The sequence below is a fragment of the Stenotrophomonas sp. GD03794 genome (assembly GCF_029842145.1).
In the GTDB taxonomy this organism is placed as follows: Bacteria; Pseudomonadota; Gammaproteobacteria; order Xanthomonadales; family Xanthomonadaceae; genus Stenotrophomonas; species Stenotrophomonas riyadhensis.
The window spans coordinates 1-57671 of record NZ_JAOCFV010000017.1 but is presented as its reverse complement, the minus strand read 5'-3'; the positions used below and the strand labels follow the sequence as shown (position 1 = coordinate 57671).

50 protein-coding genes (1 of these 50 running past the window's edge) are annotated in these 57671 nt (G+C 66.3%); 29 read left to right on the top strand and 21 right to left on the bottom strand.

Features of this window, described 5'->3' with window-relative positions:
• On the bottom strand, positions 1-473 hold the 5' portion of the coding sequence (locus tag N5D91_RS11565; protein ID WP_153855999.1) for a GNAT family N-acetyltransferase. It extends 13 nt beyond the left edge of the window; the window shows 473 of its 486 coding nt (coding positions 1-473); the start codon lies at positions 471-473; its stop codon lies off the left edge, out of view.
• A gap of 49 nt (positions 474-522) precedes the next feature.
• On the bottom strand, positions 523-2994 hold the full coding sequence (gene ligA / locus N5D91_RS11560; protein WP_180854843.1) for an NAD-dependent DNA ligase LigA: 2472 nt from the start codon (positions 2992-2994) through the stop codon (positions 523-525).
• 283 nt (positions 2995-3277) lie between these two features.
• Between ligA and N5D91_RS11555 the strand changes: the two genes are divergently transcribed.
• Both N5D91_RS11555 and N5D91_RS11550 read left to right on the top strand, forming a co-directional pair.
• A complete protein-coding gene (locus tag N5D91_RS11555) occupies positions 3278-4402 on the top strand; it encodes a pyridoxal phosphate-dependent aminotransferase (RefSeq protein WP_180854825.1) in 1125 nt (374 codons plus the stop codon).
• Positions 4403-4577: 175 nt separating this feature from the next.
• On the top strand, positions 4578-5024 hold the full coding sequence (locus N5D91_RS11550; RefSeq protein ID WP_180854824.1) for a transposase: 447 nt from the start codon (positions 4578-4580) through the stop codon (positions 5022-5024).
• 187 nt (positions 5025-5211) lie between these two features.
• On the opposite strand, the gene zipA is transcribed toward N5D91_RS11550, so the two are convergent.
• The 7 genes from zipA to N5D91_RS11515 all read right to left on the bottom strand — a co-directional run bounded on the left by zipA (position 5212) and on the right by N5D91_RS11515 (position 12113).
• Positions 5212-5949, bottom strand: coding sequence for a cell division protein ZipA (gene zipA / locus N5D91_RS11545; protein ID WP_110712806.1), 738 nt, complete (start codon positions 5947-5949; stop codon positions 5212-5214).
• A 46-nt stretch (positions 5950-5995) separates the two neighbouring features.
• Positions 5996-9499 (bottom strand): chromosome segregation protein SMC, encoded by a 3504-nt coding sequence (smc, locus tag N5D91_RS11540; RefSeq protein WP_180854823.1) that lies wholly within the window; start codon positions 9497-9499, stop codon positions 5996-5998.
• Between the two features lie 259 nt (positions 9500-9758).
• Positions 9759-10208: a 50S ribosomal protein L9 gene (rplI, locus tag N5D91_RS11535; protein WP_014037734.1), complete on the bottom strand. Its 450-nt coding sequence runs from the start codon at positions 10206-10208 to the stop codon at positions 9759-9761.
• A gap of 105 nt (positions 10209-10313) precedes the next feature.
• Positions 10314-10544 carry a 30S ribosomal protein S18 gene (gene rpsR / locus N5D91_RS11530; RefSeq protein WP_002804494.1) on the bottom strand — a complete coding sequence of 77 codons (231 nt, stop codon included), beginning with the start codon at positions 10542-10544 and terminating at the stop codon, positions 10314-10316.
• 11 nt (positions 10545-10555) lie between these two features.
• Entirely contained in the window at positions 10556-10993 is a 438-nt protein-coding gene (rpsF, locus tag N5D91_RS11525; protein WP_049445625.1) for a 30S ribosomal protein S6, read from the bottom strand.
• A gap of 160 nt (positions 10994-11153) precedes the next feature.
• Positions 11154-11696 (bottom strand): CbrC family protein, encoded by a 543-nt coding sequence (locus N5D91_RS11520; RefSeq protein ID WP_110712808.1) that lies wholly within the window; start codon positions 11694-11696, stop codon positions 11154-11156.
• 78 nt (positions 11697-11774) lie between these two features.
• Positions 11775-12113 (bottom strand): iron-sulfur cluster assembly accessory protein, encoded by a 339-nt coding sequence (locus tag N5D91_RS11515; protein WP_006376495.1) that lies wholly within the window; start codon positions 12111-12113, stop codon positions 11775-11777.
• A gap of 128 nt (positions 12114-12241) precedes the next feature.
• On the opposite strand from N5D91_RS11515, the gene asnS reads away from it, so the two are divergent.
• The 12 genes from asnS to N5D91_RS11455 all read left to right on the top strand — a co-directional run bounded on the left by asnS (position 12242) and on the right by N5D91_RS11455 (position 22741).
• The gene (gene asnS, locus N5D91_RS11510) at positions 12242-13636 is read left to right on the top strand and encodes an asparagine--tRNA ligase (protein WP_153855995.1); all 1395 of its coding nucleotides are present in this window, start codon (positions 12242-12244) and stop codon (positions 13634-13636) included.
• 30 nt (positions 13637-13666) lie between these two features.
• Positions 13667-13966, top strand: coding sequence for a hypothetical protein (locus tag N5D91_RS11505; RefSeq protein WP_005417403.1), 300 nt, complete (start codon positions 13667-13669; stop codon positions 13964-13966).
• Between the two features lie 7 nt (positions 13967-13973).
• Complete coding sequence (locus tag N5D91_RS11500; protein WP_006453002.1) at positions 13974-14288, top strand: hypothetical protein; 315 nt, start codon at positions 13974-13976, stop codon at positions 14286-14288.
• 6 nt (positions 14289-14294) lie between these two features.
• On the top strand, positions 14295-14933 hold the full coding sequence (locus tag N5D91_RS11495) for an FMN-binding negative transcriptional regulator (RefSeq protein ID WP_180854822.1): 639 nt from the start codon (positions 14295-14297) through the stop codon (positions 14931-14933).
• A 72-nt stretch (positions 14934-15005) separates the two neighbouring features.
• A complete protein-coding gene (can, locus tag N5D91_RS11490; RefSeq protein WP_014037740.1) occupies positions 15006-15668 on the top strand; it encodes a carbonate dehydratase in 663 nt (220 codons plus the stop codon).
• A gap of 19 nt (positions 15669-15687) precedes the next feature.
• Positions 15688-16209 (top strand): 3-hydroxyanthranilate 3,4-dioxygenase, encoded by a 522-nt coding sequence (locus tag N5D91_RS11485; protein WP_110714345.1) that lies wholly within the window; start codon positions 15688-15690, stop codon positions 16207-16209.
• Positions 16210-16371: 162 nt separating this feature from the next.
• Positions 16372-17646 carry a kynureninase gene (gene kynU / locus N5D91_RS11480; RefSeq protein ID WP_110712811.1) on the top strand — a complete coding sequence of 425 codons (1275 nt, stop codon included), beginning with the start codon at positions 16372-16374 and terminating at the stop codon, positions 17644-17646.
• A 31-nt stretch (positions 17647-17677) separates the two neighbouring features.
• Complete coding sequence (locus N5D91_RS11475; protein ID WP_180854821.1) at positions 17678-19045, top strand: NAD(P)/FAD-dependent oxidoreductase; 1368 nt, start codon at positions 17678-17680, stop codon at positions 19043-19045.
• Complete coding sequence (gene sbcB, locus N5D91_RS11470; protein ID WP_180854820.1) at positions 19045-20484, top strand: exodeoxyribonuclease I; 1440 nt, start codon at positions 19045-19047, stop codon at positions 20482-20484. The genes N5D91_RS11475 and sbcB overlap by 1 nt, the downstream gene beginning before the upstream one ends.
• Entirely contained in the window at positions 20481-21167 is a 687-nt protein-coding gene (locus N5D91_RS11465) for a DUF2461 domain-containing protein (protein ID WP_032127674.1), read from the top strand. Before sbcB ends, N5D91_RS11465 begins: the two co-directional genes overlap by 4 nt.
• Complete coding sequence (locus tag N5D91_RS11460) at positions 21167-22147, top strand: aldo/keto reductase (protein WP_153855990.1); 981 nt, start codon at positions 21167-21169, stop codon at positions 22145-22147. Before N5D91_RS11465 ends, N5D91_RS11460 begins: the two co-directional genes overlap by 1 nt.
• 42 nt (positions 22148-22189) lie before the next feature.
• Complete coding sequence (locus tag N5D91_RS11455; protein WP_110712816.1) at positions 22190-22741, top strand: DUF2939 domain-containing protein; 552 nt, start codon at positions 22190-22192, stop codon at positions 22739-22741.
• 168 nt (positions 22742-22909) lie between these two features.
• Here the strand turns inward: N5D91_RS11455 and N5D91_RS11450 are convergent, their stop codons facing one another.
• The 3 genes from N5D91_RS11450 to N5D91_RS11440 form a co-directional block, all read right to left on the bottom strand.
• A complete protein-coding gene (locus N5D91_RS11450; RefSeq protein WP_005417414.1) occupies positions 22910-23854 on the bottom strand; it encodes a 5'-nucleotidase in 945 nt (314 codons plus the stop codon).
• A gap of 47 nt (positions 23855-23901) precedes the next feature.
• Positions 23902-24675 carry an NAD kinase gene (locus N5D91_RS11445; RefSeq protein ID WP_032962058.1) on the bottom strand — a complete coding sequence of 258 codons (774 nt, stop codon included), beginning with the start codon at positions 24673-24675 and terminating at the stop codon, positions 23902-23904.
• A gap of 387 nt (positions 24676-25062) precedes the next feature.
• Positions 25063-30039 (bottom strand): NAD-glutamate dehydrogenase domain-containing protein, encoded by a 4977-nt coding sequence (locus N5D91_RS11440; RefSeq protein WP_180854819.1) that lies wholly within the window; start codon positions 30037-30039, stop codon positions 25063-25065.
• Positions 30040-30289: 250 nt separating this feature from the next.
• Here N5D91_RS11440 and N5D91_RS11435 point away from each other — a divergent pair, with 250 nt between their 5' ends.
• The 3 genes from N5D91_RS11435 to N5D91_RS11425 are packed head-to-tail and all read left to right on the top strand — an operon-like array spanning position 30290 to position 35379.
• A complete protein-coding gene (locus tag N5D91_RS11435) occupies positions 30290-30946 on the top strand; it encodes a TetR/AcrR family transcriptional regulator (protein WP_110712819.1) in 657 nt (218 codons plus the stop codon).
• On the top strand, positions 30946-32190 hold the full coding sequence (locus N5D91_RS11430) for an efflux RND transporter periplasmic adaptor subunit (protein ID WP_180854818.1): 1245 nt from the start codon (positions 30946-30948) through the stop codon (positions 32188-32190). The genes N5D91_RS11435 and N5D91_RS11430 overlap by 1 nt, the downstream gene beginning before the upstream one ends.
• Before the next feature lie 15 nt (positions 32191-32205).
• On the top strand, positions 32206-35379 hold the full coding sequence (locus N5D91_RS11425) for a multidrug efflux RND transporter permease subunit (RefSeq protein ID WP_164161232.1): 3174 nt from the start codon (positions 32206-32208) through the stop codon (positions 35377-35379).
• Between the two features lie 140 nt (positions 35380-35519).
• Here the strand turns inward: N5D91_RS11425 and N5D91_RS11420 are convergent, their stop codons facing one another.
• Together N5D91_RS11420 and N5D91_RS11415 are read right to left on the bottom strand one after the other, a co-directional pair.
• The gene (locus N5D91_RS11420; protein WP_080355173.1) at positions 35520-35783 is read right to left on the bottom strand and encodes a hypothetical protein; all 264 of its coding nucleotides are present in this window, start codon (positions 35781-35783) and stop codon (positions 35520-35522) included.
• 155 nt (positions 35784-35938) lie between these two features.
• Positions 35939-37087 (bottom strand): acyl-CoA dehydrogenase family protein, encoded by a 1149-nt coding sequence (locus N5D91_RS11415; RefSeq protein ID WP_097049561.1) that lies wholly within the window; start codon positions 37085-37087, stop codon positions 35939-35941.
• 153 nt (positions 37088-37240) lie between these two features.
• On the opposite strand from N5D91_RS11415, the gene N5D91_RS11410 reads away from it, so the two are divergent.
• The 4 genes from N5D91_RS11410 to N5D91_RS11395 all read left to right on the top strand — a co-directional run bounded on the left by N5D91_RS11410 (position 37241) and on the right by N5D91_RS11395 (position 43291).
• The gene (locus tag N5D91_RS11410; protein ID WP_053450235.1) at positions 37241-38170 is read left to right on the top strand and encodes a metalloregulator ArsR/SmtB family transcription factor; all 930 of its coding nucleotides are present in this window, start codon (positions 37241-37243) and stop codon (positions 38168-38170) included.
• A gap of 13 nt (positions 38171-38183) precedes the next feature.
• Positions 38184-39275, top strand: a complete 1092-nt coding sequence (locus tag N5D91_RS11405; protein WP_110712822.1) for a homocysteine S-methyltransferase family protein — start codon at positions 38184-38186, stop codon at positions 39273-39275.
• 57 nt (positions 39276-39332) lie between these two features.
• Positions 39333-42017, top strand: coding sequence for a methionine synthase (gene metH / locus N5D91_RS11400; protein ID WP_219635101.1), 2685 nt, complete (start codon positions 39333-39335; stop codon positions 42015-42017).
• An 89-nt stretch (positions 42018-42106) separates the two neighbouring features.
• Positions 42107-43291 carry an MFS transporter gene (locus N5D91_RS11395; protein WP_180854817.1) on the top strand — a complete coding sequence of 395 codons (1185 nt, stop codon included), beginning with the start codon at positions 42107-42109 and terminating at the stop codon, positions 43289-43291.
• A 12-nt stretch (positions 43292-43303) separates the two neighbouring features.
• On the opposite strand, the gene N5D91_RS11390 is transcribed toward N5D91_RS11395, so the two are convergent.
• The 6 genes from N5D91_RS11390 to N5D91_RS11365 form a co-directional block, all read right to left on the bottom strand.
• The gene (locus N5D91_RS11390; protein ID WP_180854816.1) at positions 43304-45376 is read right to left on the bottom strand and encodes an acyltransferase family protein; all 2073 of its coding nucleotides are present in this window, start codon (positions 45374-45376) and stop codon (positions 43304-43306) included.
• Between the two features lie 47 nt (positions 45377-45423).
• Entirely contained in the window at positions 45424-46104 is a 681-nt protein-coding gene (locus N5D91_RS11385) for a DUF2058 family protein (RefSeq protein ID WP_110712826.1), read from the bottom strand.
• Positions 46105-46114: 10 nt separating this feature from the next.
• The gene (locus N5D91_RS11380) at positions 46115-46354 is read right to left on the bottom strand and encodes a SlyX family protein (protein ID WP_049445667.1); all 240 of its coding nucleotides are present in this window, start codon (positions 46352-46354) and stop codon (positions 46115-46117) included.
• Positions 46347-47696 (bottom strand): UDP-glucose/GDP-mannose dehydrogenase family protein, encoded by a 1350-nt coding sequence (locus N5D91_RS11375; protein WP_153855983.1) that lies wholly within the window; start codon positions 47694-47696, stop codon positions 46347-46349. Before N5D91_RS11375 ends, N5D91_RS11380 begins: the two co-directional genes overlap by 8 nt.
• A 23-nt stretch (positions 47697-47719) precedes the next feature.
• Positions 47720-48697 (bottom strand): FKBP-type peptidyl-prolyl cis-trans isomerase, encoded by a 978-nt coding sequence (locus N5D91_RS11370; RefSeq protein ID WP_110712828.1) that lies wholly within the window; start codon positions 48695-48697, stop codon positions 47720-47722.
• A gap of 96 nt (positions 48698-48793) precedes the next feature.
• Positions 48794-49381, bottom strand: a complete 588-nt coding sequence (locus N5D91_RS11365) for a glutathione peroxidase (RefSeq protein WP_110712829.1) — start codon at positions 49379-49381, stop codon at positions 48794-48796.
• A 367-nt stretch (positions 49382-49748) separates the two neighbouring features.
• Here N5D91_RS11365 and N5D91_RS11360 point away from each other — a divergent pair, with 367 nt between their 5' ends.
• From N5D91_RS11360 to N5D91_RS11330, 7 genes are all read left to right on the top strand, one after another.
• The gene (locus N5D91_RS11360) at positions 49749-49988 is read left to right on the top strand and encodes a hypothetical protein (protein ID WP_180854815.1); all 240 of its coding nucleotides are present in this window, start codon (positions 49749-49751) and stop codon (positions 49986-49988) included.
• A 2-nt stretch (positions 49989-49990) separates the two neighbouring features.
• On the top strand, positions 49991-50350 hold the full coding sequence (locus N5D91_RS11355) for a GntR family transcriptional regulator (RefSeq protein WP_006453095.1): 360 nt from the start codon (positions 49991-49993) through the stop codon (positions 50348-50350).
• Positions 50350-51225 (top strand): ABC transporter ATP-binding protein, encoded by an 876-nt coding sequence (locus tag N5D91_RS11350; protein WP_180854814.1) that lies wholly within the window; start codon positions 50350-50352, stop codon positions 51223-51225. The genes N5D91_RS11355 and N5D91_RS11350 overlap by 1 nt, the downstream gene beginning before the upstream one ends.
• Positions 51222-52250, top strand: a complete 1029-nt coding sequence (locus N5D91_RS11345) for an ABC-2 transporter permease (RefSeq protein ID WP_180854813.1) — start codon at positions 51222-51224, stop codon at positions 52248-52250. Before N5D91_RS11350 ends, N5D91_RS11345 begins: the two co-directional genes overlap by 4 nt.
• Before the next feature lie 25 nt (positions 52251-52275).
• Entirely contained in the window at positions 52276-53163 is an 888-nt protein-coding gene (locus N5D91_RS11340) for a DUF4097 family beta strand repeat-containing protein (RefSeq protein WP_110712833.1), read from the top strand.
• 30 nt (positions 53164-53193) lie between these two features.
• Complete coding sequence (locus tag N5D91_RS11335; RefSeq protein ID WP_180854812.1) at positions 53194-53805, top strand: hypothetical protein; 612 nt, start codon at positions 53194-53196, stop codon at positions 53803-53805.
• 100 nt (positions 53806-53905) lie between these two features.
• Complete coding sequence (locus N5D91_RS11330; RefSeq protein ID WP_180854811.1) at positions 53906-54331, top strand: hypothetical protein; 426 nt, start codon at positions 53906-53908, stop codon at positions 54329-54331.
• A gap of 104 nt (positions 54332-54435) precedes the next feature.
• Here the strand turns inward: N5D91_RS11330 and N5D91_RS11325 are convergent, their stop codons facing one another.
• Positions 54436-55869: a class II fumarate hydratase gene (locus tag N5D91_RS11325; protein ID WP_180854810.1), complete on the bottom strand. Its 1434-nt coding sequence runs from the start codon at positions 55867-55869 to the stop codon at positions 54436-54438.
• A 294-nt stretch (positions 55870-56163) separates the two neighbouring features.
• Here N5D91_RS11325 and purB point away from each other — a divergent pair, with 294 nt between their 5' ends.
• Positions 56164-57531: an adenylosuccinate lyase gene (gene purB / locus N5D91_RS11320; RefSeq protein WP_180854809.1), complete on the top strand. Its 1368-nt coding sequence runs from the start codon at positions 56164-56166 to the stop codon at positions 57529-57531.
• Positions 57532-57671: the final 140 nt, after the last annotated feature.

Here is a 57671-nt window from a genome sequence, read left to right as displayed (position 1 = left end):
TCCGGGCGCGGATGATCCAGCGGCAGGGTCAGCAGATCGCGGGTGTCATCGATGTAGCCACTGGCCAGGTACAGGCGCCGGGCCAGTTCGTTGTGGTGGTTCACTTCCAGCCGCAGACGGCTGACGCCACGCCCGCGAGCGCGCTGTTCGCAGATGGCCAGCGCCTGCTTGCCGCGGCCGCGGCCGCGCGCGCGGTGGCTCAGGTACAGCTCATCCAGCAGCATGAAGTGGCCGCCCTGCTCCAGGCTGAAGCCCATCGCGATCACCGCGTAGCCGACCACCTCGCCTGCCTCGTCCAGCCACAGCAGCACTTCGCCATTGCGCGGGTCGGCCAGCAGCGCATCCACGCCGCGACGCACGCGCGCATCATCGAAGTCGATCCTGTCTTCGGCGTAGAACTCGCGCATCAACGCGATCAACAGGTCCTCGTCGGCACGGGTGGCCAGGCGGAAATCCAGCGGGGCGGTCTGCATCGGTGTTCCTTTGTCTTTCATGCCGGGCGCGAGGCACCCGGCGGGGTCATCATTCGTGTTCAGCGAGATAGGCCAGCAGGCGGTCTTCGTCCCACACCGGCACGCCCAGCGATTGCGCCTTGTCCAGCTTGGAGCCGGCCTCGGTACCGGCCACCACGAAGCTGGTCTTCTTCGACACGCTGCCGGAAACCTTGGCACCCAGCGCTTCCAGGCGTTCCTTGGCGGCATCGCGGGTGAGCTGGGCCAGGGTGCCGGTCAGCACCACGGTCTGCCCGTCCAATGGGCCGGCCACGATCTCGGCCAGCGCCGGCGCCTTGGCCAGGATCTGCTGCATCGCCTTCTCGGCCGCCAGCAGCATCACACCATGGCCATCGGCATCGAGCCACTCAGCCAGGCCGCGTGCAGTGTCGTCCGGCAGGCCGGCGTTGACGAACTGGCCATGCTCGGCGTCGAGCACGGCCTGCGCGCCCGGAAGCACAGCCACCAGCTTTTCGGCACGCAGGCGGGTGATGCCAGGGATCTCCGACTCGACCAGCAGCTGCGCCAGATCCAGGCCCTCGCGCAGCTTGGCGCTGGGCGCATGCACATCACTGATGCGCACCTGGCCGACCTGCAGCAGGTCATCGATGGCCTGCTGGTTGCCCTGCTGCTCGAAGAAATGGCCAAGCGAACGCGCCACTTCGCCGCCGATGTCCGGCACACGCTTGAACAACGGCCATGGCAGGTGGCGGATCAGCTCCAGGTCACCGAACCACTGCGCCAGCACCTTGGCAGTGCTCTCGCCCACGTGCTCGATGCCAAGCGCGAACAGCAGGCGCTCCAGCGTGGCCGCACGGCTGGCGTCGATTGCAGCGATCAGGTTGTCGGCCCACTTGGTGGCGATCTTCTTCGTGTTCCATTCGAAGCTGGCCGGCTGTGCCAGCGCCTGTGCGCGCCAGCCCGGATCGTTGCCATCCAGCCTGAGCACCGCATTGAGCACCGCACCACTGCCTTCGGCGGGCAGGTGCAGCTTCAGCGCAGCGGCCAGTGCCGACGGATCCTCGGCATCCAGCACCAGCTTCAGGTGCAGCAGCTGGTCGCGGTTGAGGCGATACAGATCAGCCACGCTCCTGACGATGCCGGCGTCGACCAGGGTTTCGATGTACTTGTCGCCGAGGCCGTCGATATCCATTGCACGACGCGAAGCGAAATGGGCAATGGCCTCCTTGCGCTGCGCCGGGCAGGACAGCTCGCCCGAGCAACGCCACGCAGCGGCACCTTCCTCGCGCACGATCTCCGAGCCGCACACCGGGCAGCGCGTCGGCATCTGCCACGGCGTGGTGCCCTGCGGGCGGCGGTCGAGAATGACGCTGACCACTTCCGGAATCACGTCACCGGCGCGGCGCACGATCACGCTGTCGCCCACGCGCACATCCAGGCGTGCGATCTGGTCGGCGTTGTGCAGCGTGGCATTGGACACGATCACGCCGGCCACCGCCACCGGCGCCAGTCGCGCGACCGGTGTGGCGGCACCGGTGCGGCCGATCTGGATCTCGATCGCCTCCACCGTGGTGCTCTGTTCCTGCGCGGGGAATTTGTGCGCGATGGCCCAGCGCGGCGCGCGCGAAACGAAGCCCATCGCCTGCTGGCCGGCACGGTCATCCAGCTTGTACACCACGCCATCGATATCAAACGGCAGGCCATCGCGGCGCTCACCGATGTCGCGGTAGTAGCCCAGCAGGCCGTCGGTGCCTTCCACCACCTTGCACAGCTCACTGACCGGGAAGCCCCAGGCACCAAGCTGGGCCAGTGTGCCCGAATGAGTATCCGGCAGCTCGCCGCCCTGCACTTCGCCAGTGCCGTAGGCGAAGAAACTCAGCCTGCGCTGCGCACTGATCTTCGGGTCGAGCTGGCGCAGCGAACCGGCGGCGGCGTTGCGCGGGTTGGCCAACACCTTGCCGCCCTGCAGCCGCGCACGTTCGTTGTAGGCCTCGAAGTCGGCGCGGGCCATGTAGACCTCGCCGCGCACCTCCAGCACATCCGGCCAGTCCTTGCCGTGCAGGCGCTTGGGAATGTCACCGATCTCGCGCAGGTTGGCGGTCACGTCCTCGCCGGTACTGCCATCGCCACGGGTCGCGCCCAACACGAAATGCCCGTCTTCGTAGCGCAGGCTGATCGCCAGGCCGTCCATCTTCGGTTCGGCCGAGAACCGCAGGCTGCGACGGCCCAGGCGCTCATCGATGCGGCGCACGAAATCGGCCACCTCCTCATCGCTGAAAGCATTGGACAGCGACAGCATCGGCACCGCGTGGCGCACTTCCGGGAAGCGGCCGGAGGGGCGCGCACCGACCTGCTGGGTCGGGCTGTCGGCACGGGCCAGTTCCGGGTGCTCGCGCTCCAGCGCTTCCAGCTCGCGCACCATGCGGTCGTAGTCGACGTCGGGGATCTCCGGCGCGTCCAGCTCGTGATAGGCGCGGTTGGCCTGGGCGATCTGCCGGCGAAGGTCTTCGGCGCGTTCGGCGGGGCTGGGGCTCATCGGGATCCGGTGGTTCTGGGATGGCCGGGGATTCTACCGCGCCCGGCTGTCAGCCCCTGTAACGCCGCCGCCTTTTGTAGAGTCGAGCCAAGCTCGACGGGTCCTCCCTCGCTCTGGCAGGCGCCATCCACTCCCCCGCTCTGGTACGTGCCAACCACTCCCCGCTCTGGTAGGTGCCAACCTTGGTTGGCACATCTGCAGTCAAGCATGGTTCGACTCCACAAAAAGCAGCTTGCCGCACATGCCCACCGGCGCTAGCGTGCGACGGTCGCCCTTCGGAATCCTACCCGTGACCCTGCCCGCTTCCCGTCGACGCTTCCTGCAACTGGCCGGTGCCGGCCTCGCCGTCGCCGGCAGCGGGCTGCCGCAGTTTGGCCAGGCCCAACCCGCGACAGCCGCCGCCCCCGCCCCTGCCGAAGGCGCCGTACTACTGAACTTCAATGAATGCCCGTACGGCCCCTCGCCCGCAGCCCAGCAGGCGGCGCTCGACAGCATCGCCAGCTGCGGCCGCTACCGCTTCGAACTGGCGGGCCAGGTGCGCGATGCCTTTATTGAACAGGCACGCATTCCGGCTGATCACGTGCGGCTGTATCCAGGTTCCAGCGAGCCGCTGAACCGCGCCGCCGTGCTATGGACCGGCCCGCAGGCGGGGCTGGTAGTGGCCGACCCGACCTTCGAGACGCTGGGCGAGGTCGCCGCCGCACACGGTGCACACGTGCAGAAAGTGCCGCTGCGCGAGGACGGTGCACACGACCTGCGTGCGATGGCCGCCGCCGCACACGCACGCCCGACCGGGCTGCTGTATGTCTGCAACCCCAACAACCCGACCGGCTCGATCAGCCCGCCGGATGAGCTCGCCTGGCTGCTGGCCCACAAACCCGCTTCCACCCGCGTGCTGGTCGACGAGGCCTACCTGCAGTACAGCGAGCAACCCAGCCTGATCACGCAGGTAGCGCAGCGCGATGACCTGATCGTGCTGCGCACGTTCTCCAAGCTGTACGGCATGGCCGGCCTGCGCCTGGGCGCGGCGGCCGCACATCCCGACCGTCTGCGCGAACTGGCCAGCCTGGGCGACAACCCGCTACCCGTGCCGGCACTGGCCGCTGCACTGGCCAGCCTGCGCGATCCGCAGTTGATTCCGCAGCGCCGCCTGCAGAATGCCAAGGTGCGGCAGTCCACCATCGCGTGGCTGGGCAAGCGTGGTTTCAGCTGCCTGCCGTCGGAAGCGAACTGCTTCGTGGTCGACGTGCAACGCGATGGCAGCGCGTTCGCCAAGGCGATGGCGGACAACGGCGTGGTGATCGGACGCAGCTGGCCGATCTGGCCACAGCGCGTGCGCGTGACCGTCGGCACCGAGGAGGAAATGGCCGCGTTCCGCAGGGCATTCGCAAAGGTGGCCGGCGTACCGGCCTGACCCTGTTGGTGGGGGCGAACCTTGGTTCGCCCTATCCACGCATGGCGTGGATCTACTGTTGTGGGTGCCGACCTGGGCCCCTGTAGAGTCGAGCCATGCTCGACTGGGGCCTTCCCTACAAGCCTGACCGCACTCAAGCGATATCCAAGCTGCCTCGGCCAGCCAATGCTGAGGCATGCCCAGTCCACGTCTCCTGAGAGGCCGTTGGTCGCAACTGCGGAACGTCTACGCGATCACCACCGTCACTCACCAGCGCCATCCGCACTTTGATGATCCACACCAGGCCACCGTCGTTGTCGCGGGCCTGCAGTGGATTCAGCAGGAGGGCCGATGCCTTAACCTCGCATGGGCGGTCATGCCAGATCACGTGCATTGGTTGATGCAACTGCGCTCAGGAACCCTTGCCGCGTCGGTGCAGATGATGAAATCCCGCTGCAGCCGACTCATAGGCATCAACGGGCCACTCTGGCAGCGCGGTTACCATGATCACGCTGTGCGATGTGATGAGTCCCTGAGAAACCAAGCTCTGTACATCGCAGCGAATCCTGTGCGCGCCGGGCTGGCGGCACAGCTCGGCGATCATCCGTTTGCCTGGTGCCGGTGGTTAGATCGATCGCCCTAGAGGCGAGTCAGGGATGGCCGACCCTGTAGAGTCGAGCCATGCTCGACTGGGGCTTACCCGGGGATCCGCAAGTCGAGCATGGCTCGACTCTACAGAAAGGCATTTATCAACAAAGGGCCCGGTCACGATGGCTTGGTCGGTCGCTCCAAGCTTGAGTCGAGCATGGCTCGACTCTACAGTTGGGGGCTTACCAGCGCGGGGTCTTGGTCAGCGGCGGGGCCTGGTGCTGGCGGTCGTAGGCGCGCAGCTCGTCACGGATGTGCGCGATGCGCTGGCGGCCCAGGGCATTGCGGCTGTCATCCAGCACCACGCCATCCAGCAGTTCAGCCATGCGCTGCACGGTCGGCAGCATCTTCTCCCAGGCGTCCAGCGCGGTCAGCGGCGCCGGCAATGTCAGGAAGAAGGCGATCGCCGGCGTTTCCATGGCACGGATGTTGGCCATGTCGAAGCTGCCCGGCTTCATGATGCTGGCCATCGAGAAGATCGGGCCACGCTCGGGATGGCCTTCCACCAGGCGGTGGAACACGTTCATGTGGCCGAACACCAGGCCAGTCTTCTCGGCCGCCACCACGATGTCTTCGCCACGCAGCTGTTCGCCGGCCCGGGCGGCCACGAACAAGGAGACGATCTTGTCGAAGTCCTGGGTGGCGCGCTTGCCAAGGTCGCTCGCGCCCGGGTCGGTTTCGCCCAGGCCCAGTTCCGCCTGCTCGCCTTCGCCAGGCATGCCCGGTTCGACGCGGCCCTCGGCCACGGCAACGCCGTCTTCGCCCAGTACCGGCTCGCGGCGCTCGCCGCTGGTCGGTTCCGCGCCTTCCACGCGACGCCCCTGGGGCTTCTTTTTCGGACGGCCAAACAGGAAGATCGCGGCGATCAACAGCAGGCCGGCGGCCAGGATGCCGATGCGCAACAGTGCCGTGTCGGACATTCGATAGGTTCTCCGGCTAGTTCATTCAGGTAACTAGGATGGCACGTCAGGCCGCGCCCGCCAATCGCGCGGCTTCTTCCAGGTCCACGCTCACCAGGCGGCTGACACCCGGCTCGCGCATGGTCACGCCCGACAGCTGATGCGCGGCCTCCATCGTCGCCTTGTTGTGGCTGACGAACAGGAACTGCACCTTTTCGCTCATTTCCTTGACCATGTTGGCCAGGCGGCCGACGTTGGCCTCGTCCAGCGGCGCGTCCACCTCGTCCAGCAGGCAGAACGGTGCGGGGTTCAGCTGGAAGATGGCGAACACCAGCGCCACCGCGGTCATCGCCTTCTCGCCGCCGGACAGCAGCGAGATGCTGGACACGCGCTTGCCCGGCGGACGCGCCATGATGGTCACACCGGTGTCGAGCAGGTCTTCACCGGTCAATTCCAGGTAGGCGTGGCCACCACCGAACAGGCGCGGGTACAGCGCCTGCACACCAGCGTTGACACGATCGAAGGTGTCCTTGAAACGACCGCGGGTCTCGCGGTCGATCTTGCGGATCGCATCTTCCAGGGTTTCCAGCGCCGTGGTCAGGTCGGTGTGCTGCGAATCCAGGTAATCCGAGCGCTGCGACGCCTCGCCGTACTCGTGGATGGCGGCCAGGTTGACCGGCTCCAGCCGGCGCATGCGGCCATCGATCTGGTGCACGGCCTGCTCCCAGTCACCCAGGCGGGCGTCCTCGGGCAATGCGTTGAGCACGTCCTGCAGTACGAACCCGGCCTTCTCCACCGCGCCCTGCAGGGTGTCCGCGCTGAGCACCAGCGCCTGCTGGTCCAGCTTGCGCTGCGAGATACGCTCGCGCTGGGCCAGCGCCTGTTCGTCGCGCTGGTGGCGGGTCTGTTCGTAACTGCGCAGCTCGGCGTCGATGCCGTCCAGCAGCGTGCGCGCCTCGGTCAGCACGCGATCGGCCCGCACGCGCTCTTCCAGTGCATTCTGGTGCTCGGCCTGCAGCGATTCGACCGGCGAATCACCTTCATCCAGCTGCGAATGCAGTTCGCCCAGTCGCGAATCCAGCTGCCCGCGCTGGGTACCCATGCGTTCCAGCGCCTGGCTCAGTGAAGCCAGCTGCGCCCGCTGCGATTCCAGGGTCAGCGCCAGCGAATGCGAGCGCTCACGCACCGCGCGTGCAGCATCGCGCGCCAGGTCGCGAGCCTCGGTCAGCTGGCGGCGCTCGCCCTCCAGCCGCTGCCGGGTCGATTCCAGGTCGCCCATGCTGCTGACCGCGTTCTCCAACCGCGAACGCGCTTCACGCGCCTGCTCGTTGTTGGCTTCCAGCGTTTCCTGCAGCTGCTTCAGTTCACCTTCGATGCGGTCGATGCGCGTGCGCGCCGCCTCCACCTTGCCCTGCTGGCCCTGCAGCTGGCCAGCCAGTTCAGAGACCGCACGATGGGCCTGGTACAGCGCACGCTGCGCGTCTTCGCGCTGCTGCTCGGCGGCCTGCAACTGCTCACGGAAACCACTCAGCTGTTCTTCCAGCTCGGCTTCGCGATCCTGCAGTTGCTCGATCTGCTCGCGCAGCTCGTTGATCTCACGTTCGCGCAGCAGCGCGCCCTGCTGGGCCGCACCGGAGCGCGATACTCGCAGCCAGCCCTGGCCCAGGCGCTCGCCGCTCTGGGTGATGATCGAATCGCCTTCCGGAAGACTGGCCTGCAACACCTTCGCCTCGGACAGGTCCTTGGCTGCGTGCAGGTGCGCCAGCAGGCGACGGATCGCGGCCGGGCCACGCACGTGGGCCGCCAGCGAGGTCGGCGCGACCTTCAGGTCCGCGCCATCGTTGGCAACCAGTGCGATGTGGCCCTCGCCCAATTCGCCGAGGGCATCGACCAGGCTGGCCGGATCATCAACCAGCACGCCTTCGATCAATTGGCCGAGCGCGCTTTCCACCGCGTTTTCCCAGCCGGCGTCAACGTCCAGGCGTTCGCCGACACGCGCTGCCGAATCCAGTCCACGCGCCTTCAGCCAGGCCACGGCCGCGCCCTGCTCCTGGCCCAGCGCGGCCTGCTGTAGGGTTTCCAGCGAAGCCAGGCGACCGCGCAGGCCGTTGGCCTGCTTGCGCAGTTCGGCCAGTTCGTTCTGGCCATTGCGCTGCTGTTCCTGCACCGTCGCCACGCCCTGCTTGCGCAGCTCGACGTCTTCGCTCAATTCATCCAGCGCGGTCTTCTGCGTGTCGTGCTGCAGGTGCAGCTGCTCGAAGGCTTCTTCCAGCGCGTCCACGTCCAGCCCGGCGCGCTCGGCGGCCAGGGCCTCGCGACGCCGGTCAGCGTCGAGGATCTGCTTGTCCAGGTAGTCCACGCGCGTGCGCTCGACATCGCCGGCGCGCGACGCCTCCGAACTCTGCGAGGTGTGCTGCTCCCAGCGCTGCTGCCAGCTGGCCAGCCGGTCCTCGGCCTCGCGCAGGCTTTCCTGCTTGATCTCGTTCTCTTCCTGCAGTTCTTCCAGCTGCGGGGTGGCGGCCTCCACCGCCTCGCGCAGCACCATCAGCTTGGCCTCGTCACCACTGATGTGCTGGCCCAGTTCGGCCAACGCCTGGCGGGTCTCGTCGCGCGCCTTGTGCAGGCGCTGCGACAGCTCGCGCTGGTGTTGGATCTGCTGTTCCAGGCGCGCCAGCGTGCTGCCGACCTGGTAGACCGCAGCCTGCGCGGTGTTGAGCGCGTCGGCGGCCTCTTCGCGTCGAACGCGCGAGGTCTCGATGCGGGCCTCGGCGTCACGCTGATCGGCGATCAGCTGCTGCAGTTTGGTCTCTTCCTGCGACAGCCCTTCGCGCAGCTTCGACAGGCGACCGTCCAACCCGCGGAACTCCAGCGCCTTCCACTCGGCATCCTTGACCCTGCGCTCTTCCTGCAGGGCCTGGTACTGCTCGGCCTGCTTGGCCTGGCGCTTGAGGTGTTCGAGCTGCTTGCTGATCTCGTCGCGCAGGTCGCCCAGCCGGTCCAGATTCTCGCGGGTGTGGCGGATGCGGGTCTCGGTTTCCTTGCGGCGCTCCTTGTACTTGGAGATGCCGGCCGCCTCTTCCAGGTACACGCGCAGGTCTTCCGGGCGCGCCTCGATGATCTGGCTGATCATGCCCTGTTCGATGATCGAGTAACTGCGCGGGCCCAGGCCGGTGCCGAGGAACAGGTCGGTGATGTCGCGGCGACGGCACTTGGTGCCATTGAGGTAATAGTTGCTGGTGCCGTCGCGGCTGACCGTGCGCTTGACCGAGATCTCGTTGAACGAGGCGTACTCGCCGGAAATCGTGTGGTCGGAGTTGTCGAAGATCAGCTCGACCGTGGCCTGCGACACCGGCTTGCGGGCATTGGATCCGGAGAAGATCACGTCGGTCAGCGAGTCGCCACGCAGGCGGCTGGCCGAACTCTCGCCCATGACCCAGCGCACGGCGTCGATGATGTTCGACTTGCCGCAGCCATTGGGTCCCACCACGCCGGTCATGTTGGTCGGCAGGTGCAGGGTGGTCGGATCGACGAACGACTTGAAGCCGGACAGCTTGATCGTGGAAAGACGCATAGGGGTTCCGGACTGGGGCCGGCAAGCGGCCTGCGTTTACCCTCCAAGTCATTGATCCTGCTGGGATCGATGCCCGTGGAACGGGTGTGACGCCCTGAGTATACCGATGTGGCCGTGTTCTACGTATGGGCGTGGAACACTGTCCAGCCCCACCCCGTCGTCCGGACGTGGCCCGACGCCACGAAACGGGGCCATAAAACAAAACGGGCACCCTTGCGGGCGCCCGTTCTGCGGTGATGCCAGGCCTTGCGGCGTGGGATCAGGCTTCGGCGACGACGACGACCTTGACGGTGGTCTCGACGTCGGCGTGCAGGTGGACCAGCACGTCGTATTCGCCGATGTTGCGGAAGGCGCCTTCGCCCAGGATGACTTCGCTCTTGCTGACCGGCAGGCCGGCAGCGGTGAAGGCATCGGCGATTTCGCGGGCGCCGACCGAGCCGTACAGCTTGCCTTCGGTCGAAGCGTTGGCCGGGATGGTCACGCTCGCGCCTTCCAGCTTGGCCTTGCGGGCGTCAGCGTCGGCGTGGATGGCCTGGGCCTTGGCTTCGTATTCGGCGCGCTTGGCTTCGAACTCGGCCTTGTTGCTCTCGGTGGCCGGAACGGCCTTGCCCTGCGGCACGAGGAAGTTACGGCCGTAGCCCGGCTTCACGTCGACCAGGTCGCCCAGGTTGCCGAGGTTGGTGACTTTCTGCAGGAGGATCAGCTGCATGGTATTGCTCCAGATAAGTTATTCGTTAGCGAGGCGATGCCCCGCAACAAAGGCTGTCCGAATAGCTGGCACAGCGGGGGCGGCACCGGGCCGCCCCGCCGGGCATCAGACGTCGTGGTTGTCGGTGTACGGGATCAGGGCCAGGAAGCGAGCGCGCTTGACAGCGGTCGCCAGCTGACGCTGGTACTTCGACTTGGTACCGGTGACGCGGCTCGGCACGATCTTGCCGTTCTCGGTCAGGTACTGGCGCAGGGTGTTGAGATCCTTGTAGTCGATCTCCTTCACACCTTCAGCCGTGAACTTGCAGAACTTGCGGCGACGGAAGAACTTGGACATGGGAAGGCTCCTTAGGCGGCGGAAGCGGCGTCGTCGCCGGCTTCGTTGTCAGCGGTGGTGGTGGACTCGCCTTCTTCGTCGTCACGACGACGGCGCTCACCGCGCTCCGGCTTGTCACCCTTCTCGTCCTTGCTCTTCATGATCAGCGACTGCTCGGTGTCAGCCTCGTCACGCTTGATGACCAGGTTGCGCAGCACGGCGTCGTTGAAGCGGAAGCTTTCGGTCAGCTCGTTCAGCACGGCCTGGTCGGCTTCGATGTTCAGCAGCACGTAGTGGGCCTTCACCAGGTTCTGGATCGGGTATGCCAGCTGGCGGCGGCCCCAGTCTTCCAGACGGTGGATGGTGCCGTTGCCGTTCTCGACCAGCGACTTGTAGCGCTCGATCATGGCCGGGACCTGCTCGCTCTGGTCCGGGTGGACCATGAACACGATTTCGTAATGACGACTCATGTTTTTTCTACCTTTCGGATGTGGCCTCGCGGCCGGACAGCCCCCCGCCGTTGAGACCGCGGTGGGGCAAGGATTCCCGCCAGGAAGGCAGGAAGCCGCACATTATGGCGCAGATGGGGTGGCCGGGCAACCGGCGGGCCACAGGGCAACCTGAACCGGGCTACCCCAGATCCACATGAAGGCGGTGCTGGCCGCATTCCAGGCACTGGAACAGGCAGCCAATCATCTCCCCGTCCCGGCTCAGGTGTTCCAGCACCCAGTCGGCGTCGCGCGGGTTGACCTCAACCACGTCGGGCCGGACCTCGTCGAGGATGGGCTGGAGGTCCTCGCTACCGGCGTAACCGAGGAAGGCGCAGGGCCGCTCACAATGGCTGAGCCAGACCGACTGCTGCCAGGACGAGTAGCCCGGGGTGCGCTCGCAGATCTCCAGCAGCAGCTCGCGGGCGATGGTCGGCGGCGGATCGGCCGGATCCGGGGATACCCCCTCGATATCGCTCCAGCCGGTGAATTCACCCTCGTAACTGGCCACTGCCCTGCCATCGGCAATGCACCAGGGGCACAGGTAATCGGGGCTCAGAACGGAGTAGAACGGCCCCCGGTAGCGCAGTGTGCGCGGCTGACCGCAGCAGTCGCAGACCCCGTCGACCTCTTCGAAGGAGAGGGCGTAGGCGTTGGGGTGATAAATGAAAAGCGGTCGTTCCATCCGTGGATCCCTTCCCTGCCGACCAAGGTCGGCATCTACCACCGCCCGGCCATGCCCGGCGGACGCCAGAACCAGCCCTCAGGCCTTGTCGGCGTCGGTGGTGAAGCTTTCACCGCAGCCACACTCGGCGGTGGCGTTCGGGTTGCTGAACGTGAACGTTTCGCTCAGGCCGTGCTTGCCGAAGTCGATCACGGTGCCGTCCACCAGCGCCAGGCTCTTGGCATCGACATAGATCTTCACGCCGTCCTGGTCGAACACGGTATCGCCCTCGCGCTCGTCGCGGGCCAGGTCGGTGATGTGACCCCAGCCCGAGCAACCGGTCTTGGTCACGCCGAAACGCAGGCCCAGCGCGCCGGGGGTCTGGGCGACAAAGCGCTGCACGCGCTCGAAGGCAATGGGGGTCAGGCTGACGGCCATGGGGCTACTCCAGAGGTACGGGGACATTATAAGGAGCCGTTGCCACGAAAAATGCCTCGCAAGCAGAACGCTGCAACCGGTAAACTCCCGTGTTCACAGATCGAGTCGATCAGCAGAGGATTCAAGTCATGACGGTGGTCAGCGTTGAACATGCGCTTGCCGGGAAGATCCCGGAAGGCGGCGAAGTCACGGTACGCGGATGGGTGCGCACGGTGCGCGGTTCAGCGAATCTGGCCTTCGTGAATGTGAGCGACGGCTCCTGCTTCGCGCCGATCCAGGTCGTGGCCGGCGACAGCCTGGCCAACTTCGACGAGATCAAGCGCCTGACCAGCGGCTGCTCGGTCATCGCCACCGGCACCCTGGTGAAGTCGCAGGGCAAGGGCCAGTCATTCGAGATCCAGGCCAGCACGCTGGACGTGGTCGGCTGGGTCGAAGACCCGCTCACCTACCCGATCCAGCCCAAGCCGATGTCGCCGGAGTTCCTGCGCGAAGTGGCGCACCTGCGCCCGCGCACCAACCTGTTCGGCGCGGTCACCCGCATCCGCAACTGCCTGGCCCAGGCCGTGCACCGTTTCTTCCACGAGAACGGCTTCAACTGGATCAGCACCCCGATCATCACCACCTCCGACGCCGAGGGCGCCGGCCAGATGTTCCGCGTGTCCACCCTGGACATGGTGAACCTGCCGCGTGACGAAAAGGGCGCGATCGACTTCAGCCGCGACTTCTTCGGCAAGGAAACCTTCCTGACCGTGTCCGGCCAGCTGAACGTCGAGGCCTACTGCCTGGCGCTGAGCAAGGTCTACACCTTCGGCCCGACCTTCCGCGCCGAGAACAGCCACACCACCCGCCACCTGGCGGAGTTCTGGATGATCGAGCCGGAAATCGCCTTCGCCGACCTGGCCGAAGACGCGCGCCTGGCCGAAGAGTTCCTGAAGTACCTGTTCCGCGCGGTGCTGAACGAGCGTGGCGACGACCTTGCCTTCATCGCCGAGCGCGTGGACAAGAACGCGATCACCAAGCTGGAAGACTTCATCAATGCGCCGTTCGAGCGCATCGACTACACCGATGCGGTCAGCCTGCTGCAGAAGTCCGGCAGGAAGTTCGACTTCCCGGTCGAATGGGGCCTGGACCTGCAGACCGAGCACGAGCGCTGGCTGACCGAAGAACACGTCGGCCGCCCGGTGGTGGTAACCAACTATCCGGAGCACATCAAGGCCTTCTACATGCGCCTGAACGACGACGGCAAGACCGTTGCCGCGATGGACGTGCTGGCCCCGGGCATCGGCGAGATCATCGGCGGCAGCCAGCGCGAAGAGCGCCTGGACGTGCTGGACGCGCGCATGGCCCAGTTCGGCCTGGATCGTGAGCACTACAGCTGGTATCGCGATTTCCGCCGCTATGGTTCGGTGCCGCACGCCGGCTTCGGCCTGGGCTTCGAACGCCTGGTGGTGTACGTCTGCGGGCTGTCCAACATCCGCGATGCGATCCCCTACCCGCGCGCCCCGGGCAGCGCGGACTTCTAAGCCCCACACGACCACGGAGGTACCGCTCCCATGACCCTGTTCTTCGCCCTCTGTTTCGTCGGCGTTGCAGTGGCCGGGTTCAGTGCCTTCGTGATCTTCTGGCCGCTGACCCTGGTGCACGTACGCGATCGCCATCCGGCGCTCGCCGAGCGCTTCGGCAGCGGTGCCTTCCTCAAGCCCGATGCCCTGGCCTGGCTGCTGCGCCGTGACTATCGCCAGCAGCCGGACCGCTCGCTGTCCGGGCTGGCGACGCCGGCCTGGGTATCGCTGCTGACCCTGCTGGCCGGACTGGGCATGGCCGCCCTGCTCTGGCTGGCCTCGCTCTGGTAACACATCCATGAATGACATCACCGCCTCGCGCGACAGCTGGTGGCTGGCCAGCCTCGGCAACACCCTGATCTGGGCGCGCCTGCGCGTGCGCCCGGCCGGCACTGCCGAAGTGCTCGACAGCGATGGCAACACGCTGAGCTATGACAGCGAAGACACCGCGCGTTCGCAGCTGTTCGACGCCGAATTCGTCGAGTACGACGGCCTGGACGAGGAAGACGCGCTGGTGCGCGGCTTCAGCCTGCACGAAGTGCAGCCGCCGCAGGCCGACAGCGATGAAGGCTTGCGCGGCCGCATGATCCAGTCGCTGGGCGGGCGCGCCTGACCCTGCATGTTCACCCCGCGCGCCTTCGCCGAGACCGACCTGCTCTGGCTGGACCGCCTGCTGGCGCGCGACCCGTTCGTTACCGTGCTTACGCCCGGCAGCGATGGCCTGCCGGAGCTGACCCGGATGCCGGTGCTGTACCGGCGTGACGGCGACCAGATCGAACTGCGCGGCCACTGGGCGCGCGCCAACCCGCAGTCGCGCCACCGCGGCGCGGCCAAGGTACTGATCGATGGTCCGCATGGCTACGTCTCGGCCAGCTGGTATCCGGACAAGGAACCCGCTGCGCGGGTACCCACCTGGAACTACGCCGCCGCCGAGCTGCGTGGCCAGCTGCAGGCCTTCGACGATACCGAGGCGCTGGCCGAACTGGTCGGCGCGATCAGCGACCGCTTCGAAGCCAGTGTCGGACAGGCCTGGCATTTCGATCCCACGCGTGCCGAGCATGGCCCGGAGCTGCGCGCCATCGTCGGCTTCCGTTTCCAGGTCGAACAGGTGCAGCTGAAGCTCAAGCTGAGCCAGAACCATCCCGATGCGAACCAGCGCGCCGTGATCGCCGAGCTGGAACAGCTGGGCACCCCCGCTTCCACCGAGTTGGCGCAGTGGATGCGCTGGCACCGCGAACAGGCCGCCCGCAGCGACTGAACGCCCCAGATTCCCGCAGCGCCGCAGCCGGATGGTTGCGGCGCGCCCCCACCCGACGCCAGGGACCCATACATGAAAGACATCCACAAACTGCTGCAGAACAACCGCGACTGGGCCGACCGCATCGAGAAGGAAGACCCCGAGTTCTTCCACCAGCTCGCCAAGCAGCAGCACCCCGAGTACCTGTGGATCGGCTGTTCCGATTCGCGCGTGCCGGCCAACCAGATCATCGGCATGGCCCCGGGTGAAGTGTTCGTGCACCGCAACGTCGCCAACGTGGTCGCGCACACCGACCTGAACTGCCTGAGCGTGGTGCAGTACGCAGTGGACCAGCTGAAGGTGAAGCACATCCTGATCGTCGGCCACTACGGCTGCGGCGGCGTGCATGCCTGCCTGCACAACACACGCGTCGGCCTGGCCGACAACTGGCTGCGCCACGTGGGCGATGTGATGCAGAAGCACACCGGCATCCTCGATGCGATCGAGACCGACGAGCTCAAGCACGCACGCCTGTGCGAACTGAACGTGATCGAGCAGGTGGCCAACCTGTGCCGCTCGACCATCGTGCAGGACGCCTGGGCCCGCGGCCAGAAGCTGATGGTGCACGGCTGGGTCTACAGCCTGAAGGACGGACGCGTGCGCGAGATGGGCATCGACGTCGGTTCGCAGGAAGAGCTGCAGCCTGCGTATGAAAAGGCCCTGTCCTACGTCCCGCGCAAGGGCAAGCGCGACTGATCCCTGACGGATGACCACCATGCTCGCTTCGCCGATCAACCTGCACGCCTGGATCGAAGAAAACCGCCACCTGCTGAAGCCGCCGGTGGGCAACAAGATGATCGATAACGGCGACTTCATCGTGATGGTGGTGGGCGGGCCGAACTCGCGTACCGACTACCACTACGACGAAGGCCCGGAGTGGTTCTACCAGCTCGAAGGCGAGATGGTGCTGAAGGTGCAGGAAGACGGCGCGGTGCGCGACATTCCGATCCGCGCCGGCGAGATCTTCCTGCTGCCGGCAAAGGTGCCGCACTCGCCGCGGCGCCCGCCCGGCGGTGTCGGCCTGGTGGTCGAGCGCAAGCGCCTGCCGCATGAGATGGACGGCGTGATCTGGCACTGCGAGCGCTGCAACCATAAGCTGCACGAAGAATTCTTCCCGCTGCAGAACATCGAGACCGACCTGCCCAAGGTGTTCGCGCGCTATCACGCCAGCCTGGAACTGCGTACCTGCAGCGAGTGCGGGCACGTGGATCCACTGCCGGTGCCAGCGGTGGGCTGAGCCATCGAACGGTAGTTGCCCACCTTGGTGGGCGCTTGCTTGTACGTGCGCCAACCAAGGTTGGCGACTACCGGGCCATGCGGCACCGGCGTTGGGTTGGCAGCTACCGGGCCATGCCCCAGGCGCTACACTGGCGATCCCGTTGCAGCCTGTTGCCCGACCATGTCCGACCTGCTCAGCCGCACCCACGCCATTGCCCTGGACGCCGCCGATCCACTGCGCCCGCTGCGCAATGAATTCCTGATTCCGCGCCATGGTGGCGGCGAGCAGACCTACTTCGTCGGCAACTCGCTGGGCCTGCAGCCGCGTGGCGCGCAGGCGGCCGTGCAGGAAGTGATGAAGCAGTGGGGCGAGCTGGCGGTGGAAGGCCACTTCACCGGCCCCACGCAGTGGCTGTCCTACCACCGCCTGGTGAGCGCGCAGCTGGCCCGCGTGGTCGGTGCGCTGCCCAGCGAAGTGGTGGCGATGAACACGCTGAGCGTGAACCTGCACCTGATGATGGTCAGCTTCTACCGGCCGACGGCCGAGCGTCCGGTGATCCTGATGGAAGCCGGCGCATTCCCGACCGACCGCCACGCAGTGGAAGCACAGATCCGCTTCCATGGCTTCGACCCGGCCGAATGCCTGGTGGAAGTGCAACCGGACGAAGCCAATGGAACGATCTCGCTGAACGCCATCGAGGGCGCCATCACCGAATACGGCCCGCGCCTGGCGCTGGTGCTGTGGCCCGGCGTGCAGTACCGCACCGGCCAGGCCTTCGACCTCGATGCGATCACCCGCGCCGCACGCCTGCAGGGCGCACGCATCGGCTTCGACCTGGCGCACTCGGTCGGCAACCTGCCGCTGCGCCTGCATGACGTGGCCCCTGATTTCGCCGTGTGGTGTCACTACAAGTACCTGAACAGCGGCCCGGGCGCGGTTGCCGGCGCCTTCGTCCACGAGCGCCATCACCGCGACACCACCCTGCCGCGCTTTGCCGGCTGGTGGGGCCATGAGGAATCCACCCGCTTCCAGATGGCACCGCAGTTCACGCCGGCCATCGGTGCCGAAGGCTGGCAGCTGAGCAATCCGCCAATCCTCGGTCTGGCGCCGCTGCGCGCCTCGCTGGACCTGTTCGAGCGCGCCGGCATGGAGGCGCTGCGCAGCAAGTCGCTGGCACTGACCGGCATGCTGGAAGCACTGGTCCGTGCGCGCCTGTCCGGCGTGCTGGACATCATCACTCCGGCCGAGCCGCAGCGCCGTGGCTGCCAGTTGTCGCTGCGCGTGATCGGTGGCCGCGAGCGCGGCCGTGCGCTGTTCGAGCATCTGCGCGGCATCGGCGTGCTCGGCGACTGGCGCGAACCCGACGTGATCCGCATCTCGCCCACCCCGCTCTACAACCGCTACCTGGACGTGCACCACTTCGTCGAGGAAGTGGAAGCCTGGGCCGGCCTCTAAGTCGGCCCCTCCCCTACTGCTGGACAGTTCGTTGATCGCACATGCTTCCCGCTCGTTGAGCATTATCGGTGCCGGCCTCGCCGGGTCCCTGCTGGCCATCCTGCTGTCACGCCAGGGCTGGCGCATCACCCTGTACGAACGCCGCGGCGATCCGCGCGTGGCCGACTACGAGAGCGGCCGCTCGATCAACCTGGCGTTGGCCGAGCGTGGGCGCAACGCACTGCGCCAGGCCGGCGTGGAAGACGAGGTGATGGCACGTGCGGTGATGATGCGCGGGCGCATGGTGCATCCACGCGACGGCGAGCCGCAGCTGCAGCGCTATGGCCGCGACGACAGCGAAGTGATCTGGTCGATCCACCGCAGCGACCTGAACACCACGCTGCTGGAGCTGGCCGAACAGGCTGGCGCCACCGTGCACTTCCATCGCCGCCTGCACACCGTCGATTTCGATGCGGGTTACGCACGCTTCATCGATGACCGTGACGACAGCCCGCACGACATCCGTTTCGACACCCTGATCGGTGCCGACGGTGCCGGTTCGGCACTGCGTGCGGCGATGAACCGGCGCGCGCCGCTGGGCGAGGACATCGCCTTCCTCGACCACTCCTACAAGGAGCTGGAGATCCCGCCGGCTGCCGATGGCAGCTTCCGCATCGAGCGCAATGCGCTGCACATCTGGCCGCGCGGCCACTACATGTGCATCGCCCTGCCCAACCACGAAGGCACCTTCACCGTCACCCTGTTCCTGCCCAACCAGGGCGATCCCAGCTTCGCCACGGTCAATACCGGGGCGCAGGCCGAGGCGCTGTTCGCGCGCGAGTTCGCCGACACCCTGCCGTTGATCCCGAACCTGCGCGCGGACTGGGAGCAGCATCCACCGGGCCTGCTTGGCACGCTCACCCTGGAACGCTGGCACCAGCAGGGCCGCGCGGTGCTGATCGGCGACGCCGCGCATGCGATGGTGCCGTTCCACGGCCAGGGCATGAACTGCGCGTTCGAGGACTGCGTTGCGCTGGCCCGCCACCTGATGGAGGCGGATGATCTGGAAGGCGCGTTCGCCGCGTTCGAAGCCGAGCGCAAGCCGAATGCACGTGCCATCCAGCAGATGGCACTGGAGAACTACCTGGAGATGCGTGACCGCGTGGCCGATCCCGCCTTCCTGCTGCAGCGCGAGCTGGAGCAGGAACTGCAGCGGCGCTGGCCGACCCGTTTCGTACCGCACTACACGATGGTCACCTTCCTGCACACGCCGTACGCCGAAGCGCTGCGCCGCACTGATCTCCAGCGCGAGATGCTGGTGGCGGCCACCGCAGGTCACGATTCACTGGGCAACATCGACTGGGCCGCACTGGAAGTACAGATCCACGCCCAGCTGCCGGTCCTGGAGGGCGCGCACTGATGGCTGACAGCTTCCTGTTCTACGACCTGGAAACCTTCGGGCAGGACCCACGGCGCACGCGCATCTCGCAGTACGCCGCCATCCGCACCGACGCCGACCTCAACGAAATCGACACCCCGGTCAGCTTCTTCGTGCGCCCGGCCGATGACCTGCTGCCCTCACCGATGGCCACCCTGGTCACCGGCATCACCCCGCAGCAGGCACTGGCCGAGGGCATCAGCGAGGCCGAAGCCTTCGATCGCATCAACGAGCAGCTGTCGCGCCCCGGCACCTGTGCGCTGGGCTACAACACGCTGCGCTTCGACGATGAGTTCGTACGCTACGGGCTGTTCCGCAACTTCCACGACCCATACGAACGCGAGTGGCGCAACGGCAATTCGCGCTGGGACCTGCTGGACATGCTGCGGCTGATGCGCGCCATGCGCCCGGATGGCATCCAGTGGCCGTTGCGCGAGGATGGCGCCACCTCGTTCAAGCTCGAACACCTGGCCGAAGCCAACAACGTGCGCGAAGGCGATGCGCACGAAGCGCTGTCCGACGTGCGCGCCACCATCGGCATGGCGCGGCTGTTCAAGCAGTCGCAGCCACGCCTGTGGGACTACGCACTGAAGCTGCGTGACAAGCGCTTCGTCGGTAGCCTGCTGGACGTGGCCGCGATGAAGCCGGTACTGCACATTTCCATGCGCTACCCGGCCAGTCGCCTGTGTGCGGCCCCGGTGCTGCCGCTGGCCACGCACCCGACCATCAACAACCGGGTGATCGTGTTCGACCTGGATGGCGAGATCGACGACCTGCTGGAACTGCCGGCCGAGGTGATCGCACAGCGCCTGTACATGCGCGCCAGTGAACTGCCCGAAGGCGTGGCGCGGGTGCCGCTGAAGGAAGTGCACCTGAACAAGGTGCCGGCGCTGATCGCCTGGAACCACCTGCGCGCCGATGACCACGCACGCCTCGGTCTGGACGTGGCCGCGATCGAGGCCAAGGTGGAACGCCTGCGCGCGTTCGCCCCGCAGCTGGCCGAGAAGGCCCGGCAGGTCTACAACCAGCCCCGCGCCGCCACCGTGGCCGACGTCGATGCCTCGCTCTACGACGGCTTCCTCGGCAATGGCGACAAGCCGCTGCTTGCGCTGGCACGCACCACCGCACCGGAGCAGCTGGCCGCGCTGGAAGGCCGCTTCCGCGACCCGCGCCTGCCGGAGCTGCTGTTCCGCTACCGCGCGCGCAATCATCCCGACAGCCTCGCGCCGGCTGAACGCCAGCGCTGGCAGGATTACCGCCGCCAGCGCCTGCTCGGAGACGGCGGGCTGGGCGAACTCAACCTGCCCCAGTACCAGCAGCAGCTCGATGCACTGGCCGCCGAAGCGCCCGACGATGCGCGGCGCCAGGCCCTGCTGCAATCGCTGCGCGACTGGGGCCAGCACCTGCAGGAGACCTTGTGAGTACCTATTTCTCGGACGCCAGCTTCAAGTTCCTGCGCAGTCTGGCGCGGCATAACGACAAGGCATGGTTCAACGACCACCGCCAGCAGTACGAAGACCACGTGCGGCAGCCGTTCCTGCGCCTGCTGGGCGACCTTCAGCCGGCGCTGGCCGAGGTCAGCGACCACTTCCGCGCCGATACCCGCGGCGTCGGCGGCTCGCTGTTCCGCATCCATCGCGACGCGCGCTTCTCCAACGACAAATCCCCGTACAAGACCTGGCAGGGTGCACGCCTGTTCCATGAGCGCCGCCGCGAGGTGGCCGCGCCCTCGTTCTACGTGCACCTGCAGCCAGGCGAGAGCTTCGTCGGTGCCGGCCTGTGGCATCCGGAACCGGAGACCCAGCGCCGCGTGCGCCATTTCATCCTCGACAACCCCGGCAGCTGGAAGGCCGCCGCGCATGCACCGGCCCTGCGCAAGCGCTTCGACTTCGAGGAGAGCGAAAAGCTGGTGCGGCCGCCGCGCGGCTTCCCGGCCGACTTCGAATTCATCGATGACCTCAAGCACCGCAACTGGGTGATGTGGCGCTCGCTGGACGACGCCACCATGACCGGCCCGCGCCTGCTGTCCACGCTGGGCAAGGACCTGGCTGCGCTCGGCCCGTTCGTCGACTATCTGTGCGCGGCGCTGGACCTGGAGTTCTGATGCCGTTGGCACAGCAACGCCGCACGCTGGGCCGCACCGGCCTGGCGGTTTCGCCGGTGGGCCTGGGCTGTTCCGGCTTCTGGGGGCATCGCCGCTTCCCGGAACAGTCGGCCGCGCTCGTCGTCGAGCATGCACTGGCACAGGGCGTGAACCTGTTGGACACCGGCCACAACTATTCCGGTTTCCACGCCGAGCCGCGACTGGGCCGCATCCTGCGCCCGTTGCTGAAACGATACCCGCGCGAGTCGCTGGTGATTTCCAGCAAGGGCGGCACACTGACCGGCCAGGCCGGCGTCAGCGGCGCCGAGCAACGCAATTTCTCGCCGGCAGCCATCACCGCCAGCTGCGAGGCCTCGCTGCGCAACCTCGGCCTGGATTACCTGGATATCTACCAGCTGCACGGTGCCAGCCAGCACGACATCAACGATGACCTGCTGGCCGCACTGCAACGCCTGCGCGAACGCGGGCTGATCCGGCACACCGGCATCAATACGCACACGGCATCGACCCTGCGCTGGATGATCGACCATCCCATGCTGTTCGACGTGGTGCTTCTGGACTACAACGCCCTGCAGCAGGACCGTGAACCCCTCATCGACCAGTTGCATGCGGTGGGCATCGGCGTGCTGGCCGGCACCGTGCTGGCGCAGGGCCATCTGCTGCCACCACGCCCGCGCCTGCCACGACCGGCGGATGCCTGGTACCTGGCCAGGGCCTGGCTCAAGCCGAGCAGCCGTCAACTGATGCGCAGCGCACGCAATATGCGGAAGGCACTCGCCGCCATCCGCAGCCAGCGCCCGGCCCAGACCGCGTTTGCCTACGCGCTCGGCCATCCCGGCGTAGCCAGTGGCATCTTGGGCACCACCCGCACCGGCAGCCTGGACGAAGTTCTGGCGACGCGGCTTGAGGCACTGACCGCAGCCGAACGCCAACAGCTGGTGAGCGCCTTCGGTGATGGCGGCGGATCACCCAGTCATTGAGTCTTCACCCCATGCTGCTGCGGTTGCGGCAGTCTGGGCGGCATGAAGAAACTCACCGCACTCGTTGTGCTGCTGGTCCTGGCCTTGGCCGCCTGGTGGTTCGGCGGCCCGTACATGACCGTCAATGGCCTGTCCAAGGCCATCGAACAGCGCGACACCGCGCGCCTGGAGCGTTACGTCGATTTCCCGCGCGTGCGCAGCAGCCTGCGCGCGCAGCTCAATGACTATCTGGTGCGCCAGGCCGGCCCGGATGTGGCGGCCAGCCCGTTCGGTGCCCTGCTGTACGGGCTGGGCGACCAGCTTGGTGGTGCCGCGGTGGACACCATGGTGACCCCGACCGGGATCGGCGCGATGCTGCAGGGCCACGTGCTGTGGAAGCGTGGCCGCAATGAACTGCAGGGCGGCGATGCCTTCGGCCCGACCGAACCCGCGCGGCCGCTGAAGCACGCCGAACATCATTTCGAAGCGCTGGACCGCTTCGTGATCGACGTCGATCGCGGCCCCGGCCAGCCCCCCTTAAAGGTGGTGCTGGAACCGCAGGGCCTGCGCTGGAAGGTGGTGGACCTGCAGCTGGGGATGTCCGGCAGCCCGTGACGGGTCATGCCCTTCGATGGCGCTGCTTTCGGTAGGTGCCCACCTTGGTGGGCACGGATGCGCGCCAACCAAGGTTGGCGACTACCGGGGCATGGCGCTCTGGTAGATGCCCACCTTGGTGGGCATGGATCCAGGACGGCGCCAACCCAGGTTGGCAACTACCAGACCCTACCCCTCGTTGGCGACACCATGCGGTACGTGGCCGGCGGCCACATGCTCGCGGGCGCTGTCGATGTTGTGCTGCGAATCATCGAAGAAGATGTCGGCACCGAACGCCTGCAGGAACGGCCCCTTGTGGCGGCCGCCGAGGAACAGCGCCTCGTCCAGGCGCACGCCCCACTCGCGCAGGGTGCGGATCACCCGCTCATGCGCCGGTGCCGATCGCGCGGTGACCAGCGCGGTACGGATCGGCGCACTGTCGCCGGCCGGGAACACTTCCTGCAGCGTGTGCAACGCCGACAGGAAGCCACGGAACGGCCCGCCGCTGAGCGGCTCGCGGGCCCGCTCGCGCTCGTGGCGGCCAAAGGCTTCCACGCCCTGCTCGCGCGAAATGCGCTCACTCTCGTCACCGAAGATCACGGCGTCACCGTCGAAGGCGATGCGCAGCTGACCGGCCGGGCGACCGGTATCGATCTGATCGGCCGCCGCGGCGGCGGTTTCGCCCGGCGGCTTGGGCAGGATGGTCGCCGCCGCAATGCCATGGCGCAGCGCGCTGCGCACCGATTCCGGGTTGGCCGACAGGAACAGGTCGGTGCCGAACGGCTTCACGTACGGCCAGGTCGGCTCGCCGGCGGTGAACGTCGCGCGGATGATGCCCAGGCCGTAGTGCTGGATCGAATTGAAGATGCGCAGGCCGGTATCGGCCGAATTGCGCGACAGCAGGATCACCTCGACCCGCGGGTTCTCCGGGCTGGCGCCCTGGTTCAGCGCCAGCAACTTGCGCACCACCGGGAAGGCCACGCCGGGGCCGAGGATATCGTCCTCGTGCTGGCGCTGGAATTCGGCATAGGCCGCCACGCCATCGCTCTCGAACAGCGCGTGGCTTTCCTCGAGGTCGAACAGGGCGCGCGAGGTCACCGCGACGGTCAGCAAACGGGGGGAGTTGTCGCCCATCGGTGGGGGTCCTTCAAGCGGTCGGCGGGGCCGGCCGCCTATTGTCGTCAAAAAACGAACTGTTCGCTCAGGATCCGGTCTTCCAGGTTGTGCTCCGGGTCGAACAGCAGGGTCACGCGGCGGTCCTTCGACTCGCGGATGGTCACCTCGACCACGTCGCGGGTCTCGTGCGAATCCGCTGTAACGCTGACCGGGCGCTTGTACGGATCAAGCACTCGGAAACGCACCTCGGTGTCGGCCTTGAGAATCGCCCCGCGCCAGCGTCGCGGCCGGTAAGGGGCCAACGGCGTCAGCGCGATGGTATGCGAGCCCAGCGGCAGCACCGGTCCGTGCGCGGAATAGTTGTAGGCGGTGCTGCCGGCTGGGGTGGCCACCAGCACGCCGTCACCGATCAGCTCGGCCACGCGTTCCTGGCCGTTGAGGTCGATGCCGATATGCGCGGCCTGCCGGGTCTGGCGCAGCAGTGACACATCGTTGTAGGCCAGCGAACCGGTGCTGGTGCCCGACTCGGTCAGCGCCACCATTTCCAGCGGGCGCAGGTTGGCCGGTTCGGCACGGGCAATGCGGGCCTGCACGTCGTCGTCGCCGCGGTACTGGTTCATCAGGAAACCAACGGTGCCCAGCTTCATGCCGAACACCGGCTTGCCCAGGTGACCATGCCGATGCAGGGTCTGCAGCATGAAGCCGTCGCCACCCAGCGGACACAGCACGTCGGCCTGCTCCGGCGCATGATCGCCATAGCGCGAGACCATCGCGGCGCGGGCCATCTGTGCAGGTTCGGTGGCGCTGGCCAGGAAAGCGATGCGGGGGGTGTCGCTCATCGGTGGATCCGGGAGGAAACTGATGAAGAGCATAACCGAGCGCCGGGGGTTGGACCGCGCGGGGCGGATGACCGGCATATTCGCCGGGACACGCCGTAAACCCATCCCTGGGGGCTCGATCGCGCCATCCATGGCGCTCACGGTCCCGGCGGATATGCCGGTCATCCACCTGGCAGGTTCACAGCCGGCGTCGGGACAGGTGGTCGCAAAAGGCCAAAGGCAGAAACAGAACGGCCCCGCTTTCGCGGGGCCGTTCCTCCAACTGCTGCAGATCAGGAGCCCCCCCTGAGTCAGGGGGGCGCGCCAACGGCGCGGGGGTCTGGGAGCATGGTTGGCATGGGGCCCACGGTTTGCAGAGCAAACCGTGGGGCGTCAGCGCGAATGCGCTTACGCACCATGCGCGGCCAGCTGGCCCAGGCGCTGGACGGCGACCGAGACGGTCGGGTAGTCCAGGGTCTTCTGCTCGGCCAGTTCGGCCAGCATCGCCAAGGTGAAGCGCAGGCTGTTGTCGTCACGGCCCATCCAGGCTGCGACCTTGGCTTCCGCGCTGCTGCCCTTGGTGCCCAGCACCTGGCCGGCCAGGTTGCGGTGGTTGGCCGCCAGTTCGTCACGCAGCACGCCACGTGCCACGGCGTGCCAACGGCCATTGACCTCCAGCGCGTCGACCTGCTCGAACAGCCACGGCAGCTGCAGGGCATCGCCCAGGCGGAAGTGGACCTTGGACACGTCCACCGGCTTCAGCTTGCGGGTACGGGCCAGCTCGATGATGTCGAACGCCGGCTCCAGGAAGTGCAGTTCGGCCAGCTGCTGCGCCAGGGCGGACGGCAGGCCCTTTTCCTTCCACTCGGCCACCAGGGCTTCGTAGGTCGGACGCTGCGAATCCGGCAGCACACCCGACGCAACGCGGATGTCGTTGAACGGACCCTGGTAACGGTTGACCGCTTCGGTGATGCCCGGCATCGCACCCGGGCGCGACAGCAGCCAGCGCACGAACGAGCGCTGCAGCTTCCAGATCACTTCCAGTGCGTCGATCTGCACCGACTCCGGCACCTTGCCGTCGAGGGCATCGATCTGTGCCCACAGCGCGCGCGCATCCAGCGTTTCACGGCTGATGGTGTAGGCCTTGGCGACCTCGGCGATGGAGCGGCCGGTGTCTTCCTGCATGCGCATCAGGAAGGTGGCGCCCATGCGGTTGATGGTCTGGTTGGTCACGGCCGTGGCGATGATTTCGCGCTTCAGGCGGTGACGCTCCATCGCGTCGGCGTACTTCTTCTGCAGCGGGGTCGGGAAGTAGCGCTGCAGTTCCTTGGACAGGTACGGATCTTCCGGGATGTCCGAATCCAGCAGCTGGGCGAACGCCACCAGCTTGGAGTAGGACAGCAGCACCGACAGTTCCGGACGGGTCAGGCCCTGGCCGCGTGCCTTGCGCTGCGACAGCTCGGCGTCGGACGGCAGGAATTCGATCTGGCGATCGAGCAGGCCCTGCTGTTCAAGCGTACGGATGAAGTGCTGCTTGGAACCCAGGCGCTTGACCGCCATCCGCTCCATCAGGCTCAGCGCCTGGTTCTGGCGGTAGTTGTCGTTGAGCACCAGCTCGGCGACTTCATCGGTCATCGAGGCCAGCAGCTTGTTGCGCTGCTCGACGGTCAGCTTCTTGGCCCGCACCACATCGTTGAGCAGGATCTTGATGTTGACTTCATGGTCGGAGGTGTCGACACCGGCCGAGTTGTCGATGAAGTCGGTGTTGAGCAGCACGCCGGCCTGGGCAGCTTCGATGCGGCCCAGCTGGGTCATGCCCAGGTTGCCGCCCTCGCCCACCACCTTGCAGCGCAGCTCGCCACCGTTCACGCGCAGGGCGTTGTTGGCGCGGTCGCCGACATCGCTGTGCTGCTCGCTGGCGGCCTTGACGTAGGTACCGATGCCGCCGTTCCACAGCAGGTCGACCGGCGCCTTCAGGATCGCGCTCATCAGGTCGTTCGGCGACAGCGCCTTGACGTTCTCGTCCAGGCCCAGCACTTCACGCACCTGCGGGGTGATCTCGATCGACTTCAGGCTGCGCGGGTACACGCCGCCGCCCTTGCTGATCAGCTTGGCATCGTAGTCCGCCCAGCTCGAACGCGGCACGGTGAACAGGCGCTCACGTTCGACGAACGTGGTGGCTGCATCCGGGTTCGGGTCCAGGAAGATGTGGCGATGATCGAACGCAGCGACCAGGCGGATGTGGCGCGACAGCAGCATGCCGTTGCCGAACACGTCGCCGGACATGTCGCCGACGCCGACCGCGGTGAAGTCCTGGCTCTGGCTGTCACGGCCCAGCGCACGGAAGTGGCGCTTGACCGACTCCCATGCACCGCGTGCGGTGATGCCCATGCCCTTGTGGTCGTAACCGACCGAACCACCGGAGGCGAATGCATCGCCCATCCAGAAGCCGTGCGCGATGGCCAGGCCGTTGGCGATGTCGGAGAAGGTCGCGGTGCCCTTGTCGGCGGCCACCACCAGGTACGGATCGTCCATGTCGTGGCGCACGACATCCACCGGCGGCACGATCTTGTTGTTGACGATGTTGTCGGTGATGTCCAGCAGGCCCTGGATGAACAGCTTGTAGCAGGCCACGCCGTTGGCGAAGACCGCGTCGCGGTCGCCGTTCACCGGCGGGGTCTTGGCGAAGAAGCCGCCCTTCGCGCCGACCGGCACGATGACGGTGTTCTTGACCATCTGTGCCTTGACCAGGCCCAGCACTTCGGTACGGAAGTCTTCACGACGGTCCGACCAGCGCAGGCCACCACGGGCGACCGCGCCGAAGCGCAGGTGGGTACCTTCCACGCGCGGGCCGTAGACGAAGATTTCGCGGTACGGGCGCGGCTTCGGCAGGTCCGGCACCAGCGCCGAATCGAACTTGAAGCTGATGACATGGCCGTGCTGGCCGTTGGCATCGGTCTGGTAGTAGCTGGTACGCAGGGTCGCGTCGATCACGCCCATGAACGAGCGCAGGATGCGGTCCTCGTCCAGGCTGGACACGCGGTCCATCAGCTTCAGCAGCGCATCGCGCGCGGCCTGCATCTGCGCGTCGCGGTCACCCTTGCGGGCGTCGACCACGGTCTTGAGCACCTTCAGGGTGGCGTCGTCGCCAGCGGCCAGTACATCGAAGTGCGCCTTCAGCTGGGCCTGGCCGGCAGCGATGTCGTCCTTGCCTTCGTGGCCGGTGGCCGGATCGAAGCGGGCTTCGAACAGCTCGACCAGCAGGCGGGCCAGCAGCGGGTAGCGCGCGAAGGTGCCTTCCACGTAGGCCTGCGAGAACGGCACGCCGGTCTGCAGCAGGTACTTGCAGTAGCCACGCAGCATGGCGACCTGGCGCCAGTGCAGGCCGGCAGCCAGCACCAGGCGGTTGAAGCCGTCGTTCTCGGCATCGCCGTGCCAGACGCGGGCGAAGGTCTCGCCGAAGGCTTCATCGACGCTGGCGGCATCGATCGCGCCGGCGGTCGACTCGACCTCGAAGTCCTGCACGTACACCGGCGCGTTGTCGACCGACAGGCGGTACGGACGCTCGGCGATCACGCGCAGGCCCATGTTTTCCATCATCGGCAGCGCGTCCGACAGCGGAATGTCGTCCAGCTGGCGATACAGCTTCAGGCGCAGGCCATCACCGCTTTCGCGCGGCACGGCCTGCAGGCTCAGGCGCAGGTCGTCCGGGCCGGTCAGGGCATCGAGCTGGCTGACATCGTTGGCGGCAACCGCGGTGCTGTTGTCTTCGATGTAGCCGGCCGGCAGTGCCTTGCCGATACGGGCGGCGATGCGCAGGCCTTCGGTCTCGCCGTGGCGGGTGACCAGCGCTTCGCGCAGGTCGTCCTGCCAGTTGCGCAGCACCTGGGCCAGCTTCTGTTCCAGTTCGGCGGTATCGACGTCGAGCATTTCACCCGGCTTCGGGCGCACGATCAGGTGCACCTGGGCCAGCGGCGATTCGCCCAGCACCACCGAGCTGTCCACGTATTCGCCATGCAGCGCTTCCTTCAGCATCGCTTCGATGCGCAGGCGCACGTCGGTGTTGAAGCGCTCGCGCGGCAGGTAGACCAGCGCGGAGATGAAACGGCTGTACTTGTCACGGCGCAGGAACAGGCGGCTGCGCACGCGCTCCTGCAGGCCCAGCACGCCCATGGCGGTGCGGAACAGTTCGTCCTCGCTGGACTGGAACAGTTCTTCGCGCGGCAGGGTTTCCAGGATGTGGCGCAGGGCCTTGCCGCTGTGGCTGGCCGGGGCCAGGCCCGACTGCTTCATCACGTGCTCGTGGCGCTGGCGCACCAGCGGGATTTCCCACGGGCGACGGTTGTAGGCGCTGGAGGTGAACAGGCCAAGGAAGCGCTGCTCGCCGATGATCTTGCCCTTGGCGTCGAATTCCAGCACGCCGATGTAGTCCATGTAGCCGGCGCGGTGCACGCGCGAACGGGCATTGGTCTTGGTCAGGATCAGCGCGTCCTTCAGGCCGGACGTGGCGTTCAGGCCCTGCGCGGCCAGGGTCTTGACCGGACGGGCGGCGGACTTGTCCTTGCCGCGCATCAGGCCCAGGCCGGTGTCGTTCAGCGGCGCCAGCACGTCTTCCTTGCCCTGCTTCTCGACGCGGTACTCGCGGTAGCCGAAGAAGGTGAAGTGGTTGTCGGCGGCCCAGCGCAGGAATTCCTGTGCTTCCTTGCGCGAGGCGGCATCGACCGGCAGCTGGCGGCTGCCCAGGTCGTCGGCCAGCGCCAGTGCCTTGTCCTTCATCGGCTGCCAGTCGCGCACGATCGCACGCACTTCGTCCAGCGCCTTGTTGATGGCCTGCTCGATGGCGGCCATGGCTTCGGCCGGCTGGCGGTCGATTTCCAGCAGCATCACCGACTCGGCATCCCCCTCGCCGACCTTGACCAGCTTGCCGGCCTTGTCGCGGGTGAAGCGCAGCACCGGGTGGCCCAGCACGTGGACGCCCACGCCCTGTTCGGCCAGCGACATGGTGACGGTGTCGACCAGGAACGGCATGTCGTCGTTGACGATCTGCAGCACGGTGTGCGGCGATTCCCAACCATTGGCCTTCGCGGTCGGATTGAACACGCGGACGTTGGCCTTGCCGGCCTTGCGGGCACGGGCAAATTCCAGCGTCTCAGCCGCGAGAGCGGCCCACTCTTCAGCGCTGTGGTGCGGGAACTCGTCCGACTCCATGCGCTTGTAGAAGTCAGTGGCGAAGGCCACCGCTTCGGCCTGTGCGGCCGCGGGGTAACGCTTGCGCAATGCCGTGTACACCGGCTCCAGGGAGAAACCAGCGGTCACTGCGACCTCCGACTCTGCTGGTTTGGTCTTGTTTTTCACGGTCTTGGCTGCGGTTTTTTGCGGTTTCATGGCAGAGCGATGCGCTTGCTCAGTTGGGAAAATGAAATTGTAGCCCTACCGCACGAAAAGGCCTTGCTGCAGGACGGAATAAGTAGATTCGGGTTTGCTGCGGTTTAGACGCCTATTCAGTTCGCACCGGTATGGTCCTGGCACCCACTTCAGCACTGCCGACAGGATCGGCAAAGCGTGTTACCGGAAGACACACGCGGCGACGCCGATTCGATTCCACAATCCTGAACTGGACGGTATAGTCCACCGCGTGAACCCGGCCTACCTCCCCGTCGCCCTCGACGCACGCGATGAGCGCGTGTTCGATGCCGTGCGCGAGCTGTTGGCCCAGCAGGGCATGCAGATGAGCATGGACGCGGTGGCCCAGCATGCCGGCTGTTCCAAGCAGACCCTGTACTCGCGCTATGGCAGCAAGCAGGAACTGCTGCGCCGGGTGATGCAGCGCCATGTCGGCCACGCCACCGGGGCCATGGTTCGTGCACTCCGCAGTGACGACCTGCGTGCCAGCCTGCTCCAGTTCGCCACCGACTTCCTGGAGCATTTCAACCAACCGCACGTAGGACAGGCCTGTCGGCTGATCGCCGCCGATGCGTCACAGTTTCCCGAAGAGGCGCGTACGCTGTACCGGCATGGTGCCGGCGCGTTGACGCTTCATCTTGCTGAATGGATTGAAACCGTTTGCATGCAAGGCCAGCTCCGGCATGACGACCCGCACTTCATGGCCGAACTGCTGCTGAGCATGATCGCCGGTCAGGATTTCGACAAACAGCGCTTCCATACCCCCCATCGCGATGACGCGCTGCTGCGTCGGCGTTGGGCAGAGTTCTCCGTCGACAGCTTCCTGCGCGCGTTCGCGCCACAGCCGTCGCCGGCCCCGTCTACAAACCAACCCCGGAGTTCCTCCTGATGACCGCCCCACTCCGCACCCTTGCCTTGACGTGCGCCGTTGCTGTCGCTCTGGCTGCCTGCAAGAAGCCGGAACAGCAGATGCCCCCGCCGCCGGAGGTGGGCGTGATCGACGCCAAGCCGCAGACCCTGCCGCTGCAGCGCGAGCTGGTCGGCCGCCTGTCGCCGTTCCGCAGCGCCGACGTCCGCGCACGCGTGCCCGGCGTGCTGCTCAAGCGCGTCTACCAGGAAGGCTCGCAGGTCAAGCAGGGCCAGACCCTGTTCCTGATCGACCCGGCGCCGCTGCGTGCCTCGCTCAACGCCTCCGAGGCACAGCTGGCCTCGGCCCGCGCGACCTACGCCAATGCCAAGGTCGCCGCCGACCGCGCACGTTCGCTGGCCCCGCAGCAGTTCGTCTCCAAGGCCGACCTGGACAATGCCGAATCGGCCGAGCGCACCGCGCTGGCCGCGGTCAAGCAGGCCGAAGCATCGGTGACCTCCTCGCGCATCAACCTGGGCTATACCGAAGTGACCGCACCGATCAGCGGCGTGGCCAACAAGCAGCAGGTCACCGAAGGTGCGCTGGTCGGCCAGGGCGATGTGACCCTGCTGACCACCGTTGACCAGCTCGACCCGCTGTACGTCAACTTCTCGCTGAGCGTGGACGAGCTGACCCAGCTGCGCGCGCAGCAGGCCAAGGGCGCGCTGGCGCTGTCCGGCGACGGCAAGGCCACGGTCAACGTCAAGCTGGCCGACGGCACCACGTACAGCGAGCCGGGCACGCTGGACTTCTCCTCGACCACGGTCGACCCGGCCACCGGCGCGGTGTCGCTGCGTGCGCTGCTGCCGAACCCGCAGCAGATCCTGCTGCCCGGCGCCTTCGTCAGCTTCCAGGCCAACCTCGGCGAGCGCAACAACGCCTACCTGGTGCCGCAGCAGGCGCTGCTGCGCGACACCACCGGCGGCTACGTGATGGTGGTCGGCGCCGACGGCAAGGTCGTGCGCAAGAACGTGAAGACCGATGGCGCGCAGAACGGCAACTGGCTGGTCAGCGACGGCCTGGCTGCCGGTGACAAGGTGATCGTGGCCGGCGTGCAGAAGGTCAAGGAAGGTGCACCGGCAGTGGCCAAGCCGTGGACCCCGGGGCAGGACGCCAACGGCAAGCCTGCCGCAGGCGGCGCCGCTCCGGCGGGCGCAGCACCGGCCGCAGGCAAGGCACCGGCCGATGCGGCCAAGCCGGCCGCCACCGATTCGAACAAGCAGTAACGGGAACCTTCCGTCATGCCTAAATTTTTCATCGAACATCCAGTCTTCGCCTGGGTGGTTGCGATCCTGATCTCGCTCAGCGGCGTGATCGCGATCCTCAACCTGGGCGTGGAGTCCTATCCCAACATCGCCCCGCCGCAGGTCACCGTCTCGGCGACCTACCCGGGCGCCAGTGCGGACACCACCGAGAAATCGGTCACCCAGGTGATCGAGCAGCAGCTGACCGGTATCGATCACCTGCTGTACTTCAGCTCCTCGTCGGCCTCCAACGGCCGTGCGCAGATCACCCTGACCTTCGAGACCGGTACCGATCCGGACATCGCCCAGGTGCAGGTGCAGAACAAGGTCTCGCTGGCCACGCCACGACTGCCTTCGGAAGTAACCCAGCAGGGCGTGGTGGTGGCCAAGGCCAACGCCGGCTTCCTGATGGTGATCGCGCTGCAGTCCGATACGCCGGCCATCAACCGTGACGCCCTGAACGACATCGTCGGTTCGCGCGTGCTCGACCAGGTCTCGCGTATCCCCGGCGTCGGCAGCACCCAGCAGTTCGGTTCCGAGTACGCCATGAACATCTGGCTGAACCCGGAGAAGATGCAGGGCTACGGCCTGTCGGCCAGCCAGGTGCTGGCCGCGGTGCGTGCGCAGAACGTGCAGTTCGCTGCCGGTGCGCTGGGTTCGGACCCGTCGCCGGAAGGCCAGCACTTCACCGCCACGGTCTCGGCCGAAGGCCGCTTCAGCTCGCCGCAGGAGTTCGAGAACATCATCCTGCGCGCCAATGCTGACGGCTCGCGCGTGCTGCTGAAGGACATCGCCCGCGTTGCCTTCGGTGCCAACAACTACGGCTTCGACACCCAGTACAACGGCAAGCCGACCGGCGCCTTCGCCATCCAGCTGCTGCCGGGCGCCAACGCCCTGAACGTGGCCGATGCGGTACGCGCCAAGATGGATGAGCTGCAGCCCAGCTTCCCGTCCGGCGTGACCTGGTTCTCGCCGTACGACAGCACCACCTTCGTCAAGATCTCCATCCAGGAAGTGGTCAAGACACTGTTCGAAGCAGTGTTCCTGGTGTTCCTGGTGATGCTGATCTTCCTGCAGAACTTCCGCGCCACGCTGATCCCGACCCTGGTCATCCCGGTGGCCCTGCTCGGCACCTTCCTGGGCATGTGGATGATCGGCTTCACGATCAACCAGCTGACCCTGTTCGCGATGGTGCTGGCGATCGGCATCGTGGTCGATGACGCCATCGTGGTGATCGAGAACGTCGAACGCATCATGACCGAGGAAGGCCTGGCGCCGAAGCCGGCCACGCAGAAGGCGATGACCCAGATCACCGGCGCGGTGGTGGCGATCACCGTCGTGCTGGCCGCGGTGTTCATCCCGTCCGCCCTGCAGGGTGGTGCCGCCGGTGAGATCTACAAGCAGTTCGCGCTGACCATCGCCATCTCGATGGCGTTCTCGGCGTTCCTGGCACTGGGCTTCACCCCGGCGCTGTGCGCGACCTTCCTCAAGCCGACGCACAACGACAACCCGAACATCGTCTACCGCACCTTCAACAAGTACTACGACAAGATCAGCCACACCTATGTGGGCCACATCACCTCGGCGGTGCGCCATGCGCCGCGCTGGATGATCCTGTTCGTGGTGCTGACCGCACTGTGCGGCTTCCTGTTCACCCGCATGCCGGGCAGCTTCCTGCCGGAAGAAGACCAAGGCTACGCGCTGGCGATCGTACAGCTGCCGCCGGGCTCGACCAAGGGCCAGACCAACGAAGTGTTCGCGCAGATGCGTGGCATCCTGGAAAAGCAGGATGGCTATGAAGGCATGCTGCAGGTGGCCGGCTTCAGCTTCGTCGGTTCCGGCGAGAACGTGGGCATGGGCTTCATCCGCCTGAAGCCGTGGGAGGAACGCAAGTTCACCGCGCCCGAGTTCATCCAGAACATGAACGGCGCGTTCTACGGCATCAAGGAAGCACAGATCTTCGTGGTCAACCTGCCCACCGTGCAGGGCCTCGGCCAGTTCGGCGGCTTCGACATGTGGCTGCAGGACCGCAGCGGTGCCGGCTACGAGCAGCTGACCCAGGCGCGCAACATCCTGCTCGGCAACGCCGCGCAGAAGCCCGAGGCACTGGTCGGCGTGCGCCCGAACGGACTGGAAAACGCCCCGCAGCTGCAGCTGCATGTGGACCGCGTGCAGGCGCAGTCGATGGGCATGTCGGTGTCGGACGTGTACAGCACCATCCAGCTGATGCTGGCCCCGGTGTACGTCAATGACTTCTTCTACGAAGGCCGCATCAAGCGCGTGACCATGCAGGCCGATGGCCCGTATCGCACCGGCCAGGAGTCGCTGAAGAGCTTCTACAGCCCGTCCAGCCTGACCACGAATGCCGACGGCACCAACGCGATGATCCCGCTCAACACGGTGGTCAAGTCCGAATGGGTGTCGGCACCGCCGTCGCTGAGCCGCTACAACGGCTACTCGGCGATCAACATCGTCGGCTCGCAGGCCCCGGGCACCAGCTCGGGTGAAGCAATGCAGACCATGGAGAGCATCGTCAACGACGACCTGCCGGCCGGCTTCGGCTACGACTGGTCGGGCATGTCCTACCAGGAAATCCTGGCCGGCAACGCCGCGACGCTGCTGCTGGTGCTGTCCATCGTGGTGGTGTTCCTGTGCCTGGCGGCCCTGTACGAAAGCTGGTCGATCCCGGTGGCGGTGCTGCTGGTCGTGCCGCTGGGCGTGCTCGGCGCTCTCGGCCTGTCGATGCTGCGCGGCCTGCCCAACGATCTGTTCTTCAAGATCGGCCTGATCACCGTGATCGGCCTGGCCGCGAAGAACGCGATCCTGATCGTGGAGTTCGCGGTGGAGCAGCGCGCAGCAGGCAAGACCCTGCGCGATGCCACCATCGAGGCGGCACGCCTGCGTTTCCGACCGATCCTGATGACCTCGTTCGCGTTCATCATGGGCGTGATCCCGATGGCGATCTCCACCGGCGCCGGCGCCAACTCCCGCCACGCCATCGGCACCGGCGTGATCGGCGGCATGCTGTTCGCCACCCTGCTCGGCCTGCTGATGATCCCGGTGTTCTTCGTGGTCGTGCGCCGCATGCTGGGTGACAAGCTGGATGAGTCCTCCAAGGAATTCATGGAGCGCCAGCGCGACGCGGAAGCCGCGCACCGCCCGGATCGTTGATCCGGCGGTGAGTTGAAACGAAAAGGCCCCGGAGCGATCCGGGGCCTTTTTCATTCGTGCCATGAAGCCGGTAGTCGCCGACCTTGGTTGGCGCCGCTGGATCCATGCCAACCAAGGTTGGCGCATGCCAAGCCGGCGTCTCAGCGCAGCAGCGCAACCACCACGCATACCACCACGAGAGCCAATGCAGCCCATTGCATCGGCACAAAGAAGAAATGATGGGGTGCAGCCATACCCTTCTGCCGGGGCGCACGGTTGAGCCACAAACCCAGCAATACGTTCACCGCTGCGCCGATGCCTGCACCCAACAGAACCTGGGGCAGCGGCGTGTTGCCTCTGGAGCCTTCATGCGGAAAGAAGTACGCCAGCAGCAGGATGGCTGCAATCGGCGTCACCAGCGTCATGAATCCCCAACCTCGATAGATCATCTTTGCAGACCGCGTAAAAACCGGCTTGCATTGGACCAGATCGGGTATCGCTCGGCCAAGAAGACCGTGTATCCACGCATGGCGTGGATCTACTGGCCGCGCCGCCGTTGCAGCGGCGCGGCCGGTCGAACTCAGCGCAGCCCGGTCTCGTTGCGGGCGATCACCAGGCGCTGGATCTCCGAGGTGCCTTCGTAGATCTCGGTGATCTTGGCATCACGGAAGTAGCGCTCCAGCGGCATTTCCTTCGAGTACCCCATGCCGCCGTGGATCTGCACGGCCTGGTGGGTGATCCACATCGCCGCTTCCGAGGCCGTCAGCTTGGCCACTGCCGCTTCGGTGCTGAAGCGCTTGCCCTGGCCCTTCACCCACGCAGCGCGCAGGGTCAGCAGCAGCGCTGCGTCCAGCTTGCACTTCATGTCGGCGATCTTGGCCTGGGTCATCTGGAAGGTGCCGATGGCCGCGCCGAAGGCCTTGCGCTCCTTCACGTATTCCAGGGTCGCTTCATACGCGGCCCGGGCGATGCCGATGGCCTGCGAGGCGATGCCGATGCGACCGGCATCGAGCACGCTCATGGCGATCTTGAAGCCTTCGCCTTCCTGGCCCAGCACATCCTCAGCCTGTGCCACGTAATCGTTGAACTCGATCTCGCAGGTGGCCGAGGCACGAATGCCCAGCTTCGGTTCGGTCTTGCCACGGCCGAAGCCCGCCTTGTCAGTATCGATCAGGAATGCGGTAATGCCGCGCGCGCCCTTGTCCGGCTCGCTCATCGCGAACAGCACGATGTACTTGGCCACCGGGCCAGAGGTGATCCAGCTCTTCTTGCCGTTGATGACGAAGGTGCCATCGGCCTGCTTCACTGCACGGCAGCGCATGGCGGTGGCATCCGAACCGGACTGCGGCTCGGTCAGCGCGAACGCGCCGATGGCCTCGCCTTCGGCGATGGCACGCACATACTTCTGCTTCTGTTCCTCGGTACCGTGGGTGAGGATGCCGTTGCAGAACAGCGAGTTGTTGACCGACATGATGGTCGAGTGGGCAGCGTCGGCGGCGGCGACCTCCACCATCGCCAGCACGTACGCCACCGGGTCCATGCCCGCGCCACCGTATTCGGTCGGCACTTCGATGCCCATCAGGCCGTTCTCGCCCAGCAGGCGGATGTTGTCCAGCGGGAACTCGCCGGTGCGGTCATGGTGCTCCGCGCTCGGGCCGATCTTCTCCTGCGCGATGCGCCGCGCCACGTCCTGCAGCATCAACTGCTCTTCAGTAAAGCTGAAATCCACAACACCCTCCCGGGTACATGAAGTTATGGGCCGCGCACCGCGCGCCCAGGTGCCTCGATTGTACCGGGGCCCGCCAGTTTCCGTACGCCAGCGACTTGACCGCGGAAGGCCTTCTCGGCGAATATATCTCTATATCGCGATAGGTAGATATTTATGGATCTGGAAGATTGGTCGACCCGCCTCAAGGTGTTCGCCGATGCGACCCGCGTGCGCCTGCTGGCGCTGCTGGAGCAGGAAGAGCTGACCGTGGCCGAACTGTCGGCGATCACCCGCCTGGCGCAGCCACGCGTGTCCACCCATCTGGCGCGCCTGAAGGAAGCCGGCCTGGTCCGTGACCGCCGTGCCGGCGTGTCGGCCTATTACCGCTTCGACGAGGCCCAGCTGGACCCGGCGCAGCGCGCATTGTGGCATGCCTTGAGCAACGGAAGCGACGACCCGCTGCTGCGGCAGGACGCTGAACGGGTTGCCGCCGTGCTGGCCCACCGTGCCGCCGACCAGAACTGGGCCGACAGCGTGGCCGGCGACATGGAGCGCCACTACTCCCCGGGCCGCACCTGGGAAGCCCTCGCGCGCACTGCGTTGCCGCTGCTTGAGACCGGCGACGTGCTCGACATCGCCTCCGGCGACGGCGTGCTGGCCGAACTGGTCGCCCCGCATGCCAAGCGCTACATCTGCATCGATACCAGCGCGCGCGTGGTTGCTGCCGCCAGCGAACGCCTGCGCCGCCTGCCCAACGTGGAAGTGCGCGAGGGCGACATGCATGCCCTGCCCTTCAAGGACGGCAGCTTCGACCTGGTGGTGCTGATGCACGCGCTGACCTACGCCAGCAAACCGGCGCAGGCGGTCACCGAAGCCGCGCGCGTGCTGCGCCCTGGCGGCCGCCTGCTGCTGTGCAGCCTGGCCCGCCACGAGCACAAGGCGGCGGTGGAGGCCTACGGCCACGTCAACCTCGGCTTCAGCGACAAGGAACTGCGCAGATTCGTCGACAAGGCCGGCCTGCAGGTATCCAGCCTGGAGACGGTTACCCGCGAAAAGCGCCCGCCGCATTTTGAAGTGATTTCACTGATCGCCAACAAGCCCTGACGCCGAGACCGCCATGTCCGCCCTGCCCTGGCTGCATCCTGATCGTGCCAATGCCCTGCTCGACGCCCTGCGTGAGCGGATCCTGATCATCGACGGCGCAATGGGCACCATGATCCAGCGCCATGGCCTGCAGGAAGACGACTACCGTGGCGAGCGCTTCGCCGGTGGCTACGATCATGTGCATGGCCCCGCTTGCGACCACGCCGTGCAGGAAGGCCATGACCTGAAGGGCAACAACGATCTACTGCTGCTGACCCGGCCGCAGGTCATCGCCGACATCCACACCGCCTACCTGGAAGCGGGCGCGGATCTGGTCGAGACCAACACGTTCAACGCCACGTCGGTCAGCCAGGCCGACTACCACCTCGAGCACCTGGTGTACGAGTTGAACAAGGCCGGTGCTGCGGTCGCCCGTACCTGCTGCGACGCCGTGGCCGCAACCACGCCGGGCAAGCCGCGCTTCGTGATCGGGGTGATCGGCCCGACCAGCCGCACCGCCTCGATCAGCCCCGATGTCAACGATCCGGGCTTCCGCAACACCAGCTTCGACGAACTTCGCGACACCTATCGCGAAGCCATCGAAGGCCTGATCGACGGTGGGGCCGACACCCTCATGGTCGAGACCATCTTCGACACCCTCAACGCGAAAGCCGCGTTGTATGCACTGGAAGAAGCCTTCGATGCGCGTGGCGCACGGTTGCCGGTGATGATCTCCGGCACCATCACCGACGCATCGGGACGCACCCTGTCCGGGCAGACCGCCGAGGCCTTCCACGCGTCGCTCGCGCATGCGCGTCCATTGTCGATCGGCCTGAACTGCGCGCTGGGTGCCGATGCGATGCGCCCGCACGTGGAAACCCTTTCGCAGGTCGCCGACTGCTACGTCAGCGCGCACCCCAACGCAGGCCTGCCCAATGCCTTCGGCGAGTACGACGAGACGCCCGAGGACATGGCCAGTACCCTGCGCGGTTTCGCCGAGGATGGCCTGTTGAACCTGGTCGGTGGCTGCTGCGGCTCCACCCCTGACCATATCCGCGCAATCGCCGAGGCCGTAGCCGGGCTGCCGCCGCGCGCCCTGCCCCGTGTCCAGGAGCAGGCTGCATGAATGTCGCCGCCACCGTTCCGCACTTCCCGCCCTATTGCTGCTGAGCCGACGCCTGCCATGACGCCTGTCCGCCCTACCCGCCTGTCCGGCCTGGAACCGCTGGTCATCACCCCGGACCTGTTGTTCATCAACGTCGGCGAACGCACCAACGTGACCGGCAGCGCGCAGTTCCGCAAGCTCATCAAGGAAGGCCGCTACGAAGAAGCGGTGGACGTGGCCCGCCAGCAGGTGGCCAGCGGCGCGCAGATCCTCGACGTCAACATGGACGAGGGCCTGATTGATTCGGAGGCAGCGATGACCCGCTACCTCAACCTGATCATGTCCGAGCCGGACATCGCCCGTATTCCGGTGATGGTCGACTCCTCCAAGTGGAGCGTGATCGAGGCCGGCCTGAAGTGCCTGCAGGGCAAGAGCGTGGTCAACTCGATCTCGCTGAAGGAAGGCGAGGCGCTGTTCCGCGAGCACGCACGCAAGGTGCTGCGCTACGGTGCCGCAGCGGTGGTGATGGCTTTCGACGAAAGCGGCCAGGCCGATACCTGTGCGCGCAAGGTCGAGATCTGCACCCGCGCCTACCGCATCCTGGTTGACGAGATCGGCTTCCCACCGCAGGACATCATCTTCGACCCGAACATCTTCGCCGTCGCCACCGGCATCGAAGAGCACGACAACTATGCAGTGGACTTCATCGAAGCCACCCGCATCATCAAGCAGACGCTGCCGCACTGCCATGTGTCCGGTGGTGTTTCCAACGTCTCGTTCTCGTTCCGTGGCAATGAAACGGTTCGCCAGGCCATCCACTCGGTGTTCCTGTACCACGCCATTGCCGCCGGCATGGACATGGGCATCGTCAACGCCGGCGCGATGCCGATCTACGACGAACTGGAACCGGAGCTGCGCGAGCGCGTGGAGGATGTGATCCTCAACCGCCGCAGTGATGCCACCGAGCGCCTGCTGGAGATCGCCGAGCGCTACAAGGGCAAGAAGGGCGCGGCGAAGACCGAAGACCTGGCCTGGCGCGGCAAGCCGGTGGCGCAGCGCCTGGCGCATGCGCTGGTGCATGGCCTGGATGCCTTCGTCGAGGAAGACACCGAGCTGGCCCGGCAGGCCTCCAGCCGCCCGCTGGACGTGATCGAAGGTCCGTTGATGGATGGCATGAACGTGGTCGGCGACCTGTTCGGCGCCGGCAAGATGTTCCTGCCGCAGGTGGTGAAATCCGCGCGCGTGATGAAGAAGGCTGTGGCCTATCTGCTGCCCTACATCGAGGCCGAGAAGGCGCGCAGTGGCGACACCGCCAAGAGCAACGGCAAGATCATCATGGCCACGGTGAAGGGTGATGTGCATGACATCGGCAAGAACATCGTCGGCGTGGTCCTGGCCTGCAACAACTTCGAGGTGGTCGACCTTGGCGTGATGGTGCCGGCGCAGAAGATTCTCGATGCCGCGCGCGAGCACAACGCCGACCTGATCGGCCTGTCCGGGCTGATCACTCCCTCGCTGGAGGAGATGAGCCACGTCGCCCGCGAGATGGAGCGCCAGGGTTTCAACCTGCCGCTGCTGATCGGCGGCGCCACCACCTCGCGCGCGCACACCGCGCTGAAGATCGACCCGCACTACAAAGCGCCTACGGTGTGGGTGAAGGACGCCTCGCGCGCGGTCGGCGTGGCCCAGTCGCTGATCTCGCGTGACCTGCGCGAGGCCTTCGTCGCCGCCAACGAGGCCGACTATGCCGAGATCCGCGCGCGGCATCGCAACCGTGGCGATGCCAAACGCCTGGTTTCGCTGGAACACGCGCGCGGGCAGAAATTCCAGGGCGGCTGGGACAGCTACACACCACCGGCACCGGACCAGCCCGGCCTGCACATATTCGACGACTACCCGCTGGCCGAACTGGTCGACTACATCGACTGGACGCCGTTCTTCCAGGCCTGGGAGCTGGCCGGCAAGTTCCCGGCCATCCTCACCGACGAGATCGTCGGTACCCAGGCCAGCGATCTGTACAAGGACGCCCACGCGATGCTCGAGCGCATCGTCAGCGAGAAATGGCTGACCGCCAAGGCCGTGTTCGGCCTGTGGCCGGCCAACAGCATCGGCGACGACGTGCGCGTGCAGCACCCGCTGGGCGAGACCACGCTGCACTTCCTGCGCCAGCAGGTGGACAAGCCGGCCGAGCGCCCGGACTTCTGCCTGGCCGATTTCATCGCCCCGGCCGACAGCGGCAGGCAGGATTGGATCGGCGCCTTCGCTGTCACCGCCGGTATCGGCATCGACGCGCATGTCGCGCGCTTCGAGGCCGAGCATGACGACTACAACGCGATCCTGCTGAAGGCCCTCGCCGACCGCTTCGCCGAGGCGCTGGCCGAGCGCCTGCACCAGCGCGTGCGTACCGAATTCTGGGGCCATGAGCGCGCCGAAACGCTGGACAATGAAGCCTTGATCGACGAGCAGTACCGTGGCATCCGCCCGGCGCCAGGGTACCCGGCATGCCCGGAGCACAGCGAGAAACGGCGCCTGTTCGACCTGCTGCAGGCCGAAGCCAACGCCGGCATGGAACTGACCGAGAGCTTCGCGATGCTGCCTACGGCGGCCGTTTCGGGCTACTACTTCAGCCATCCGCAGAGCCAGTACTTCGTGGTCGGCCGCCTCAGCCGCGAGCAGGTCAGCGACTACGCCCGGCGCAAGGGCGTGGACCGCGCCCAGGCCGAGCGCTGGCTCGCCTCCAACCTCGACTACGACCCCGAATGACACGGAAAAAAGGGGACGGAGGGGATTAAGTCGTTTGTGCCGCAAGCGACTTAATCCCCTCCGTCCCCTTTTTGCTTCATCATTCCGCGATGACTGTCCCCGTTGCCCGGCTCTCCAGCTTCTACCTGTTCTATTACGCGGCACTTGGCGCGTTCACTCCGTACTGGAGCCTGTTCCTGACCGCGCGCGGGATGAGCGTGACCGCGATCAGCGTGATGATGGGCCTGTGGTATGCCACGCGCGTGGTCGCGCCCAGCACCTGGACCTCGCTGGCGGCAGCCTCGCCACGGCCGATCCGCCTGCTGCGCATCGGCTGCATCCTGACCCTGATCAGCTTCGCCGCCTTCCTGTTGCCCTTGCCGCAGCCATGGATGTACCCGGCGATGGTGGTGTTCTGCTTCTTCTACAACGCGGTGATGCCGCAGTTCGAATCGATTACCCTCACCCATCTCGGCAGTGACAGCCATCGCTACGGCCTGATCCGGGTCTGGGGCTCGCTCGGCTTCATCGCCGTCGTCACCCTGTTCGGGTGGCTGATTGAAGGCGACGGCACGACCAGCCACGCCGGGCTGCTGCCGTGGATGATGCTGCCACTGTTCGTCCTGCTGGTCGCATCCGCCTTCAGCAACCACTACGCACGCGGCATCGGCAAAGCCGAGGGCGACGCCAGCGGCTTCTGGCAGATCGTGCGGCGGCCGCCAGTGTTGGCGTTCTTCCTGGCCGCCTTCATGGAACAGCTCTCGTTCGGGCCGTACTACACGTTCTTCTCGGTCTACATGGACCATCACGGCTACCGCACATCCACGCTCGGCCTGCTGTGGACCATCGGCGTGGTGTTCGAAGTGGGTGTGTTCTTCACCATCGGCCGTTTCTTCCGCCGCTACGACGCCAGCTGGATGCTGCTGATCGCGCTGGTCAGCTCCTGCCTGCGCTGGGCGGTGACCGCATTGTTCCCGGAGAACCTGCCGGTGATGCTGCTGGCGCAGACCGCGCACGCGCTGGGCTTTGCGGCCTTCTTCGCCGCAGCCATGCAGATGCTGGCGACCTATTTCCCGGGCCGCCTCAACGGCCATGGCCAGGGCCTGCTGTATGGCTTTTCGTCCGGTGTCGGTGGCGTGTTGGGCGCGCTCATTGCCGGGCAGCTATGGAAGATCGATGATGGCCGCACGGCGTTCCTGGCCGGCAGCGGCTTCGCCCTGGTCGGCGCCCTGCTGTGCTTCTTCGCCCTGAGCCTGCCACTGATCCGCGCGAAACGGCGCCGTCGCGCGCACTGACCATGCGCAGGATCAGCGCTGCAGCAGCACCCGCTGCAGCGACGGCAGCAGCACCCGGTTGCCGTGCGCGCTGAGGTGGTCGCCATCGAAGAACAGCGGCCGGCCATCGCGCTGCGCCGGGCACAGCACGTCGTCGCAGAGCACCGGCATCGGATCCCACAGCACGCCGCCCGGCAGGCCATCAGCCACCTTCCGCAGGCTGCCCAGCATCGGCGCCCGCAGCGTCTCCATCGCCTCGCGCGTGCTGTCCAGGCCGTTGCGGCAGATCTCGTTGCGCGCGTTGAAGCGGTCCGAACAGCGGTAGGGCGGCGCCGGCAATACCGGCTTGGGGGCCTCCAGTACGATGCGTACGCCGCGCTCGGCCAACGGCTTCCACTGGAGGATCGCCTCGGCCACGTCGGCCTCACGCCCTGCGGCGGCTTCCGGGGTCAGCTCGCCCGCCAGCTGTGCCTGCGCGTCGAACAACACAAACTGGTCGGACAAGCGCGGTATCCGCAGTGAGACCAGTACCACGGCATCACCTGGCTGCGCTCGTCGCGTGACGTCGGCGAGCACTGCTGCGTCGAAATCACTGCAACCGGCACCCGCGCCACGCCACGTCTGCAGGCTTACCTGCGGGCATCCACCTCGCCCGTAGAGGACGACCTCCGAGCCGGTCTCAAGTGCCAGCCGCTGCAGCAGCTCGATGTAGGCCATCGCATGCGAATCACCGGCAACGAAGACCCGCTTCGGCGCGCCCGCCGACAGCGGCCGTTCGCAGGCCCCGCGGGCATAGGTCCGCATGCTGCCACCTTCGAAGCGTCGCTTGGTGGCCACCAGGCTGCAGTCGGGATAGTCGCCTGCCACGCTCTTGCCGTTGGGATACCAGTCGGCCGGATGCCGGCTGACCGTGCTCAGTGATATCCGCGGCGCTTGCAGGTACATCAGGGTCTGGGTGCCAGCCGCCACCAGCAGCACGGCCGCGCCGGCCAGCACCCAACGCCCCGGGCGCAGACGCTGCGCCAATCCGCCACGGAATGGTTGTTCCACCCAGCGCCACGACAGCCACGACAGCAGCAGCACCAGCGCCAGCGCAGCGGTCATCTGCAACGGTGTCTGCAGGCCCACGGTCCAGCGCATCAGCACGAACACCGGCCAGTGCCACAGATACAGTGAGTACGACAGCAGGCCGATGTAGCGCATCGGCCGACTGGCCAGCAGGCGTGCCACCCAGGCCTGCGGATGATGATGCAGCGCCCAAAGCAGACCTGCGGCAGCGAAGGTCGGCAGCAGACCATCGGGCCACGGCGAATGCCCTGCCCGTGCAGTCCACAACGCCCAGCCCAACAGCGCCAGTGCCGCCAGCGCAAGCAGCGAAAACACGGGCGCGGCGCGCTTCAGTGCCGCCCCCGTCACTGGATCCAGCGATTCGCGCACATGCAGCAACTGGAACAACAGCACGCCAACGCCCAATTGCCACAACCGCGTGCTGGTGGCGTAGAACGCCCACGACGGCGGCACCTCGCGCAGGCCCAGCATAGCGGCATGCAGCAACGACGCCGCACTGACCACTGCGAACAGGCCCAGGCTGATCCAACGCCCACGCACGCTGCGCGCCCAGGCAAGGAACAGCAGCGGGAACAGCAGGTAGAACTGCTCCTCCACGCCCAGCGACCAGGTATGGGTGTAGGGATTGAATTCGGCCCTGGGCGCGAAGTAATCGTTGCCGATCAGCGCCAACACCCAGTTGCTGAAGCCGAAGAATGCCATCAGCCCGGTCTTGTCACTGGCCTCGCTGAGCCAGGACTCGGGAATGAACAGCACGCTCGCCACGGCGGTCAACAGCAGGCAGCTGATCAGCGCAGGTGCGATGCGGCGGATACGGCGCGAATAGAAGCGCAGCATCGACTGCCACAGCGACAACGGCGGCAGCCGGTGTACCGAGGCGCTGACCACGAAACCGGAGATGACGAAGAACACGTCTACGCCGGTGAACCCGCCCGGCAACCAGGCCGGATCAAGATGGAACACGATGACGGCCAGCACGGCGATCGCGCGCAGGCCGTCGATGTGCGGCACGTAGCCACGACTTGGATCAGCGCTCATCCGTTCCCCCAAGGACGCGGCGGCAATGCACCGCAGCGCTCACGCATTTACCAGACCAGGTCGTCCGGCACCTGGTATTGCGGGTCCGCGTAGGGATCTTCCTCGGCCGGCGCATTCGGATCAACCTTCAGCGCCACCGATGCGGCGAACACTGCCTCGGACTGTGCCAGCACCTCGGCAGTCACCAGCAGGTAACGACCATTGAGCTGGACCACGCCCAGTTCACCGGCGTTGAGCGCGGTCAACTGTTCGGCAGTCACATAGATGCGCTTGATCTTGCCGCCATACGGGAAGTGACGGGCAATGTCCGCCGCTTCGGCATTGAGGCTCTTGTCCTTCAGCAGTTCTTCCAGCTTGGCCTTCGCCTCGCGACGCACGCGCGCTTCTTCCTGCTTCAGACGCTCGGTCTCGATGCGCTCTTCCTTCTCCCGCTGCGCGCGGATGGCATAGGCCTTGGCCAGGTCCATCTCTTCGGCACTGCGCGGCTTGCGCGGGCCGTGCTGGCCCTGGCCACGCTGACCACCGGGCTTGCCCGGACCACCATGGCCCTGCCCACGGCGCTCACCGGGCTTGTGCTCGCCCTTGCCGGCGCCCTGCGGCTTTCCATTGCCATTGCCACCCTTGCCCTGCGGGCGGCCATCGCGGCGGGGGCCATCATTCTTGCGCTCGGGCTTGGGCGCCGGCTTGAAGCCCAGGCCCATCAGCTGGTCGCGGAGGGTATCGCTCATAGGATTCGGATCAGTAGTGCGGCGGCGGCGGTTCGCTCGCCGGATCGGAAGAATTGAGTGCGTTGCGGACCTTGCCCAGGTCTTCCAGCAGCACGCGCAGCACATCGGCGTTGCGCATGCCCTGCATGCGGGCGTCCGCCAGCGCATCGCTCAGTTCGGCCAGCGCCTGTTCCTGGAAGGACACGCGCATTTCCAGCTCGACCAGGCGCGCTTCCAGCGCCTGCTCGCGTTCGGACGGTAGATCAGACATGCAGCGAACGTCCCCGGCCGATGCCGTAGTAGGCCAGGCCTGCAGCTTCCACTTCGGCCGGTTCGTACAGGTTGCGCCCGTCGAACACCGCCGCATCCTTCAGCTGCTCGCGCAGCTTCTGGAAGTCGGGGCTGCGGAACTGCTTCCACTCGGTCACCACGACCAGCGCGTCGGCACCCTGCAGCGCTTCATCGGCACTGTTGCAGAACACCAGGTCATCGCGTTCGCCGAAAATGCGCTGCGACTCGTGCATCGCCTCCGGATCGTAGGCACGCACCGTCGCACCGCCTTCCCACAGCTGCGCCAGCAGGCGACGGCTGGAGGCTTCGCGCATGTCGTCGGTGTTCGGCTTGAACGCCAGGCCCCACACGGCAAAGGTCTTGCCGCGCACGCCTTCGTCCTCGCCCTTGTCGTAATGGCGCTGGATGAGGGCGAACAGATGGCCCTTCTGCGCATCATTGACCGCCTCCACCGCGTTCAGCAGCTTCGGCTCAAGGCCGTACTGCTGGGCAGTGCGGGCCAGCGCCTGCACGTCCTTGGGGAAGCACGAGCCGCCGTAACCGGCGCCCGGGTAGATGAAGTGCCAGCCGATGCGGGGATCCGAACCAATGCCCTGGCGGACCTGCTCGACGTCGGCACCCACGCGTTCGGCGATATTGGCGATTTCATTCATGAACGAAATCTTGGTCGCCAGCATCGCGTTGGCCGCGTACTTGGTCAGCTCGGCCGAACGCACATCCATTTCCACCACGCGGTCGTGGTTGCGGTTGAACGGCGCATACAGGCGGCGCATCACCGCCACCGACTCTTCGTTCGCCGCACCGATGATGATGCGGTCCGGGCGCATGCAGTCCGCAACCGCATCGCCTTCCTTCAGGAATTCCGGGTTGGACACCACGTCGAAGGCGATGTCCGCGCCACGCGCGGCCAGCTCTTCGGCAATGGCGGCACGCACCTTGTCGGCGGTGCCGACCGGCACCGTCGACTTGTTCACCACCACGGTCGGCACGCTCATGTGCCGACCAATGGTCCGGGCTACGGCAAGCACGTATTGAAGATCGGCACTGCCATCCTCGTCCGGCGGCGTACCAACGGCGATGAACACCACCTGGCCATGATCGATGGCGGCCGCGGCATCCGTGGTGAACGCCAGCCGCGCTGCGGCATGGTTGGCCTTCACCATCGGCTCCAGGCCGGGTTCATAGATCGGAATGATGCCCTGGTTGAGGCCATCCACCTTGGCCTGGTCGATATCGACACAGACCACCTGATGACCAACATCGGCCAGGCAGGTACCGGTCACCAGTCCAACGTAACCGGTACCAAAAATCGCAACGCGCATATCCGTATTCGCTCCTGGATGACTTACGGCAGAACGCCCAGCAGCTCGACGTCGAACGTCAGGGTCGCGTTCGGGCCGATCGGGCCACCCGGGGTGCCATTCTCGCCATAGGCCAGGTTGCCCGGGATCCAGAAGCGGTACTTCGAACCGACCGGCATCAGTGCGACGCCTTCAGTCCAGCCCTTGATCACCTGGTCCAGACCGAACTCGGCCGGCTGACGGCCATAGGAGCTGTCGAACACGGTGCCGTTGAGCAGCTTGCCTTCATAGTTCACGCGCACTTTGCTGCTCGGCAGCGGGCGCTCACCGCTGCCCGGGCGGATGACCTGGTACTGCAGGCCCGACGCGGTGGTCACCACGCCCGGCTGGGTCTTGTTCTTGGCCATGAACGCATTGCCTTCCTCACGGTTGGTCTGCGCGGCGGCGGCAGCCTTGGCCTGCATTTCAGCCTGCTTGCTGCCCATGAAGGCCTGGATGGTGGCGGTCGCGTCGGCTTCCGTCATCTTCGGCTGACCCTTGCTCAGGCCGGTGCTGATCGCGTCAAACAGCGAGGCGACGTCGATGTCGTCCTTCAGCTGCGCCAGCGACGGGCCTACCGAGTAGGAACCGATCATCTGCGACACCTTGACGCGGTCGACCTTCGGCGGCTCCGAACCCGGCGCCATGCCCGGCACCTGCTGGCCGCTGCGGGCCATCACGACCTGGCGCAGCGCGGCATCGGTGGCCTTGGCCTGTTCCTGGGTGATCTGCGGCTGCAGGCCTTCGAACGAACGCTCCACAGCGGTGCGCAGGGCGGCAACGTCGATCTCATCGGCGATCGGGGTGAACGACTTGGCCACGTCCAGGCCGATGGCGTAGCCGAGCTTCTGCTTGGGGGAATTCAAGGTTGCGGTCTCCTTGGCGGCTGCGGGGGCAGCCGGTTGTTGCGACAGAGCGACACCCGAAGTGCCCATCGCCAGAATCAGAACCGACGCCGCGGCGCCGCGCATTCCCATCTTCATTCGCTGCATTCCTGGAAGTGTCTGGGCGCCGACGTCGGCGCGAAAAGAAACATTGTCGCACGCATGCCGTCGATGTCGAGGCATCCGTGCCGAATATCAATGCGTGGCCGCTGCGGCCAGCGCCTTGTCGATGGCAGCCGTCAGCTGCGGATCGTCCGGCGTCACCTTGCTGGCGAACTGGGCAATGACCTTGCCGTCGCGGCCGACCAGGTACTTGTGGAAATTCCAGCCCGGCGCCACGCCGGTGGCCGCGGTCAGGCGCTGGTACAGCGGCGTAGCCTCCGCACCAACCACATGCACCTTCTCGAACATCGGGAACTTGACGCCATAGGTCAGCGTGCAGAAGTCCTGGATCTGCTTCTCGTCACCCGGCTCCTGGCCCTTGAAGTCGTTGGACGGGAAGCCCAGCACCGCGAAGCCCCGGCCTGCATAGCGCTTCTGCAGCGCCTCCAGTCCTTCGTACTGCGGGGTGTAGCCGCATTTGCTGGCGGTGTTGACCACCAGCAGTACCTGGCCGTGGTAGCGCTGCTGCAGGTTGACCTGCTGCTTGCTGGCCAGCGGCCGGTAGTCCAGGTCGAGCAGATCGGCCGCCAGCGCGCTGGCAGAACCGGCGACGCCGGCCACCAGCAGGGCCAACAGGGACAGGCCGCGCAGGCGGCGCGGGGAAACGGTCGACAGGGGCATCAGGAGGGGTCCGCAGTAGCCATTCACCAGGCCCGGCCACTGCCGGCCGGGAATCGGCCGAACTATAGCACCGGGCTTCGGCGCCCCTGATGGCACAGGCCCATCCGGGCTTTGCGCGGCGTGGCGATTGCACTGCCCGGGCGCCATCGACGGCGTCGCGATGACATAGCATGGACATCACTGAATGGAAGGCCGGCCTGGATCGGCATCTGCGACAGTTTTATTTCCCTTCCAAATCAATCACATAAATTGAAGTTTCAGTCATCTGACCACCCCTGCCATCAGTTGGGGCCGGCAAGGGGTTGCACGTAGGCGTGCCGGTGTTATAGTTGCATACAACACCAGTCACCTGAGACAGGGGGAAGCCATGAACGCCCGGATCCGTCGCAACCTCACCGCACCCGCGGCCGCTGCTGTTTCGACCCTGATCGTGCTGGCCTGGTTGGCCGCGCCCAGCCTCCCCGACTCCGCTGACAGTGCGCAGGACGCGACCGCCTCTCCGGCAGGGAACGCCGATCCCTCCCCCCCCTCTCCCCCGCGTCGGCTGCACAGCTCCCTGTCCATGCCGTATTTCTCGTTCGCACAGCCGCTGACCCCACGGAGCTGAATATGAGCGACATCCAGTGGAGCGACGGCGCTCCCATCTACCGTCAGTTGAAGGAGCGCGTGATCGCCATGATGCTCGACGGAATCCTCAAGCCGGGCGACGCCCTGCCTTCGGTGCGCCAGGTGGCCGCCGACTACCAGCTCAACCCCATCACCGTTTCGCGCGCTTACCAGGAACTGGCTGACGAAGGCCTGGTCGAGAAGCGCCGCGGCCTGGGCATGTTCATGACCGAGCAGGCGGCCACGCAGCTGCGCAGCAGCGAGCGCGACCGCTTCCTCAACGAAGAATGGCCGGCGGTCCTGGAGCGCATCCAGCGCCTGGGCCTGAGCCTTGATGAATTGCTGCCCCAGGGGAAAGTCTGATGAATAGCACTGCAAGCGAATCGGTCATCACCGCCCGAGGCCTGCGCAAGGCCTACAAGACCACCGTTGCCCTCGACAATGCCAGCTTCAGCATTCCGAGCGGGCGCATCGTCGGCCTGATCGGCCCCAACGGCGCCGGCAAGACCACTGCACTGAAGGCCATCCTTGGCCTGACCTCGGTGGAAGGCGACCTGAGCGTGCTCGGCCGCGACCCGCGGCTGCACCGCGACGAACTGATGAAGGACATCTGCTTCATCGCCGACGTCGCCGTGCTGCCACGCTGGCTGAAGGTCCGCGAGGCGATCGATTTCGTCGCCGGCGTCCACCCGCGCTTCGACCGCGCCCGTTGCGAACGCTTCCTGGCCAACACCAAGCTGCAGCCGAAGCAGCGCGTGCGCGAGCTGTCCAAGGGCATGATCGTGCAGCTGCACCTGGCACTGGTGATGGCCATCGATGCCCGCATCCTGGTGCTGGACGAGCCCACCCTGGGCCTGGACATCCTCTATCGCAAGGAGTTCTACCAGCGCCTGCTGGAAGACTACTTCGACGAACAGAAAACCATCATCGTCACCACCCACCAGGTGGAGGAGATCGAGCACATCCTCAGCGACGTGATGTTCATCCGCGATGGCCGCATCGTGCTCGACGCGGAAATGGACGACGTCGGCCAGCGCTATACCGAGCTGCTGGTCAATGCCGACCAGCTGGACACCGCGCGCGCCCTGAAGCCGATCGACGAGCGCAGCCTGGCGTTCGGCAAGACCGTGATGCTGTTCGATGGCGTGCCGCGCACCCAGCTTTCCTCTCTCGGCGAGACCCGCATCCCGGGCCTGGCCGACCTGTTCGTCGCCATCATGAAGGGGACCTACGCATGAATGCCGTCAACCACCCCATCAGCCCGATCGGCACCCTGCGCTGGCTGCTCAAGCGCGAGTACTGGGAGAACCGCGGCGGCTTCCTGTATGCCCCGTTGATCGCGGGCCTGATCTCACTGGTGATGAGCATCGCCGGCATTGCCTTCGGCCTGTTCGCGCTGAACCGTGCAGCACGCGACGGCGGCCTGCACATCGATGGCGAGAACGTGAACATCAACGGCCTGAACCTGGCCCTGCTCACCCGTGACATCAGTGCCAAGGACCTTGCTGATCTTGGCAACGGCCTGGACCTGACTCTGGTACTCAGTTCAAGCTGGCCGTTCGTGGTGCTGGCCTTCGTCGTGTTCTTCTACTGCCTCGGCGCCCTCTACGACGATCGCCGTGACCGCAGCATCCTGTTCTGGAAGTCGTTGCCGCTGTCGGACACGCAGACCGTGCTGTCCAAGGTGATCAGCGCACTGATCGTGGCACCATTGATCGCGGTCATCGCCGGCATCCTCACCATGTTCGGCTTCATGCTGATCATCAGTGCCGTCGCGCTGCTGCACGGTGGCAGCCCGATGACCCTGATCTGGGGCCCGGCCAGCCCGCTGACCCTGGCCGCTGGACACCTGGCCTGGATTCCGGTCTATGCCCTGTGGGCCCTGCCCACCGCCGGCTGGCTGCTGCTGTGCTCGGCATGGGCCAGGAGCAAGCCGTTCCTGTGGGCGGTAATGTTGCCGCTGTTTGCCGGCATCATTGTCAGCTCCACCAAGATGATGCCGCTGTTCGGCCTGACCACCGGCTGGTTCTGGCAGAACATCGTCGGCCGCCTGCTGCTGGGCGGCGTGCCCGGCATGGACCTGCTGTATCGCCTCGGCGCCGACGAAGCATCGCGCCGCGATCTGGACTCGGTCGTCAGCCTGATGTCCCCGGCCTCGCAGCTGAAGTCGCTGGCGATGCCGGAACTGTGGATCGGCGCCGCTGTCGGTGCAGTGTTCATCTTCCTCGCCATCCGCCTGCGCAAGCGCGCCGGCGAGATCTGATTCCATCCACCCGGAGGCACCACCCATGCGTTCCCTGCTCGCCTGTACTGCGTTGTTGCTGTTGCCGCTGTCGGCCCTGGCCGCCGATGCCCAGAACTGCAAGTTCACCGCTGCCCGCACGTTGAAGCTGGACCTGGCCGGTGCCAAGGCGGTGGTATTCGAGGTCAACCAGCATGACCTGAAGATCACCGCCAGCGCCGGCGGCGGTCAGCTGGAAGGGCGTGCCTGCGCCTCCAGCCAGGAATGGCTGGACCAGCTGGTACTGGACCAGCGCAGGGTCGGTGACAAGCTGGTGGTCAGCCTGCGCCGCGAAGGTCGCTCGCCCAGCATCAGCATCGGCAACAGTTACGCCTGGCTGGACGTCCGCGGCAGCGTGCCGGACAACCTGCCGCTGCAGCTCAAGGTCGGCTCGGGCGATGCCAGCGTGGAGAACGCGCAGTCGCTGAGCGTGGACGTGGGTTCCGGTGATGCCGTGGCCCGCGGCACCCGTGGCAGCATCCACGCCGCGGTGGGTTCGGGCGACCTCAACATCGATGGCGGCACTTCGTTGAACCTGCTGTCACTGGGCTCCGGCGATGTCAACGTGCGCAACATCAGCGGTGATGCCAGCACCGGTACCGTGGGCTCCGGTGACCTGAAGATCACCGATGTGCGTGGCAACGCGCGGCTGGACACCGTGGGCTCGGGCGATATCGAGTTCAAGCGGGTGAAAGGCAGTGTCGAGGTGGGCGTGGTCGGCTCCGGCGGCGTCGACCTGGCCGACATCGGTGGCAACGTGCACGTCCGCAGCCACGGCTCGGGCGACATCCAGGTCGACGGCGTAGGCGGCAGCCTGACCGTCGACCACAGCGGCAGCGGTGACGTCGATCATCGCAATGTCAGCGGCAAGGTCACCCTGCCGCGCAGCAAGTAATCCTCTTCCAGACACCTCCAGGGGACCACCATGAACCTGTTGCGCCTGTTGCCTGCCACCCTGCTGTGCCTGCCGCTGATCGCTTGCGGCGGCACCTCGTCCTCGCCCGACAAGACCGTCGGCAAGAGCGTCGCCGAAGCCACCAGCGGCGTCGGCCAGACCGTCAAGGAAGCCATGGACGATGCCCGCAAGGACATCGCCGAGGGCAACATCAAGATCTCCGCCGACCAGCAGCCACGCGCGGAAATCACCCCGGATGGCCGCCTGCTGATCGCGGGCAAGGAAATCACCGCCAACGACACCCAGCGCCGCCACCTGCAGGAGTACCGTGGCCACGTGGTGGCCATCGCGATGGACGGCATGGATGTCGGCCTGGCCGGCGCCAAGCTGGGAGCCAATGCGGCCGGTGAAGCACTGAAGGGCATCTTCAGCGGCGACAGCGAAGGCGTGGAGAAGCGCATCAACGCCGAAGCCGCGAAGATCGAGGCGCAGGCCAAGCGCATCTGCGAACGCCTGCCGGCGATGCTGGCCAGCCAGCAGGCCCTGGCGCGCGAGCTGCCGGCCTTCAAGCCGTACGCAACGATGGACCAGAGCGACGTGGACGACTGCGGCAAGAACAACTCTGTCACGTTCTCGAAGTGAGACAAATCAGCGCACCCGGCCGGTCGTGGTGTTACACGGCCGGCCGCGTCGCACTGGCCGGCTTACAATGGTGGCCCCGGATGCCCCCGAACCGAATGCCATGAAGAAGTTGTTCCTGCTGCTGGTCGCCCTGCTCTGCCTGGGCCTGGCCGGCTGTGACAAGGATTACCGCAACCATCGCGCCGAGCGCGGCAAGCCCAAGATTTCCGTCAGCGACGGCATGGTCACCGTGCGCCGCCCGCCGGCACCGAACATCATCATCCTCGGCGATGGCACGATGAAGGTGGACGAGATCCAGATTCCGCTGGACGCCGGACAGAAGCAGATGCTGCAGACGATGTTCGGCAAGCTGCAGGTACTGCGCCAGAACACCCTGGTGGCCGCGCCGGCCGATCCCAACATGCAGCCGGTGAAGATCCAGCCGCCGGAAGGCATGGATGTGATTCCGGCGGACCTGATCCAGCGCATCCCGGAGTTCAAGGACTACACCGACACCTTCGGCAACATCGTCGCCGACCGTCGCTGAAGCAGAAACGCCGCCCAAGGGCGGCGTTTCTGCTTTCTGTAGAGTCGAGCCATGCTCGACTCCGGAACAACAGTCGAGCATGGCTCGACTCTACAACCGGCCGATCAACCGCCGGCGCCGCCGCCACCACCACCAGCCTGGATGCCGCCAGCGGTCAGCGCCGTCGGGTCCAGCAGGCGGCGCAGCTCGGCTTCTTCCAGGCCACTGTCCTCCAGCGCCACATCCAGCACCGGGCGCTGTTCCTTGTACGCACGCTTGGCGATCGCAGCTGCCTTCTCGTAACCGATGATCGGGTTAAGTGCAGTGACCAGGATCGGGTTGCGCGCCAGCGCTTCGGCAACGCGGTCCTCGCGCACCTTCAGCCCGGCGATCGCACTGTCGGCCAGCAGGGTGGACACGTTGGCCAGCAGGCCGATGCCATCGAGCAGGTTCACCGCGATCAGCGGCAGGGTGACGTTGAGCTGGAAGTTGCCGGTCTGGCCGGCCACGGTGATCGCGGCGTGGTGGCCGATCACCTGCGCGCAGGCCATCACGGTGGCTTCCGGAATCACCGGATTGACCTTGCCCGGCATGATCGAGCTGCCCGGCTGCAGTGCCGGCAGTTCGATCTCGCCCAGCCCGGCCAGCGGACCGGCATTCATCCAGCGAAGATCATTCGCGATCTTGATCAGCGCCACGGCCAGTGCATTGAGCTGGCCGGACAGTTCGACCGCATCATCCTGCGCGGCCAGGCCTTCGAACTTGTTCTCGGCACTATCGAACTTGAAACCGGTCTGCTGCTTCAGCGCCTTGGCCACCTGCGCGCCGAAACGCGGATCGGCGTTGATGCCGGTACCGATGGCGGTGCCGCCCAGCGGCAGCCGGCGCACGCGCTTGAGGCTGTCTTCGATGCGCTCCTGGGCCGAGGCCAGCTGCGCCGACCATGCGCCGAATTCCTGCTCGAAGGTGAGCGGCATCGCGTCCATCAGGTGGGTACGGCCGGTCTTGACCACCTTGCGCAGGCTGCGGCCCTTCTTGTCCAGGGTCTTGCGCAGGTGCACCAGCGCCGGCAGCAGCTGCTCATGCGTCGCCAACACCGCCGACACCCGCAACGCGGTCGGAATCACGTCGTTGGAGCTCTGGCCCTGGTTGACGTGGTCATTGGGATGCACCGCGGTCTTGCCGGCCTTGCCCGCGCGGTTGGCCAGGGTGGCGATGACCTCGTTGGCATTCATGTTCGAGGAGGTGCCCGAACCGGTCTGGTAGACGTCGATCGGGAACTGCGCGTCCCAGTTGCCGGCGGCCACTTCGGCAGCAGCGGTCTGGATGGCCTTGGCCACATTCTTCGGCAGGTGGCCCAGCTCGGCGTTGACGCCGGCGGCGGCGCCCTTGACCAGGCCCAGGGCGCGGATGAAACCGCGCGGCATGCGCTGGCCCGACACCGGGAAATTCTGCACGGCGCGCTGGGTCTGCGCGCCCCACAGGGCGTCCGCAGGTACCTGCAGCTCGCCCATGCTGTCGTGTTCGATTCTGAAACCCTTGCTTGCAGCTTTGCTCATTGCATCAACTCCGCACTACTTCAGTTGGGGAAAGGGAAGCGGCGGCTGGCAGGGTGTCGCTTCCCGGGCTGGCGGCTGCGCCCACGATACTCCCTTGCCGATAGCGTGGGATGACGAGGACGGGCCAGATCGTTCCGTCTGCACGGCCGATCTGCACGCGCAAGGGGTAGTGCCGGCCGCTTGCCGGCAATCCATGGAGTCGTGGGCCGGGCGTGGTTGCCGGCCAGCGGCCGGCACTACCTCACCGGCACGTCGTAGAATATGGCCCCCGCCGCTCGCCCCAGCCCTGCCGACATGTCCGATTCCGCCCTGCTCGCCCTGTCCCCGCTCGATGGCCGCTATGCCGGCAAGGTCGACGCCCTGCGCCCGATCTTCTCCGAGTACGGCCTGATCAAGGCCCGCATCACGGTCGAAGTGGAGTGGTTGCTGGCCCTGGCTGCCGAGCCGGGCATCGTCGAACTGGCCCCGTTCTCCGACGCCGCCGTCGCCCGCCTGCGCGCCCTGGCCGCCAGCTTCAGCCCGGCCCAGGCCGCGCGCGTGAAGGAAATCGAGCGCACCACCAACCATGACGTCAAGGCGGTGGAGTACTTCATCAAGGAACAGCTGAAGGACGACGCCGAGCTGGCCCCGGCGCTGGAATTCGTGCATTTCGCCTGCACCAGCGAAGACATCAACAACCTCAGCTACGGCCTGATGCTGGAACAGGCCCGCCGCGAGGTGCTGCTGCCGACCCTGGACGGCATCGCCAGCACCCTGCGCAGCCTGGCCCACGCCCAGGCCGGCCTGCCGATGCTGTCGCGCACCCACGGCCAGACCGCCTCGCCGACCACCCTGGGCAAGGAGCTGGCCAACGTGGTCGCGCGCCTGGAGCGCCAGCGCAGGCAGATTGCCGCGGTCGAACTGACCGGCAAGATCAATGGCGCGGTGGGCAACTACAACGCCCACATCGCCAGCTACCCGGACGTGGACTGGCCGGCCTTCGCCGAGCGCTTCGTGACCGGCCTGGGCCTGGTGTTCAACCCGTACACCACGCAGATCGAGCCGCACGACAACATCGCCGAGATCGGCGATGCCGCACGCCGCGCCAACATCATCCTGATCGACCTGGCCCGTGACATCTGGGGCTACGTTTCGCTGGGCTACTTCAAGCAGCGCCTGAAGGAAGGCGAAGTCGGCTCGTCGACGATGCCACACAAGGTCAACCCGATCGATTTCGAGAATGCGGAAGGCAACTTCGGCATCGCCAACGCGCTGTTCGAGCACTTCAGCGCGAAGCTGCCGATCAGCCGCTGGCAGCGTGACCTGACCGATTCCACCGTGCTGCGTGCGCTGGGCACCGCGTTCGGCCACAGCCAGGTGGCGCTGGATTCGCTGGCCAAGGGCCTGGGCAAGCTGGAAGTGAACCCGCAGCGCCTGGACGCCGATCTGGACGCAGCCTGGGAAGTACTGGCCGAGGCCGTGCAGACGGTGATGCGTCGCCACGGCCTGCCGAACCCGTACGAGCAGCTGAAGGCGCTGACCCGCGGCCAGGGCATCACCGCCGAGTCGATGCGCGCGTTCGTGCAGGGGCTGGAGCTGCCGGCGGATGCGAAGCAGCGCCTGCTGGAGATGACCCCGGGCAGCTACACCGGCCTGGCCGAGTCGCTGGCGAAGAAGATCTAAGGGGTTTCCTTTGCGGCGGCGGCCGCGGGCGCTGCCTGCGGCAGGCAACTGCAACAGCAACATCAACGTCAAGAGCGGCTCTGGGTTTTTGCCGTGCTTGGCGGGGCGGGTTGGATTCGCGGGACACGCCGTGAACCCGT

Bases quoted from the DNA above. Each gene is read 5' to 3' on its own strand.
- N5D91_RS11550 (WP_180854824.1), top strand. From the start codon at position 4,578: ATGCCCAGTCCACGTCTCCTGAGAGGCCGTTGGTCGCAACTGCGGAAC.
- zipA (WP_110712806.1), bottom strand. From the start codon at position 5,949: ATGTCCGACACGGCACTGTTGCGCATCGGCATCCTGGCCGCCGGCCTG.
- smc (WP_180854823.1), bottom strand. From the start codon at position 9,499: ATGCGTCTTTCCACGATCAAGCTGTCCGGCTTCAAGTCGTTCGTCGAT.
- rplI (WP_014037734.1), bottom strand. From the start codon at position 10,208: ATGCAGCTGATCCTCCTGCAGAAAGTCACCAACCTCGGCAACCTGGGC.
- rpsR (WP_002804494.1), bottom strand. From the start codon at position 10,544: ATGTCCAAGTTCTTCCGTCGCCGCAAGTTCTGCAAGTTCACGGCTGAA.
- rpsF (WP_049445625.1), bottom strand. From the start codon at position 10,993: ATGAGTCGTCATTACGAAATCGTGTTCATGGTCCACCCGGACCAGAGC.
- N5D91_RS11520 (WP_110712808.1), bottom strand. From the start codon at position 11,696: ATGGAACGACCGCTTTTCATTTATCACCCCAACGCCTACGCCCTCTCC.
- N5D91_RS11515 (WP_006376495.1), bottom strand. From the start codon at position 12,113: ATGGCCGTCAGCCTGACCCCCATTGCCTTCGAGCGCGTGCAGCGCTTT.
- asnS (WP_153855995.1), top strand. From the start codon at position 12,242: ATGACGGTGGTCAGCGTTGAACATGCGCTTGCCGGGAAGATCCCGGAA.
- N5D91_RS11505 (WP_005417403.1), top strand. From the start codon at position 13,667: ATGACCCTGTTCTTCGCCCTCTGTTTCGTCGGCGTTGCAGTGGCCGGG.
- N5D91_RS11500 (WP_006453002.1), top strand. From the start codon at position 13,974: ATGAATGACATCACCGCCTCGCGCGACAGCTGGTGGCTGGCCAGCCTC.
- N5D91_RS11495 (WP_180854822.1), top strand. From the start codon at position 14,295: ATGTTCACCCCGCGCGCCTTCGCCGAGACCGACCTGCTCTGGCTGGAC.
- can (WP_014037740.1), top strand. From the start codon at position 15,006: ATGAAAGACATCCACAAACTGCTGCAGAACAACCGCGACTGGGCCGAC.
- N5D91_RS11485 (WP_110714345.1), top strand. From the start codon at position 15,688: ATGCTCGCTTCGCCGATCAACCTGCACGCCTGGATCGAAGAAAACCGC.
- kynU (WP_110712811.1), top strand. From the start codon at position 16,372: ATGTCCGACCTGCTCAGCCGCACCCACGCCATTGCCCTGGACGCCGCC.
- sbcB (WP_180854820.1), top strand. From the start codon at position 19,045: ATGGCTGACAGCTTCCTGTTCTACGACCTGGAAACCTTCGGGCAGGAC.
- N5D91_RS11460 (WP_153855990.1), top strand. From the start codon at position 21,167: ATGCCGTTGGCACAGCAACGCCGCACGCTGGGCCGCACCGGCCTGGCG.
- N5D91_RS11455 (WP_110712816.1), top strand. From the start codon at position 22,190: ATGAAGAAACTCACCGCACTCGTTGTGCTGCTGGTCCTGGCCTTGGCC.
- N5D91_RS11450 (WP_005417414.1), bottom strand. From the start codon at position 23,854: ATGGGCGACAACTCCCCCCGTTTGCTGACCGTCGCGGTGACCTCGCGC.
- N5D91_RS11445 (WP_032962058.1), bottom strand. From the start codon at position 24,675: ATGAGCGACACCCCCCGCATCGCTTTCCTGGCCAGCGCCACCGAACCT.
- N5D91_RS11440 (WP_180854819.1), bottom strand. From the start codon at position 30,039: ATGAAACCGCAAAAAACCGCAGCCAAGACCGTGAAAAACAAGACCAAA.
- N5D91_RS11430 (WP_180854818.1), top strand. From the start codon at position 30,946: ATGACCGCCCCACTCCGCACCCTTGCCTTGACGTGCGCCGTTGCTGTC.
- N5D91_RS11425 (WP_164161232.1), top strand. From the start codon at position 32,206: ATGCCTAAATTTTTCATCGAACATCCAGTCTTCGCCTGGGTGGTTGCG.
- N5D91_RS11420 (WP_080355173.1), bottom strand. From the start codon at position 35,783: ATGACGCTGGTGACGCCGATTGCAGCCATCCTGCTGCTGGCGTACTTC.
- N5D91_RS11410 (WP_053450235.1), top strand. From the start codon at position 37,241: ATGGATCTGGAAGATTGGTCGACCCGCCTCAAGGTGTTCGCCGATGCG.
- N5D91_RS11405 (WP_110712822.1), top strand. From the start codon at position 38,184: ATGTCCGCCCTGCCCTGGCTGCATCCTGATCGTGCCAATGCCCTGCTC.
- metH (WP_219635101.1), top strand. From the start codon at position 39,333: ATGACGCCTGTCCGCCCTACCCGCCTGTCCGGCCTGGAACCGCTGGTC.
- N5D91_RS11395 (WP_180854817.1), top strand. From the start codon at position 42,107: ATGACTGTCCCCGTTGCCCGGCTCTCCAGCTTCTACCTGTTCTATTAC.
- N5D91_RS11390 (WP_180854816.1), bottom strand. From the start codon at position 45,376: ATGAGCGCTGATCCAAGTCGTGGCTACGTGCCGCACATCGACGGCCTG.
- N5D91_RS11385 (WP_110712826.1), bottom strand. From the start codon at position 46,104: ATGAGCGATACCCTCCGCGACCAGCTGATGGGCCTGGGCTTCAAGCCG.
- N5D91_RS11380 (WP_049445667.1), bottom strand. From the start codon at position 46,354: ATGTCTGATCTACCGTCCGAACGCGAGCAGGCGCTGGAAGCGCGCCTG.
- N5D91_RS11375 (WP_153855983.1), bottom strand. From the start codon at position 47,696: ATGCGCGTTGCGATTTTTGGTACCGGTTACGTTGGACTGGTGACCGGT.
- N5D91_RS11370 (WP_110712828.1), bottom strand. From the start codon at position 48,697: ATGAAGATGGGAATGCGCGGCGCCGCGGCGTCGGTTCTGATTCTGGCG.
- N5D91_RS11365 (WP_110712829.1), bottom strand. From the start codon at position 49,381: ATGCCCCTGTCGACCGTTTCCCCGCGCCGCCTGCGCGGCCTGTCCCTG.
- N5D91_RS11360 (WP_180854815.1), top strand. From the start codon at position 49,749: ATGAACGCCCGGATCCGTCGCAACCTCACCGCACCCGCGGCCGCTGCT.
- N5D91_RS11355 (WP_006453095.1), top strand. From the start codon at position 49,991: ATGAGCGACATCCAGTGGAGCGACGGCGCTCCCATCTACCGTCAGTTG.
- N5D91_RS11350 (WP_180854814.1), top strand. From the start codon at position 50,350: ATGAATAGCACTGCAAGCGAATCGGTCATCACCGCCCGAGGCCTGCGC.
- N5D91_RS11345 (WP_180854813.1), top strand. From the start codon at position 51,222: ATGAATGCCGTCAACCACCCCATCAGCCCGATCGGCACCCTGCGCTGG.
- N5D91_RS11340 (WP_110712833.1), top strand. From the start codon at position 52,276: ATGCGTTCCCTGCTCGCCTGTACTGCGTTGTTGCTGTTGCCGCTGTCG.
- N5D91_RS11335 (WP_180854812.1), top strand. From the start codon at position 53,194: ATGAACCTGTTGCGCCTGTTGCCTGCCACCCTGCTGTGCCTGCCGCTG.
- N5D91_RS11330 (WP_180854811.1), top strand. From the start codon at position 53,906: ATGAAGAAGTTGTTCCTGCTGCTGGTCGCCCTGCTCTGCCTGGGCCTG.
- N5D91_RS11325 (WP_180854810.1), bottom strand. From the start codon at position 55,869: ATGAGCAAAGCTGCAAGCAAGGGTTTCAGAATCGAACACGACAGCATG.
- purB (WP_180854809.1), top strand. From the start codon at position 56,164: ATGTCCGATTCCGCCCTGCTCGCCCTGTCCCCGCTCGATGGCCGCTAT.